At 68.8% G+C, this 56,806-nt stretch carries 51 protein-coding genes (2 of these 51 cut by a window edge); 28 read left to right on the forward strand and 23 right to left on the reverse strand.

Annotated elements, in window-relative coordinates; translation table 11 throughout:
- On the reverse strand, positions 1 to 567 hold the 5' end (the start) of the coding sequence (locus tag HLA95_RS07060; protein ID WP_191059248.1) for an efflux RND transporter periplasmic adaptor subunit. It extends 585 nt beyond the left edge of the window; only the first 567 of its 1,152 coding nucleotides appear in the window; the start codon lies at positions 565 to 567; the stop codon falls past the left edge of the window.
- A gap of 829 nt (positions 568 to 1,396) precedes the next feature.
- On the opposite strand from HLA95_RS07060, the gene HLA95_RS07065 reads away from it, so the two are divergent.
- The 8 genes from HLA95_RS07065 (at position 1,397) to HLA95_RS07100 (ending at position 9,792) form a co-directional block, all read left to right on the forward strand.
- The gene (locus HLA95_RS07065; protein ID WP_191059247.1) at positions 1,397 to 1,951 is read left to right on the forward strand and encodes a hypothetical protein; all 555 of its coding nucleotides are present in this window, start codon (positions 1,397 to 1,399) and stop codon (positions 1,949 to 1,951) included.
- A 236-nt stretch (positions 1,952 to 2,187) separates the two neighbouring features.
- Complete coding sequence (locus HLA95_RS28905) at positions 2,188 to 4,818, forward strand: ABC transporter transmembrane domain-containing protein (RefSeq protein WP_222182865.1); 2,631 nt, start codon at positions 2,188 to 2,190, stop codon at positions 4,816 to 4,818.
- A 28-nt stretch (positions 4,819 to 4,846) separates the two neighbouring features.
- Positions 4,847 to 5,326, forward strand: a complete 480-nt coding sequence (locus HLA95_RS07075; RefSeq protein ID WP_222182867.1) for a cyclic nucleotide-binding domain-containing protein — start codon at positions 4,847 to 4,849, stop codon at positions 5,324 to 5,326.
- The gene (locus tag HLA95_RS07080) at positions 5,323 to 6,540 is read left to right on the forward strand and encodes an adenylate/guanylate cyclase domain-containing protein (protein ID WP_191060252.1); all 1,218 of its coding nucleotides are present in this window, start codon (positions 5,323 to 5,325) and stop codon (positions 6,538 to 6,540) included. Before HLA95_RS07075 ends, HLA95_RS07080 begins: the two co-directional genes overlap by 4 nt.
- Positions 6,522 to 7,244 (forward strand): FkbM family methyltransferase, encoded by a 723-nt coding sequence (locus HLA95_RS07085; protein WP_191060251.1) that lies wholly within the window; start codon positions 6,522 to 6,524, stop codon positions 7,242 to 7,244. The genes HLA95_RS07080 and HLA95_RS07085 overlap by 19 nt, the downstream gene beginning before the upstream one ends.
- Positions 7,245 to 7,321: 77 nt before the next feature.
- The gene (locus HLA95_RS07090) at positions 7,322 to 8,002 is read left to right on the forward strand and encodes a phosphatidylserine decarboxylase (RefSeq protein ID WP_191060250.1); all 681 of its coding nucleotides are present in this window, start codon (positions 7,322 to 7,324) and stop codon (positions 8,000 to 8,002) included.
- The gene (pssA, locus tag HLA95_RS07095) at positions 8,002 to 8,856 is read left to right on the forward strand and encodes a CDP-diacylglycerol--serine O-phosphatidyltransferase (protein ID WP_191060249.1); all 855 of its coding nucleotides are present in this window, start codon (positions 8,002 to 8,004) and stop codon (positions 8,854 to 8,856) included. Before HLA95_RS07090 ends, pssA begins: the two co-directional genes overlap by 1 nt.
- 108 nt (positions 8,857 to 8,964) lie before the next feature.
- On the forward strand, positions 8,965 to 9,792 hold the full coding sequence (locus HLA95_RS07100; protein WP_191060248.1) for a universal stress protein: 828 nt from the start codon (positions 8,965 to 8,967) through the stop codon (positions 9,790 to 9,792).
- Here HLA95_RS07100 and HLA95_RS07105 read toward each other — a convergent pair.
- The 12 genes from HLA95_RS07105 to HLA95_RS07160 all read right to left on the reverse strand — a co-directional run bounded on the left by HLA95_RS07105 (position 9,782) and on the right by HLA95_RS07160 (position 21,751).
- Positions 9,782 to 10,288 (reverse strand): disulfide bond formation protein B, encoded by a 507-nt coding sequence (locus HLA95_RS07105; protein WP_191060247.1) that lies wholly within the window; start codon positions 10,286 to 10,288, stop codon positions 9,782 to 9,784. The genes HLA95_RS07100 and HLA95_RS07105 overlap by 11 nt on opposite strands.
- 98 nt (positions 10,289 to 10,386) lie before the next feature.
- On the reverse strand, positions 10,387 to 10,965 hold the full coding sequence (locus HLA95_RS07110; protein ID WP_191060246.1) for a YqaA family protein: 579 nt from the start codon (positions 10,963 to 10,965) through the stop codon (positions 10,387 to 10,389).
- A gap of 70 nt (positions 10,966 to 11,035) precedes the next feature.
- A complete protein-coding gene (locus tag HLA95_RS07115) occupies positions 11,036 to 14,137 on the reverse strand; it encodes an efflux RND transporter permease subunit (RefSeq protein ID WP_222182869.1) in 3,102 nt (1,033 codons plus the stop codon).
- Positions 14,138 to 14,149: 12 nt separating this feature from the next.
- Positions 14,150 to 15,367 (reverse strand): efflux RND transporter periplasmic adaptor subunit, encoded by a 1,218-nt coding sequence (locus tag HLA95_RS07120; RefSeq protein WP_222182872.1) that lies wholly within the window; start codon positions 15,365 to 15,367, stop codon positions 14,150 to 14,152.
- Positions 15,364 to 15,999, reverse strand: a complete 636-nt coding sequence (locus tag HLA95_RS07125) for a TetR/AcrR family transcriptional regulator (RefSeq protein WP_191062070.1) — start codon at positions 15,997 to 15,999, stop codon at positions 15,364 to 15,366. The genes HLA95_RS07120 and HLA95_RS07125 overlap by 4 nt, the downstream gene beginning before the upstream one ends.
- Positions 16,000 to 16,050: 51 nt before the next feature.
- Entirely contained in the window at positions 16,051 to 17,049 is a 999-nt protein-coding gene (locus HLA95_RS07130) for a CobW family GTP-binding protein (protein ID WP_191062071.1), read from the reverse strand.
- Positions 17,046 to 17,345, reverse strand: a complete 300-nt coding sequence (locus HLA95_RS07135; protein WP_222182874.1) for a hypothetical protein — start codon at positions 17,343 to 17,345, stop codon at positions 17,046 to 17,048. The genes HLA95_RS07130 and HLA95_RS07135 overlap by 4 nt, the downstream gene beginning before the upstream one ends.
- Before the next feature lie 4 nt (positions 17,346 to 17,349).
- The gene (locus HLA95_RS07140; RefSeq protein ID WP_191058410.1) at positions 17,350 to 18,261 is read right to left on the reverse strand and encodes a polysaccharide deacetylase family protein; all 912 of its coding nucleotides are present in this window, start codon (positions 18,259 to 18,261) and stop codon (positions 17,350 to 17,352) included.
- Between the two features lie 105 nt (positions 18,262 to 18,366).
- Positions 18,367 to 18,555 carry a BrnA antitoxin family protein gene (locus HLA95_RS07145; protein WP_191058411.1) on the reverse strand — a complete coding sequence of 63 codons (189 nt, stop codon included), beginning with the start codon at positions 18,553 to 18,555 and terminating at the stop codon, positions 18,367 to 18,369.
- Positions 18,556 to 18,858: 303 nt separating this feature from the next.
- On the reverse strand, positions 18,859 to 19,860 hold the full coding sequence (locus HLA95_RS07150) for an ABC transporter substrate-binding protein (RefSeq protein ID WP_191058412.1): 1,002 nt from the start codon (positions 19,858 to 19,860) through the stop codon (positions 18,859 to 18,861).
- Positions 19,861 to 19,916: 56 nt separating this feature from the next.
- A complete protein-coding gene (locus HLA95_RS07155; RefSeq protein ID WP_223861402.1) occupies positions 19,917 to 20,849 on the reverse strand; it encodes an ABC transporter permease in 933 nt (310 codons plus the stop codon).
- On the reverse strand, positions 20,846 to 21,751 hold the full coding sequence (locus HLA95_RS07160) for an ABC transporter permease (protein WP_191058413.1): 906 nt from the start codon (positions 21,749 to 21,751) through the stop codon (positions 20,846 to 20,848). Before HLA95_RS07160 ends, HLA95_RS07155 begins: the two co-directional genes overlap by 4 nt.
- Positions 21,752 to 21,948: 197 nt before the next feature.
- On the opposite strand from HLA95_RS07160, the gene HLA95_RS07165 reads away from it, so the two are divergent.
- Genes HLA95_RS07165 through HLA95_RS07180 form a run of 4 tightly spaced genes read left to right on the forward strand, consistent with a single transcriptional unit; the run spans position 21,949 to position 26,588 of the window.
- Positions 21,949 to 22,896, forward strand: a complete 948-nt coding sequence (locus HLA95_RS07165; protein ID WP_191058414.1) for an ABC transporter ATP-binding protein — start codon at positions 21,949 to 21,951, stop codon at positions 22,894 to 22,896.
- Positions 22,897 to 22,913: 17 nt separating this feature from the next.
- On the forward strand, positions 22,914 to 23,654 hold the full coding sequence (locus HLA95_RS07170; RefSeq protein ID WP_191058415.1) for an ABC transporter permease: 741 nt from the start codon (positions 22,914 to 22,916) through the stop codon (positions 23,652 to 23,654).
- Positions 23,655 to 23,658: 4 nt separating this feature from the next.
- Positions 23,659 to 25,530: a Gldg family protein gene (locus tag HLA95_RS07175; protein ID WP_191058416.1), complete on the forward strand. Its 1,872-nt coding sequence runs from the start codon at positions 23,659 to 23,661 to the stop codon at positions 25,528 to 25,530.
- Between the two features lie 14 nt (positions 25,531 to 25,544).
- On the forward strand, positions 25,545 to 26,588 hold the full coding sequence (locus HLA95_RS07180; protein WP_191058417.1) for a DUF4340 domain-containing protein: 1,044 nt from the start codon (positions 25,545 to 25,547) through the stop codon (positions 26,586 to 26,588).
- 121 nt (positions 26,589 to 26,709) lie between these two features.
- Here HLA95_RS07180 and cysI read toward each other — a convergent pair whose 3' ends face one another.
- Genes cysI through HLA95_RS07195 form a run of 3 tightly spaced genes read right to left on the reverse strand, consistent with a single transcriptional unit; the run spans position 26,710 to position 30,876 of the window.
- Entirely contained in the window at positions 26,710 to 28,446 is a 1,737-nt protein-coding gene (gene cysI, locus HLA95_RS07185) for an assimilatory sulfite reductase (NADPH) hemoprotein subunit (protein WP_255513129.1), read from the reverse strand.
- Positions 28,442 to 30,235, reverse strand: coding sequence for a diflavin oxidoreductase (locus HLA95_RS07190; RefSeq protein WP_191058419.1), 1,794 nt, complete (start codon positions 30,233 to 30,235; stop codon positions 28,442 to 28,444). The genes cysI and HLA95_RS07190 overlap by 5 nt, the downstream gene beginning before the upstream one ends.
- 8 nt (positions 30,236 to 30,243) lie before the next feature.
- Positions 30,244 to 30,876 carry a precorrin-2 dehydrogenase/sirohydrochlorin ferrochelatase family protein gene (locus HLA95_RS07195; RefSeq protein ID WP_222182876.1) on the reverse strand — a complete coding sequence of 211 codons (633 nt, stop codon included), beginning with the start codon at positions 30,874 to 30,876 and terminating at the stop codon, positions 30,244 to 30,246.
- 181 nt (positions 30,877 to 31,057) lie between these two features.
- Between HLA95_RS07195 and glpK the strand changes: the two genes are divergently transcribed.
- Positions 31,058 to 32,560 (forward strand): glycerol kinase GlpK, encoded by a 1,503-nt coding sequence (gene glpK / locus HLA95_RS07200; RefSeq protein ID WP_191058246.1) that lies wholly within the window; start codon positions 31,058 to 31,060, stop codon positions 32,558 to 32,560.
- Positions 32,557 to 33,078, forward strand: a complete 522-nt coding sequence (locus tag HLA95_RS07205; RefSeq protein ID WP_222182878.1) for a hypothetical protein — start codon at positions 32,557 to 32,559, stop codon at positions 33,076 to 33,078. Before glpK ends, HLA95_RS07205 begins: the two co-directional genes overlap by 4 nt.
- Here HLA95_RS07205 and HLA95_RS07210 read toward each other — a convergent pair.
- Together HLA95_RS07210 and HLA95_RS07215 are read right to left on the reverse strand one after the other, a co-directional pair.
- Positions 33,047 to 36,148 carry a patatin-like phospholipase domain-containing protein gene (locus HLA95_RS07210; protein WP_222182880.1) on the reverse strand — a complete coding sequence of 1,034 codons (3,102 nt, stop codon included), beginning with the start codon at positions 36,146 to 36,148 and terminating at the stop codon, positions 33,047 to 33,049. The two genes, HLA95_RS07205 and HLA95_RS07210, sit on opposite strands and share 32 nt — an antisense overlap.
- Before the next feature lie 254 nt (positions 36,149 to 36,402).
- Positions 36,403 to 36,933, reverse strand: coding sequence for a hypothetical protein (locus HLA95_RS07215; RefSeq protein ID WP_191058248.1), 531 nt, complete (start codon positions 36,931 to 36,933; stop codon positions 36,403 to 36,405).
- Positions 36,934 to 37,160: 227 nt separating this feature from the next.
- Here HLA95_RS07215 and HLA95_RS07220 point away from each other — a divergent pair, with 227 nt between their 5' ends.
- From HLA95_RS07220 to HLA95_RS07240, 5 genes are all read left to right on the forward strand, one after another.
- Positions 37,161 to 38,177 carry a sugar ABC transporter substrate-binding protein gene (locus HLA95_RS07220; RefSeq protein ID WP_191058249.1) on the forward strand — a complete coding sequence of 339 codons (1,017 nt, stop codon included), beginning with the start codon at positions 37,161 to 37,163 and terminating at the stop codon, positions 38,175 to 38,177.
- 76 nt (positions 38,178 to 38,253) lie between these two features.
- Positions 38,254 to 39,297 (forward strand): ABC transporter permease, encoded by a 1,044-nt coding sequence (locus tag HLA95_RS07225; RefSeq protein ID WP_191058250.1) that lies wholly within the window; start codon positions 38,254 to 38,256, stop codon positions 39,295 to 39,297.
- Entirely contained in the window at positions 39,297 to 40,853 is a 1,557-nt protein-coding gene (locus HLA95_RS07230) for a sugar ABC transporter ATP-binding protein (RefSeq protein WP_191058251.1), read from the forward strand. Before HLA95_RS07225 ends, HLA95_RS07230 begins: the two co-directional genes overlap by 1 nt.
- Positions 40,850 to 41,833, forward strand: a complete 984-nt coding sequence (locus tag HLA95_RS07235) for an ABC transporter permease (RefSeq protein WP_191058252.1) — start codon at positions 40,850 to 40,852, stop codon at positions 41,831 to 41,833. The genes HLA95_RS07230 and HLA95_RS07235 overlap by 4 nt, the downstream gene beginning before the upstream one ends.
- 36 nt (positions 41,834 to 41,869) lie before the next feature.
- Complete coding sequence (locus HLA95_RS07240) at positions 41,870 to 42,460, forward strand: hypothetical protein (RefSeq protein WP_191058253.1); 591 nt, start codon at positions 41,870 to 41,872, stop codon at positions 42,458 to 42,460.
- A 14-nt stretch (positions 42,461 to 42,474) separates the two neighbouring features.
- Here HLA95_RS07240 and HLA95_RS07245 read toward each other — a convergent pair whose 3' ends face one another.
- Entirely contained in the window at positions 42,475 to 44,883 is a 2,409-nt protein-coding gene (locus tag HLA95_RS07245) for a GcvT family protein (protein WP_191058254.1), read from the reverse strand.
- 93 nt (positions 44,884 to 44,976) lie between these two features.
- On the opposite strand from HLA95_RS07245, the gene HLA95_RS07250 reads away from it, so the two are divergent.
- The gene (locus HLA95_RS07250; protein ID WP_222182883.1) at positions 44,977 to 45,360 is read left to right on the forward strand and encodes a hypothetical protein; all 384 of its coding nucleotides are present in this window, start codon (positions 44,977 to 44,979) and stop codon (positions 45,358 to 45,360) included.
- A gap of 5 nt (positions 45,361 to 45,365) precedes the next feature.
- Positions 45,366 to 45,833 (forward strand): GNAT family N-acetyltransferase, encoded by a 468-nt coding sequence (locus tag HLA95_RS07255; RefSeq protein WP_222182885.1) that lies wholly within the window; start codon positions 45,366 to 45,368, stop codon positions 45,831 to 45,833.
- A gap of 5 nt (positions 45,834 to 45,838) precedes the next feature.
- Here HLA95_RS07255 and HLA95_RS07260 read toward each other — a convergent pair whose 3' ends face one another.
- Positions 45,839 to 46,018: a hypothetical protein gene (locus HLA95_RS07260; RefSeq protein WP_191060561.1), complete on the reverse strand. Its 180-nt coding sequence runs from the start codon at positions 46,016 to 46,018 to the stop codon at positions 45,839 to 45,841.
- Positions 46,019 to 46,232: 214 nt separating this feature from the next.
- Here HLA95_RS07260 and HLA95_RS07265 point away from each other — a divergent pair, with 214 nt between their 5' ends.
- Positions 46,233 to 48,365: a mechanosensitive ion channel family protein gene (locus HLA95_RS07265; protein WP_191060562.1), complete on the forward strand. Its 2,133-nt coding sequence runs from the start codon at positions 46,233 to 46,235 to the stop codon at positions 48,363 to 48,365.
- A 34-nt stretch (positions 48,366 to 48,399) separates the two neighbouring features.
- Here the strand turns inward: HLA95_RS07265 and HLA95_RS07270 are convergent, their stop codons facing one another.
- From HLA95_RS07270 to HLA95_RS07280, 3 genes are all read right to left on the reverse strand, one after another.
- Positions 48,400 to 48,993, reverse strand: coding sequence for a DUF2076 domain-containing protein (locus HLA95_RS07270; protein WP_191060563.1), 594 nt, complete (start codon positions 48,991 to 48,993; stop codon positions 48,400 to 48,402).
- A gap of 328 nt (positions 48,994 to 49,321) precedes the next feature.
- Positions 49,322 to 50,884: a TerC family protein gene (locus HLA95_RS07275; protein ID WP_223861593.1), complete on the reverse strand. Its 1,563-nt coding sequence runs from the start codon at positions 50,882 to 50,884 to the stop codon at positions 49,322 to 49,324.
- A 167-nt stretch (positions 50,885 to 51,051) separates the two neighbouring features.
- Positions 51,052 to 52,644 (reverse strand): trimethylamine methyltransferase family protein, encoded by a 1,593-nt coding sequence (locus HLA95_RS07280; RefSeq protein WP_255591587.1) that lies wholly within the window; start codon positions 52,642 to 52,644, stop codon positions 51,052 to 51,054.
- A gap of 347 nt (positions 52,645 to 52,991) precedes the next feature.
- On the opposite strand from HLA95_RS07280, the gene HLA95_RS07285 reads away from it, so the two are divergent.
- The 6 genes from HLA95_RS07285 to HLA95_RS07310 all read left to right on the forward strand — a co-directional run.
- Entirely contained in the window at positions 52,992 to 53,972 is a 981-nt protein-coding gene (locus tag HLA95_RS07285; protein WP_191059131.1) for a lysylphosphatidylglycerol synthase transmembrane domain-containing protein, read from the forward strand.
- A gap of 79 nt (positions 53,973 to 54,051) precedes the next feature.
- Complete coding sequence (locus HLA95_RS07290) at positions 54,052 to 54,243, forward strand: twin transmembrane helix small protein (RefSeq protein ID WP_191059132.1); 192 nt, start codon at positions 54,052 to 54,054, stop codon at positions 54,241 to 54,243.
- A gap of 17 nt (positions 54,244 to 54,260) precedes the next feature.
- Entirely contained in the window at positions 54,261 to 54,818 is a 558-nt protein-coding gene (locus tag HLA95_RS07295) for a cob(I)yrinic acid a,c-diamide adenosyltransferase (RefSeq protein ID WP_191059133.1), read from the forward strand.
- A gap of 174 nt (positions 54,819 to 54,992) precedes the next feature.
- Positions 54,993 to 55,742, forward strand: coding sequence for an electron transfer flavoprotein subunit beta/FixA family protein (locus tag HLA95_RS07300; RefSeq protein ID WP_191059134.1), 750 nt, complete (start codon positions 54,993 to 54,995; stop codon positions 55,740 to 55,742).
- A complete protein-coding gene (locus HLA95_RS07305) occupies positions 55,742 to 56,683 on the forward strand; it encodes an electron transfer flavoprotein subunit alpha/FixB family protein (RefSeq protein WP_191059135.1) in 942 nt (313 codons plus the stop codon). The genes HLA95_RS07300 and HLA95_RS07305 overlap by 1 nt, the downstream gene beginning before the upstream one ends.
- Positions 56,684 to 56,712: 29 nt before the next feature.
- Positions 56,713 to 56,806: the 5' portion of a 3-hydroxybutyryl-CoA dehydrogenase gene (locus tag HLA95_RS07310; protein ID WP_191059136.1), read on the forward strand. It continues 812 nt past the right edge of the window; 94 of the gene's 906 nt are visible here — the first part of the coding sequence; its start codon is at positions 56,713 to 56,715; its stop codon lies off the right edge, out of view.

A 56,806-nucleotide genomic window follows, 5' to 3' on the forward strand; every position in this document is an offset into this window, starting at 1 on the left:
CTGGCTGATCCGGCCGGCGATCGGCGCGGTGATGGTGGTGTAGCCCAGGTTGAGTTCGGCCTGCGCCAGGGCCGCCTGCGCCTGCAGGACCGCCCCGTCCGCGTCACCCTTCTTCGCGGTGGCCTCGTCCAGCCGGGCCTGCGCCGCGCTCTGGTTACGCACCAGGGTGGTCTGGCGCTGCACCTCGAGGTCGGCCAGCTTGGCCGCCGCCTCCGCGCGCTGCAGGCTGCCCTGCGCGGACTTGACCGCCGCCTCATAGCTGTCCCGCTCGATCTCGAACAGGACGTCGCCCTCGGCCACCACGGCACCCTCGGTGAAGGCGCGGCGATCCAGGAACCCCTCAATCCGCGGGATGATCTCGACCTTCGAGGTCGCCTGGATGCGGCCGGTGAAGCTCGCCTGCTCGGTCAACGGCGCCTTGGCCACGGATGCCACCACCACTCCGGGCGGTGGAGAGTCCGCTGCCGCCGCGCGCCGCTGCTCGCCATCGTCACATGCGGCCAAGACCGCGGCCGATCCCAACAGGAGGATCACGGCGAGCTTGGTGCCCCCAAAGCCGTTGCGCATGACCAGATTTCCCCAAGTCGTCCTGGAGAATGGTAGCCAGAGCCACCATGGAAGTCGACTGCTTCGCGGCCAACGATGTAAGAATGCTGTCCGAATGATGAGCCACACAGCATCTCCGGAAATTATCACGACCATTCCGGAATTCGTGACTGTTGCCGCACCGCGCGATCACGAAGTCGTGGGCAGATGCGCAGGATGAACGTCGGGCCAACTCTGATGAAGACCCGAAGCAGCGTGACGCATGTTGCAAGGTGCCGGGACCGAGGCCTGCAATAGCATGTCGCCATTGCTTGCATGACAATTACTTTTCCAAAAGCATTAATTCTAACGGCAATTTCAATTGTGGCGCATCTTATTATACATAAATCTTTGTAATATAGATACTTGTGGTAGTTGGTTTGTCTTGCCAACCTGATGAAGGTAAAGCTATATTGTGCGTGTATGGGGCATGTGCTAACTAAGAGTTGTTGTTGCACGAATGGAGGTAATGGGCAGGGAAGCGCTGCCGCATCTATTTTTGCGATGGTGCTTTCGGTCAGCTTGCGTGCAGGCTCGACTTGAGCAGGGCTGCATGAGATGATTGCAGCCTCATGCTCGAAGCATATTGAAGTTCCGCAATGTTCCGCATGCGACGGCGCTATGTGGCCGGCAAGCATCTGCATGCCAAGCTAGAAGATCGCCTGCAGCCGATGCAGGCCGTCGTACCTATCAGGCCAGACCTGGATGCACCTCGTCTTCACGACGATCCGAATGGGCAAAAGATCGCTGCCCGTCACATCAGCACGGGGTCACTAGGCTCACGTGTAAAATGTCGATCAAGGAGAGTAAGATGTCCAGCAAACTCATGTTGGGGCTGTTCATGTCGGCTGCCGTTACTCTCGGCGCAACGGCAGCCTCTGCGGACCAGAACGTGGTTTCTACATACCACGACAAGAAGGTTGCAGTCATCAAGGACAATAAGGGCAAGAACGACGACTTCTGCAAGGTGCCGATCAAGGTCAAGGGTGAGAACGTTACCCTTGCATCGGACGATGCCAAGGTTCAGGTGAAAGAAATTACCCGCTACTATAAGAAATACATTCTAGCCAAGTGTGACTTCAAGGACAAAGTTGACTTCTATTATTACAAAGACATTCACAAGAAGGGTTTCAAGTGCGAATTTGATAATAAGGATTACGAACTGGAAACCAGAAATAGCGTAGTCCATGTCGACTTCGATCGCAAGTGGGGCAAGAAGGGCCACTACAAGAGCCGGCCAAAGCACGTCGTCGCCAAGGTGCATCTGGAGTGCCTGTTCGAGAAGCCGAAGGACGACTATCAGCCGCCGAAGAAGCACTATCCGCCGAAGACGCCGCCGCAGAAGAATGACGATCATAAGTATTGATTGCGGTTGCTGAGCGCATCTGGCTGAGCCGGTCCCGGCCACGATTCGCCGGGATCTGGTCGCCCCCGCAGCCATAAGCATCGGCTCCGACCAGACCGCCGCAGTCCATCGGCTGCGGCGGTCGTTGCGTCGTCCGGCCGGCTCCGGCGGCCCTGCCAGGCCGTCCGCTGCTGCCGCTGGCATCCTTCCAGCGAGACCGCTACGGTTCCACCGCGAACGAAGCGGACAAGAGCGCGATGGAACCGACGATCTTCGGCTATATCCGGCGGCACAGCTGGAAAGAGCAGATGATCGTGCTGGGGATGACCATCGCCTCGTTCCCGTTCCTCTACTGGTCCCTCGATCTTCCCAAGACCATCGTCAACGACGCGCTCGGCCAAGCTGACCAGCAGCACAATTTCTATGGCTTCGAGCTCGACAAGTTCGGCTACCTGTTCGCGCTGTGCGGCCTGTTCCTGGTGCTGGTGCTGATCAACGGCATCTTCAAATACGTCATCAACGTCTATGCCGGCCTGGTCGCGGAGCGGATGCTGCGCCGCCTGCGCTACGACCTCTACTCGCAGATCCTGCGCTTCCCGCTCCCGCACATGAAGCGGGTCAGCTCGGGCGAGATCGTGCAGATGATCAACGCCGAGACCGAGGCACTCGGCGGCTATATCGGCACGGCACTGCAGATCCCCGCCTACCAGGGCGGCACGCTGCTGGTCATCCTGACCTTCATCTTCGTCCAGGACCCCGTGCTGGGGCTGGCGGCGATCGCGCTCTACCCGATCCAGGCCTACCTCATCCCCAAGCTGCAGCGCCGGGTGAACCAGCTCGGCAAGCAGCGGATCCGGCAGGTCCGCCGCCTCGCCGACCGGATCTCCGAGACGGTCAGCGGGGTGCGCGACTTGCGTGCCAATGATGCGACCCAGTATGAACGGGCGCGGATGAGCAGCGAGCTGAGCGTCGTCTATTATATCCGCTATCGGATCTATATTCTCAAATTCCTGATCAAGTTCATCAACAATTTCTTCGCGCAGATCGCGCCGTTCTTCTTCTTTTCCATTGGCGGCTATCTGGTTCTGACCGGCAACATCTCGCTCGGCGCCATCGTCGCCGTGCTGTCGGCGCACAAGGACCTGTCCAGCCCCTGGCGGGAGCTGCTCGACTATTACCAGTTGATGCAAGACGTCCGGATCAAGTACGACCAAGTCGTCTCGCAGTTCCAGCCGCGTGGCCAGATCGACGAGCGCCGGCAGCTCGACGAGCCCACTGCCGAGCTGAGCTTCGAGGGCAGCATCGAGGCGCGCGGGGTGGTGGTGCGCGACGACGATGGCGACGCGCTCCTGGACAATGTCACGCTGGCCGTGCCCATGCCCTCGACCGTGGCCATTCTCGGCCCCGGCGGCGGCGGCCGCGAGGAGCTGACCCTGGTGCTGGCCGGCCTCATTCCGCCCGATTCCGGCCGGGTCACCATCGGCGGCCATGACCTGACCCAGCTCCCCGATGCAGTGCTCGGGCGCAAGATGGCGTTCGTCGGCTTCCCGCCCTTCGTCGGCTCCGACACCATCGAGGACAACCTGCTGATGGGGCTGCGCCACCGCCCGGTGCGGCCCTACCAGCCGTCGCCGGAAGAGGAGAAGCTCTACCGCCGTCAGTTGCGCGACACGGAGCAGGCCGGCAACAGCCCGTTCGACTTCCGGGCCGACTGGGTGGACTGGACCCTGGCCGGGGTGACGGAGGAGCAGGAGCGGCTGCCCACGATCGTCGGCATCCTCGAGCTCATCCAGCTCGATGCCGACGTCTACATGCTGGGTCTGCGCGGCACGATCCGCCACGACCGGTTCGACGACCTGCGCGAACGGCTGCTCGAGGTGCGCGCCGCCATGCACGAGCGGCTGGAGACCGACGAGTCGCTGGCGCGCCTGGTCGAGCGGTTCGATCCCGAGCGCTACAACTCCAACGCGACCCTGGCCGAGAACCTCCTGTTCGGCGCACCCCGCGACGACCAGTTCCAGATCGACCGCCTGGCCGAGCACCCCTATGTCCGCCGGGTGCTGGACCAAGTCGGCATCACCGACGAGCTGCGCCGGGTCGGGCTGGCCTTGGCGCGCACCATGGTCGAGCTGTTCGCCGACCTGCCGCCCGACCACGAATACTACCAGCAGTTCAGCTTCATCCGCGCGGAGGATTTGCCGGACTACCAGTCGCTGGTCGCCCGCGCCGATCCCGAGGCGCTGGACCGGCTGGACCAGGAGGACCGCCAGCGCCTGCTGGCCCTGCCGTTCCGCCTGATCAACAGCCGCCACCGGCTGGGCCTGATCACCCGGGAGCTGGAGGAGAAGCTGCTGGAGGCGCGCAAGGTGTTCCGGGAGAACCTGCCGCCGGAATATGCCGCGAGCGTCGCCTTCTTCGAGCCGGACGCGTTCAACGACGCCGCCTCGGTGCAGGACAACGTGCTGTTCGGCAAGATCGCCTACGGCGTCGCCCAGGCCCCCGTGCGCGTGGCGACGCTGATCCGCCAGCTCCTGGAGGAGGCCGGGCTGCGCGAGCGGATCATCGAGGTGGGCCTGTCCTTCCGCTGCGGCCCGGGCGGCGCGCGCCTCAGCATGGCGCAGCGGCAGAAGCTGGCGATGGCGCGTGCCCTGATCCGTCGCCCGGCCGTCCTGATCCTCCACGAGGCGCTCACCGCGGTCGATGCGGCCGAGCAGCCGGCCATGGCCGACCGGGTGCTGGAGGCCATGGCCGGCCGCACCGTGATCTGGTCGCTGGCCCGCGCGGACCTTGCGGACAAGTTCCAGCAGGCCATCATGATGGACAAGGGCAAGATCGTCGAAGCGGGCGCGCAGGCCGCCGAAGCCGCGCCCCAGGAGGCCGACGCATGACGAGGCGAGCCAGCGGTAGGAGGAGACGTTGAGCCTGCAAGACGACGTGGAAGTGCTGCGCGCCATCCCCCTGTTCAGCAAGATCGAGCCGGCCAAGCTGAAGCTGCTGGCGTTTACCAGCGAGCATCTGGAGTTCGAGCAGGACGAGGTCCTGTTCCGCCAGGGCGAGCCGGGCGACGCGGCCTACATCATCCTGCGCGGCAGCGCCGATATCGTGGTGGACACCCCGACCGGCCCGGTGACCGTGGCCCATCTGGCGCGCAACGACGTGGTCGGCGAGATCGCCATCCTGTGCGATGTCCCCCGCACCGCGACGGTGATCGCCGGCAGCGGGCTGGCGACGCTGCGGGTGGGCAAGGACGCCTTCTTCAACCTGGTGACGCAGTTCCCGCAGGTGGGGCTGGGCATCATGTCCGAGCTGGCCCACCGCCTGCACCAGACGACCGTGCACCTGACCGAGGCGTCCGCCCGCCTGCGCCAGCTCGAGCAGGGAAGCGGACCGGCTTGAGCGACGCCTCGACCCTGCTCTGGCCGCTGCGGCGCAGCCCCGCCCTGGACTGGTTCGTCCGGTCGAGCTTCGACTATCCCTATCTGGACGACCTGTTCGCTGAGCTCTGCCGCCGGCTCGCGGAAGCCGGCCTGCCGCTCGCGCGCGCCACGCTGCACGCGCGCGGCCTCCATCCGCAGTTCATCGGCGCTGCCATGGTCTGGCGCGACGACGGCCAGTCGATCGAGATGCGGATGATCACCCGGGCCGACATCGAGAGCGCCCAGTTCCACAACAGCCCGGTCAAGGCCCTCTACGAGGGGGCGGGCGGGGTGCGGCAGCGGCTGGACCTGCCGCCCATTGACCAGGAGTTCGGCATCTATGCCGATCTGCGCGCGGAGGGATTTTCCGACTATGTCGCCATGCCGCTGGTCGGCAGCGACGGCCGGCGCCATGCGGTGAGCTTCGCGACCCGCCGCCCGGGCGGCTTTGCCACCGAGGACCTCATCACCTTCGACGACCTGCTCCCGCTCCTGGCCATGGCCGCGGAGGCCAGGATCGGCCGGCGGATCACCAAGACGATCCTGGAAACCTATGTCGGCAAGGAGGCCGGCCTGCAGATCCTGGCCGGCAACATCCGCCGCGGGGCGCACGAGGTGATGGACGCGGCCGTCTGGGTCGCCGACCTCGCCCATTTCTCCGAGCTGGCCGACCATGCGCCGCGCGACGAGGTGCTGGGGGTGCTGGACACGTTCTTCGACGCCATGGGCCAGCCGATCCAGCGCCATGGCGGTGAGATCCTGAAATTCATGGGCGACGCGGTGATGAGCGTGTTCCGGCTGGACCGGCCGGACGCGGTGCCGCGGGCACTGGCGGCGGCGCGGGAAGCCTACCGGAACCTGGAGGAGATCGGCGCCATGCGGCGCGCCGGGGGCTCCGAGCCGCTGGGCTACGGGCTGGGTCTGCATCTGGGGCAGGTGATCTACGGCAATATCGGTACGGAGAACCGGCTGGACTTCACCGTGATCGGCCCGGCGGTCAACGAGGCGGCGCGCATGGAGCGGCTGTCGCGCACGCTGGGGCGCCATGTGGTGATCTCCGACGTGTTCGCCGCCGCGGCCGAGGGCGAGGAGCTGATCCCGCTGGGCCAGCACCAGTTGCGCGGCCGCGAGCTGCCGATCGAGTTGTTCGGGCTGCCCGAGGAAGAAGGAAACCCGTGGTCCTACGTCGTCTGATCCGCGGCCTGGGCTATGACCTGGTCCGGCGCGGAAAGTCGCGCGACGTCCACGACCAGCTCGTGGCGGCCCTGCATCGGAACGAGGTCGACGCGGTCCTGGACGTCGGCGCCAATTCCGGCCAGTACGGCCGCCGCCTGCGCCGGCATGGCTGGCAGGGGCCGATCATCAGCTTCGAGCCGCAGGCCGACGTGCATGCCCGGCTGCTCCGCCAGGCCCGGCGCGACCGGTCCTGGATCGTGGCGCCACCGATGGCGCTGGGTGCGGAGGACGGCATGGCCACCCTCGAACGCTCGGCGGAAAGCGACATGAGCTCGCTCCTGCCGCAGAACCCGACCCTGCAGAAGCTCTCGCCGAGCTCGGCCATCATCGACCGGGTCGAGGTACCCCTCAGGCGCCTGGACGCGCTGCCCCAGCTCCAGGACGGCCGCTTTGCCCGGATGCTGCTCAAGATCGACGTGCAGGGCAGTGAGCTCGACGTGCTGGAAGGGGCCAGGGGTCTGCTCGACCGGATCGTCGGCATCCAGCTGGAGACCGCGCTGGTCCCGCTCTATGTGGGGGAGCATGGCTTCCGCTCCGCGCTGGAACGGCTGGAGGATCTCGGCTTCGACTTGCACCTGCTCATCCCCGGCTACTATGAGCGCAAGCTCGGCCGCCAGCTCCAGGTCGACATGGTAGCCTTCCGGGAGCGGGTGCCGGATTGAGCCCGCGACGGAGCGGCGTGGCAGCGGGCAAGACGGCAAGGGGCCTGAGCATTGGCCGACCAATCGGATGAACAGCTTTGAAATATCCCTCGATCCACCCGAAAGGCTGGCCCTTCATCGCCGGGTTCTTCGTGATCTCGGTGATGCTCGGCTTTCTCTGGATGCCGCTGTTCTGGCTCGGCATGGTCCTGACGCTGTGGTGCGCCTATTTCTTCCGTGACCCGGAGCGGACGACGCCGGTCGACGAATGGCTGGTCACCAGCCCGGCCGACGGCGTCGTCGTCCATGTCGGGATGCGCAAGCCGCCGCCCGAGCTGGGCGCCGATCTGGAACCGCGCTGCTGCATCGGCATCTTCATGAACGTGTTCGACGTCCATGTGAACCGCACGCCGATTGCAGGCACGGTCACCCGCCGGGTGTATCATGCCGGCAAGTTCCTCAATGCGAGCTTCGACAAGGCGTCGGACGAGAACGAGCGGATGTCCTGGGCGATCCGGCCGCAGGGCTATGCGGAGGAGGTGTTCCTGGTGCAGATCGCCGGCCTGGTGGCCCGCCGGATCGTGCCGTTCGTCCCGGTCGGCGCCGAGGTGGCGCCGGGCGAGCGGGTCGGCCTGATCCGGTTCGGCAGCCGCTGCGACGTCTACCTGCCGCCGGACCTGGTCCCGCGGGTGCTGGTGGGCCAGCGTTGCATCGCCGGCGAGACGGTGCTGGCCGACGGCGCCGCGTCTTATCCCGCCCGGAGCGGAAGGATGAGCTGATGTTCAAGAACCGCCGAATCCGGCGTGTCCGCCGCCCCCTGGGTGCGCGCCCGATCTACACCTTCGTGCCGAACCTGATCACCATCCTGTCCCTGTGTGCCGGGTTCACCGCGATCCGCTACGCGGCCGACCAGCGCTGGGAGCTGGCGGTCACGCTGATCGCCGCGGCGGTGGTGCTGGACGGGCTGGACGGCCGGGCCGCGCGGATGCTCAACGTCACCTCCAAGCTCGGCGCGGAGCTGGACAGCCTGGCCGATTCGCTGAGCTTCGGCATCGCCCCGGCGATGATCCTCTACTGGTGGTCGCTGCACAACGTGCAGGGCTTCGGGCTGGCCATCGCCCTCCTGCTGGCCGTCTGCTGCGCCCTGCGCCTTGCCCGCTTCAACACCCAGCTCGACGATCCCGAGCGGCCGCGCTGGACGCTGTTCTTCTTCCAGGGCATCCCGGCGCCGGGCGGGGCGGCACTGGTGCTGAGCCCGATGATGGCGAGCTTCGTGGTCGACGCGGCGCTGTTCCGCCACTGGTCGTTCGTGGGCGTGGTCACGGTGTTCACCGCGCTCATGATGGTCAGCCGGGTGCCGACCTTCTCGATCAAGAAGTTCCGGGTGCCGCCCGGCTGGCAGTTGCCGGCACTGGTGGCCGGCGCTGCCGTGGCCGCCCTGTTCTTCGCGATGCCCTGGGCGACCATCGCCGGTGCCTGCCTGATCTACGTGCTGACCATCCCGTTCAGCATCGTCGCGGCGCGCCGCTTCCAGAAGCGTGACGGCCATGTCGTGCCGGCCGAGGAGCCGGCAGCCGTGGAGGCGCCGGCGGACGACCAGGTGGTCGACATGCAGCGCCGCCAGCAGCACTGACCGGCCGGCCCCGGAGGTCGCAGCCGGTTATCCCGATCTTGCGCCGGGCGAGCTTCCTGGCGCACCCTTTGACCGCAAGGGGGACCCTCCGGATCGGGAGAACGGAACATGGCGTATCGTACCATCCTGGTGGGCCTCGACGATTCGGACGGGATGGCCGAGCGCGCCGCCTTCGCGCTGGCCCTGGCCGGGCATTGGCAGGCGCGGCTGATCGGCCTTTTGGTCAACCCGTTCCCGTTCATGCCGACCTCGCTGGGCGAGGGGGCTGCCTATGCCGGCCCGGAGATCATGGAGGCCCAGGAACAGGCCAACGCCGCGCGCACGGCGCGCATCCGGACAGCGTTCGAGGCCCTGCCGGTGCCTGAAGGTGTGTCGCGCCACTTCATCGCGGAGAACGGCACTCCTGGCGACAGCGTGTCCGCCCATGCGCGCACCGCCGATCTCACGATCGTCGGGCAGAGCCATGGCGAGGGGCTCGAGGCGGTCGCCATGGAGCATGCCGAGCAGATCGTGGTGGGCGCCGGCGGGCCGGTGCTGGTCCTGCCGCGCGGCCTGGCCGTGAGCCAGGACTTCGCGCGGCGCTGGCTGGTCGCCTGGGATGGCGGCAAGGAGGCGGCGCGTGCCCTGGCGTTTGCCCTGCCGTTCCTCCAGGAGGCGGAGAGCGTGGTGCTGGTCGCGGCCGGCGAGGAATACCATGCCTCGGCCGAGGCCGCGGCGGCACGGCTGGCCGGGCACGGCGTGAAGGTGGCGCTGGAGAAGCTCTCGGAGCCGGAGGGCTCGGTGGGCGAGCTCCTGCTCACGGTCGCCGAGACCAAGGGATGCACGGCGCTGGTGATGGGCGCCTATGGCCATTCCCGCTTTCGCGAGCTGATTATGGGCGGTGCCACCATCACCATCGTCCGCGACGCGCGGATCCCGGTGCTGTTCAGCGCCTGAACGCGGGGCCGGCGATCATCGCCGCGGTCAGGGCGGTCAGGAGCAGCGTCCAGCCGAGGGTGAGCTGGGCCAGCGAGACGACGTTCGGCACGATCCAGGCCGGGCGGTCACAGGATGGCGGCGCGTTCAGGAGTATATCGCGGAGCTGATCGACGTCGGCGGCCCTGCCGGCGCCGGTGCAGGCGATCGAGAGCTGGAACCAGCCCAGCTCCACGCCCACGTGATAGAAGGTCAGCCCGCTCAGGCCCACCAGGACCGCCAAGCAGCCGACCAGGCCGGCCCGGCCATGGTCGAACAGGAAGCCGATCAGCCCCACCAGGAACAGCGCCATGAAGCCGTAGCGCTCCAACGTGCACAAAGCGCATGGGTAGTACCCGAAGCCGTATTCGAGCAGGTAGGCGAAGGCCAGGCTCCAGGCGGCCAGCAGGGCCAGCCAGAGGCAGCCGGTCCGCGCCCGGTGCAGCCTGGGCCTGGTCGAGAGGGCATGATCCGTCATTGCAGGTAGTGACCCGACCACTGGCTGGACCGGCACGGGGGGCTGAATCGTGCCGGAACCGGGATGAACATGCGTGGCAGACTGAACCAGCCGGCGCGTCAGATCCAGCGCAAGGCGACAAAACCGAGTACGATCGCCGCAGCGAAGGTCGAGGTGACCAGCGTCAGGCGCCGCTCGATGAAGTCGCGGATCGACGGCCCGAACCGGCGCAGCAGCACCGCCAGCAGGAAGAAGCGAGCACCCCGGGTGACCACCGAGGCGCCGATGAACACGGCCAGGGCGAAATGGGCCGCACCGGAGGCGATGGTGACCAGCTTGTAGGGGATCGGGGTGAGGCCCTTGATCAGGATGATCCACAAGCCCCATTCCTGGTACGAATGCTGGAAGGCCTGGGCCTTGTCCTGCAGCCCGTAGAGGTCGAACAGCAGGTTGCCCAGCGTCTCGAACAGGAAATAGCCGATCGCATAGCCGAACAGGCCGCCCACCACGCTCGCGACCGTGGCGATCGTCGCGATCCGCCAAGCCCGGTCGGGGTTGGCCAGCACCATCGGCACGATCATCACGTCGGGCGGAATCGGAAAGAACGAACTCTCCGCGAAGCTGACTGCCGCCAGTGCCCGCTCGGCGCCGGGACGGTCGGCTTCACGCATCAGTCGATCATAGGTCCGCCGCAGCAATGGCGTCCTCCACGCAAGGTCCTGGCGGCTGGCTCTACAGGCAAGCCGCCGGAAGGACCATGCGACGGCGCTACTCCGCCGGCAGATGTGAACGATGCTGCGCCGTTTCAGTCGGCTCGTTGAGCACCAGCACCCGGCGGAGAACCCGGCCGATGAACGTCTCGACCGTGCCCATCACCGAGTAGAAGCTCGGCACGAACACGAGCGAGAGCAGGGTGGAGACGATCAGGCCGCCGATCACGCCGATCGCCATGGGCGAGCGGAACTCGCCGCCGTCGCCGACCCCGTAGGCCGAGGGCAGCATGCCGGCCACCATCGCGATCGTGGTCATGATGATCGGCCGCGCCCGCTTGCGCCCGGCCTCGATGATCGCCCGGTTCTTGGGCGTGCCGCGCGCCTGCTCCTCCACCGCGAAGTCGACCAGCATGATCGCGTTCTTGGTGACGATGCCCATCAGCATCAGGATGCCGATCACCACCGGCATGCTGATCGGGTTGCCGGTCGCCACCAGCGCCAGGATCACGCCGCCGATCGAGAGCGGCAGGGAAAGGAGGATGGTGATCGGGTGGAAGATGCTGCCGAACAGGAGGATCAGCACGCCCAGCATCATCAGGAGGCCGGCGCCCATCGCCGCGGCGAACCCGCCGAACACCTCGGCCATGATCTCGGCATCGCCGGTCGCCTGCTGGCGCACGCCCGGCGGCAGCTCCTGCAGATAGGGCAGTGCCGCCACCAGCTCGGTCGCCTGGCCCAGCGCCACGCCGCGCACGAGGTCGGCACCCACCACCACCCGCCGTTCCCGGTCATAGCGGTCGATGGAGGAGGGGCCCTGGCCCGGCACCACGTCCGCCACTGCCAGCAGCGGGACCGGGACGCCGGCAGCGCCGGTGACCGTGGTCACCTGCAGGATCTCCAGGTCGCTGCGCGCGGCTGTGTCGAGCTGTACCCGGATCGGCACCTGCCGGTCGTCGGTCGCAAGCTTGGCCATGTTGGCCTCGGTGTCGCCGATCGTGGCGACGCGCACTGCCTCCGCGATGGCGTCGGTGGACACGCCGAAGCGCGCCGCCTCGTCCAGCCTGGGCACCACCCGGATCTCCGGCCGCTCCACCCCGGCATTGGCCGCGACGTTGGTGAACTCCGGGACCCGGCGCATGGCGGCCTCGAGCCCGCCCACGCCCTGGCGCAGTGCGGCCGGATCGTCGCTCAGCACGCTGATCGAGAGCTGCCGCTCGCCCCGCTCGTTCACGTACCAGGCGCGCAGGTCGGGGATGTCGGCAAGGCGGCGGCCGATCTCCAGCTCGATGTCCTTCTGGCTCCGCTCCCGCTCGCCCTTGGGCGTGAGCTCGACGAACAGCGCCGCCTTGCGGACCTCCAGCGCCCCGGTGGGCGAGCTGCCGCCGATCACCAGCGCCCGGCGCACTTCCGGGATCGCCTGCACCGCCCGGACCGCCTCGTCCGTCCGGACGCGGGTCTGCGCCAGCGTGGCGCCGGGTGGCAGTTCCAGGCTCACCACGGTGCGCCCGCTGTCCTCGTCCGGGATGAAGCCGGTGGGCAGGAGCCCGGCACTCCAGATCGAGAGGGCGAACAGCGCGATGCCGGTCAGCATGGTCAGCCAGCGATGCCGGATCGTGGCCCCCAGGAGGCGGGTGTAGCCGCGCATCAGGAGCCCGTCCTTCGGCTCCACGTGGCCATGGCCCTTCATGAAGTAGGCCGCCAGCATCGGCGTGATCAGCCGTGCGACCAGGAGCGAGAACAGCACTGCCACCGCGACCGTCAGGCCGAACTGCTTGAAGTACTGGCCGGCGACCCCGCCCATGAAGCTGACCGGCGCGAACACCGCGACGATCGTGAAGGTGATCGCGATCACGGCGAGGCCGATCTCGTCCGCCGCCTCCATCGCCGCCTGGTAGGGCGGCTTGCCCATGGCGATGTGCCGCGCGATGTTCTCGATCTCGACGATCGCGTCGTCGACCAGGATGCCGGTGACCAGGGTGATGGCGAGCAGCGAGACGAGGTTGAGCGAGAAGCCCATCGCCTCCATCGCGAAGAAGGTCGGGATCACCGAGAGCGGCAGGGTGATCGCGGCGATCAGGGTGGCCCGCCAGTCGCGCAGGAACACGAACACCACGACCACGGCGAGGGCTGCGCCCTCGATCAGAGTCGACATGGCGCTCTCGTAATTGCCGATCGTGTAGCGGACCGAATCGTCGATCAGCTCGTAGGAGACGCGCGGGTCCTGGGCTTCCATCTCCTGGATCGCCGCCGCGACCACGTTGCGCACGTCCAGCTCCGAGGCACCCTTGGAGCGATAGACGGAGAGCGCCACCACCGGCGTGTCGCCGTTCAGCCGGGCGAAGCTGCGCGGCTCCTCATAACTGTCCGTGATGGTGCCGAGTTCGTCCAGCCGTGCGGTGCGCTCGCCCGGCAGGGCGATGGTGCTGGCGGCCAGCTCCTCGATCGAGCGGGCCTGGGCGAGCGTGCGGATCGACTGCTCCTGCCCGGCCAGCTCCGCCCGCCCGCTGCCCATGTCGACCACCGTGGCCTTGAGCTGGCGGTTGACCTCGGCGGGCGTGATGCCCAGCGCGTTCAGCCGGTCGGGATCGAGTGCCACCACGAACTGGCGGTCGACACCGCCCAGCCGCTCGACCTTGCCCACGCCGGGCAGGCCCTGCAGCCGCTTGCGGGTGACGTCGTCCGTGTACCAGGAGAGCTGCTCCAGCGTCATGGCCGGGGCGGCGGCGGCATAGGTCACAATCGACTGGCCGGCCACGTCGATCCGCTGGGTGATCGGCTCGTCGATGCCGAGCGGCAGGTCCTGGCGGATCTTGGCGACCGCGTCCTTGGTGTCGTTCAGCGCCCGGTCGGTGTCGACCTCCAGGCGGAACTCGATCGCCGTCACCGAACTGCCGTCGGTCACGGTCGAGACGACGTGCTTCACGCCGGTGAGGTTGGCGACCGCATCCTCGACCCGCTTGGTGACCTGCTGCTCCAGCTCGCTCGGCGCCGCCCCCGCCTGGGTGACCGTCACCGAGATCACCGGCACGTCGATGTTGGGAAAGCGGGTGATCGACAGGTTCTGGAAGGTGTAGAGGCCCAGCAGGGTCAGCACCGCGAACAGCACCAGGGCCGGCATCGGGTGGCGGATCGACCAGGCGGAAACGTTCAGGCGCATGGGGGCCGTCCGCTAGCTCTTGGCACTGGCCTGCGGGGAGTCGGCCACGGGCGCCAGGCTGTCGCCCTCCACCGGCCGCACCCGGTCGCCGTCGCGCAGGAAGGTGCCGGACACCGCCACCACCTGCTCGCCGGGCTCCAGGCCCGCGGAGACGATCACCGCCTCGCTGGTGCGCAGGCCGATGGTGACCCGGCGGGTCTCGACCGTGTCGTCCCGCACCACCTGGATCTCCTGGTGGCCGTCGACGAACTGGACCGCCGTGACCGGCACGGTCACGCCGTGCCGGCGGTCGATCTCGATGCGCGCGCGGGCGAAGGTGCCGAGCGTCAGGCCGCTGCCATCCTCCAGCCGGATCTTGACCTTGCCCAGCCGGGTCTGCGGGTCGATCCTCGGCGCGACCAGGCGGATCTCGCCCGCGATCGGTTCCGTCCGCCCGGCCGGGGTGACCAGGACCGCCTGGCCGGGCGCCAGGCTCGCCAGCATCACCTCGGCGACCTGGGCGTGCAGCTCGACCTCGTCGTCCTCCACGATCCGGAACAAGGGCTCGCCGTTCATGGCCGCAAGCGCACCCAGCCGCGCGGTGCGCTCGCTGATCCGGCCTGCTGCCGGCGCCTTGATCTCGGTCATGCCGATCTGGACCATGATCTCGCGGCGCCTGGCCCCCGCCTCGGCGACCTCCGCCTCGGCCAGGCGCACGCTCTGCTCGGCGATAGCGACCCGGGCAGCGGCGGCCCTGGCGGCGGCCTGGCGCTCGTCCAGGGTCGCGGCCGAGGTGTTGCCCCGCTGGATCAGCGCCTGGGCGCGCTGGAAGTCGGCCAGGGCCTGCTCCTGCGCCGCCTCGGCCTCGTCGATCTGGCTCTTTGCCACCAGCACGCTCACCTTCGCCCGCTCCAGGGCGGCATCGATCGAGGCGAGCTGCGCGTCCCAGAGCTCGCGCGACAGCCGGGCCAGCACCTGGCCGCGCTCGACCAGGTCGCCTTCCTCGACCAGCAGCTCGACGATCCGCGAGCCGTCGATCTCCGGGCCGACCAGCACCTCGTCGCGGGCGGCGAGCGAGCCGGTGACCACGAGCTGCGCCACCAGCTCCTGCTCGGCGGCGCGCACCACGCTCACCATCGGCGCTGCCACGGGCGCAGGGGCCGCCGGCTCCTGGGCGGACGGCACCCCCGGGCCTGCCAGCAGCAGGGCTGCGAGCGCGGCGCTGGCGAGGTAGGTGGCGCTGCGGCTCATGCTGGCTGCTCCGGCCTTCTGGATGGCGCAGGCAGGACAAGCTGGCCGGCGAGACCGGCACGGAACACGGCGAGCAGCCCGGCCATCGCCTGCTCGCCGTCGAAGCTCTCGTCCAGGGCCCGGTTCTTGAAGATCCCGTCGCTGATCAGGATCAGGAGGTCGACCAGGGCCTCGATGTCGACATCCGGCGCCGCCTTGCCCTGCGCCTGCACCGTCTTGCACAGGAACAGGAGGTTGGCGCGCACCTCACGCTCGATCCCGTCGCACAAGGCGCATATCGCCGGGTCCCTGGCACTCTCCGCCCAGATCTGCAGGGTGAGCATGGCGCGCTCGCGCGGCTCCTCGACGAAGTAGCGACGGCCGACTGCGGTCATCGCCGCCAGCACGTCGTCGGCCGCGGCGGCGGCCGAGAACGCCGCGGCGAGCTCGGCACGGTCGACCTCGATCATCGCCGCGATCAGCGCTTCCTTGCTCTCGAAATAGAGATAGAGCGCGCCCGGACTCATGTCCGCTTCCTTGCAGATCCGCTGCATGGAGGTGCGGTGGAACCCGTCGCGGGTGAAGCAGCGGCTGGCGGCCTGCAGGATATGGCTGCGCCGCTCGCCCTGCTGCTCGTCGGTCAGTCGTGGCATGGCCAGACAATAGTGAACGAACGTTCGTTCTTCAACGGGGATGCCGTGGATTCAGCCGGCCAGGACCCGGTCGCCCAATCGCTGGAAGGTCGAGAACGAGCGTCGGATCGCCGGCGGGTCGAGCTCGATGCCGATGAAGACCAGGCGGGTGCCCTCCTCGCCCTCTGGCCACGCCGGCAGATGTTCCGGCGGATGGACGACGTGCTGCACGCCCTGGATCACCACGGGCAGGTCGCGGCCCTGGATGTGCACGAGGCCCTTCACCCGCAGGATCCGGCTGCCATGGCGATGCAGTAGCAGGCTGAGCCACACCCCGAACGCGGCCCACTCGATCGGCTGGCCCGCCTCGAGCAGGAAGCTGCCGATGGCGCCGTGGCGTGCCGGGGCCGGCTCGTAGGCCAGCCAGCGGCGGACCTCGCGCGCGTCGTTGGGGGACGTCAGGAGGGCGGGGGCATCCGCCAGCTCGCCATGGCGCGCGTGCAGGATGTCCGCACTCGGGTTGATCCCGCGCAGCTCCATTTCCAGGCCCGCGAGCGTTGCCGGCTCGACCAGGTCGGCCTTGGTGACCACCAGCCGGTCGGCCACCGCCACCTGCCGCCGGCTCTCGTCATGGGCGGCCAGCGTGGCGGCGCCGGCCAGCGCGTCGACCGTGGTGACCACCCGGCCGATCCGCAGATGCCAGCGCAGCATCGGCTCGGTGGTGAGGATGGCCAGGACCGGGGTCGGGTCGGCCAAGCCGGTGGTCTCGATCACCACCCGGCGGAACGGGGGCAGGAGCCCCCGCTCGCGCTTGTCCCACAGCTCGCGCAGGGCCGTGGCGAGGTCGTCGCGGATCGAGCAGCAGATGCAGCCCGAGGACAGGAGAAAGGTGTCGGGATCGACCGTCTCGACCAGGAGGTGGTCGAGCCCGACCGCGCCGAACTCGTTGATCAGCACGGCGGTATCCGCGAGTGCCGGATCGGCCAGGAGCCGGCGCAGCAGCGTGGTCTTGCCGCTGCCGAGAAAGCCGGTCAGCAGGTCGACCGGCACCTTCTGGGCGGTACCGCTCAAGCAGCACCGTCCAGCCGGTCCAAGAGCTCCGGGTCCAATGGGTCGAGCGGCCCGACCAGCCGGTCGGCGCGGTGCCAGAGATCGGCCAGCGTGTCGGCGAGTTCCACTCGGCCGGTGGCGGTGGTCAGGCGCAGCTTCGCACCCTCCCAGTCCGCCGCCCTGGCCCGGCGTGGTGCCAGCACCGCCGAGACCAGGGCCGCGCGGCGCAGCCGCGCCTGGCGCGGTACGGTGCCGTCCCCAGCCCCGGCGGCATCGCTCCAGTGCTCCGCCTGCAGGACGCCGCACAGGCCGCACATGGCGCTAGATCCCGGCTGCCGGATCGGCCGGCTTCACCTCGTGGCGCGGAGAGCGCTTGGCGAAATCGTCCGCGATCTTCTCGAAGGTGGTCCAGGTCACGCCCGGGTGCTTCGAGATGTGCTGGAAGATCCGCTCCAGCATCAGCAGCACCTGCGGCTTGCCGGAAACGTCAGGGTGAATCGTGATGGTGAAGACCGCGTAGTCCATCTCGCGATAGACCCAGTCGAACTGGTCCCGCCAGATTTCTTCCAGATGGCGCGGATTGACGAAGCCGTGGCTGTTCGGCGAGGCCTTGATGAACATCATCGGCGGCAGGTCGTCTAGATACCACGACGCCGGGATCTCGATCAGGTCGGTGACCTGGCCGCGCACCAGCGGCTTCATCCAGTCCGACGCCTTGCGCCCGTAATCGATCTTGGTCCAGCTGTCGCCGACCCGCACATAATACGGCGTGAAGTCGTCGTGCATCAGGCTGTGGTCGTACTTGATGCCCTTCTTGAGCAGGAGCTCGTTGGTCTTGGGCCCGAACTCCCACCAGGGCGCCACGTAGCCGACCGGCTTCCTGCCCGCGACCTTCTCGATCACCTCGATGCACTTCTCGAACACCTCCTCCTCCTGGGCAGGTGTGAGCGCGATCGGGTTCTCGTGGCTGTAGCCATGCATGCCGATCTCGTGGCCGGCCCTGGCGACCGCCTCGATCTGGCGGGGGAAGGTCTCGATCGAATGGCCGGGCACGAACCAGGTCGTGTCGATCCCGAACCGGCGGAACAGCTCCACCAGGCGCGGCACGCCCACCTCGCCGGCGAACAGGCCGCGGCTGATGTCGCACGGGCTGTCCTCGCCCCCGTAGGAGCCGAGCCAGCCGGCAACCGCGTCCACATCCACGCCGAACGCGCAGAAGATCTCCTTGGCCAAGACGGACCTCCTTCCAGCCGCAGGCCGGCAGCGCCCGAGGCAGCCGGCACGTCACGGAACGGATTTGGTCGCTTTTTGCCGTAAAGGCGAGGGCGGACGCCCTGCTCAGGCGGCGGACTGCTCGGCTGCCTTGGCCCGTTCCGCGTGCATGTGCTCGCGCAGGACCCGCAGCATCCGGGTCTGGTAACCGGGCCCGCCGGCCTTGAACCATTCGAGCACGTCGACGTCGACGCGCAGGGAGATCGCCTGCTTGGGAGGCTGCCGGCGCGGCATGGAGGGCTTGCTGCTGTTCATCTCAACGCACGGCTAAAATGACGGCAGTCGGGCATGGCAGCATCGAAGCTCGTAGCATCAGAAGGTCCGGAAACCATGAGTGGCAGTGCCAGCCGTGCTGGCAATGATCTTACATCGCTGATCACACCTATGGCACCGTAGCTTCTTTGGCGCACGCAGACATTTGTGACGAATGGTATCTGTACGTAACGACAACGCCGTCGCCATGCTCCCGTCATCTATGGGTGCGACATGCGAACGGGGCCGCTGCGCATCGCCACGCAGCGGCCCCGCAGCCGCGATCCCCGGTTCTGGGCGGTTCGGCTACTTCTTCGAGGCCTCGAAGACGTCATGGGTCCAGGCCCCGCTCGGCGCCTTGCTGATCACCGGGTCGGAGCCGCCCGAGAGCAGCACCTTCACCGTGCGCTCATAGGCGGCCGGATCGAGATAGCCCACGCCCTCCGCCGGGCTGCCGATCAGCTGGGCGACCTCGCCCATCATCCGCTTCTGGTGCTCCTCGGTCTGCGCGCCGGTCGCGTCGTTCTCCAGCACGATCTCCGCCGCCTCGTCGGGATTCTCGACCGCGTAGGACCAGCCCTGCATCGAGGCCTTCACGAACCGGGCGAGCTTGTCGACCATCGCCGGGTCCTCGAGGTTCTTCTCCACCGTGTAGAGCCCGTCCTCGAGCGTCGCCACGCCCTGGTCCTCGTACTTGAACACGGTCAGCTCCTCCGGCTTGATGCCGGCGTCGAGCACCTGACCATATTCATTGTAGGTCATGGTCGAGATGCAGTCGGCCTGCCGCTGCAGGAGCGGGTCGACGTTGAAGCCCTGCTTGACCACCGTCACCCCGTCCGGCCCGCCATCCGTCGGGATGCCCAGCGTCGCCATCCAGGACAGGAACGGATACTCGTTGCCGTAGAACCAGACGCCCAGCGTACGGCCCTTGAAGTCGGTCTTGGGATCGACGATGCCGCTGTCCTTGCGGCAGGTCAGCATCATGCCGGACTTCTGGAACACCTGGGCGATGTTGACGAGCGGCACGCCCTTCTCGCGTGACGCCAGGGCGGCCGGCATCCATTCCACGATCACGTCGGCGCCCCCGCCGGCGATCACCTGGGGCGGGGCGATGTCCGGGCCGCCCGGCTTGATCTCCACGTCCAGCCCGGCTTCCTCGTAGAAGCCCTTGTCCTGGGCGACATAGTAGCCGGCGAACTGCGCCTGGGTGACCCATTTGAGCTGCAGGGTCAGCCGGTCGGCGGCATTGGCCGCCGTCGTGAGGGTGAGGCCGGTCGCGGCCGTCAGTGCCAGTGCCAGTATCCTCATCGAGCCAACTCTCCCCCAACCGGTCCGGCAAATCATGCGCCCGGACGGACTGCGCATCAGCGACGTCGACGATAGGAGGGATGCCAGAAGGTGACCATCCGCTCGATCAGCGCCAGCAGGCCGTAACTCAAGGACCCTGCCAGTGCCGCCACGGCGATGGTCGCCCAGACCAGGTCGAGGTTCATCCGGCCGACCTCGGTGGAAATCCGAAAGCCCATGCCCACGATCGGCGTGCCGAAGAACTCGGCGACCAGGGCGCCGATCAGCGCCAGGGTCGCGTTGATCTTGAGGGCATTGAAGATGAACGGCATGGCGGCCGGCAGGCGCAGCGCCAGGAGGGTCTGCCAGTAGCTGGCGGCATAGGAGTGCATCAGGTCGCGCTCGATGGCGCTGGTCTGGGCCAGGCCCGCGATGGTGTTCACCAGCATCGGGAAGAAGGTCATGATCACCACGACCGCGGCCTTGGACTGCCAGTCGAACCCGAACCACATCACCATGATCGGCGCCACGCCGATGATCGGCAGGGCCGAGACCAGGTTGCCGATCGGGAGCAGGCCGCGCTGGAGGAAGGGCGAGCGGTCGATCAGCAGGGCCACGACGAAGCCCGCCCCGCAGCCCATCACCCAGCCCGGCACCACCGCGCGCACGAAGGTCTGCACGAAGTCGGCGCGCAACAGGCCCAGCGAGTTCGCGATGGTCCGGCCGATCGCCGATGGTGCCGGCAGGAGGACCCGCGGCACGTCGAAGCCGACCACCGCCACTTCCCACAGGAACAGCAGCCAGGCGCCGAACAGGACCGGGACGATCCGGGCGGTGACCGGTTCGGCCGAGAGCCGGTCCAGGGCGAACCAGGCAACCGCCGCGAGTGCGAGCACCAGCAGCCAGAAGCCGGCGCCGACCGGGCCGCCATGGACCAGGTACAGCGCCCACCAGCAGCCCAGCAGGAGCAGGCCAGTGAGACCCAGGCCTTCCCCCAGTGCCCGGCTCACGGCTGCGCCCCCATCACCCGGAGCGTCAGCCGCTCTGCGAGGTTGATCAGCGCGATCAGGAAGCCCGCCAGCACCGAGCCCACCACCAGGGCCGCCCAGATCTGCACGGTCTGGCCGTAATAGGAGCCGCTGAGCAGCCTGGCACCGATCCCGGCCTGCGCGCCGGTCGGCATCTCGCCGACGATGGCGCCCACCAGGCTGATGGCGATCGCTACCTTGAGCGACGCGAACAGGTACGGCACGGCGGCCGGCCAGCGCAGCTTCCAGAAGACCTGGGACGGGGTCGCGTTCCAGGTGTGCATCAGCTCGGTGGCGAGCACGTCCGGCGAGCGCAGCCCCTTCACCATCCCGATCGTGATCGGGAAGAAGCACAAGTACATCGAGATCAGGGCCTTGGGCAGGAGCCCGGTGAGCCCCACCGAGCCCAGCACCACCACGACCATGGGGGCGATCGCCAGGATCGGGATGGTCTGGCTGGTGATCACCCAGGGCATCAGCGAGGTCTCGAGTGCTCGGACATGGACGATCCCCACGGCCAGCAGGATGCCCAACAGCGTGCCCAGCGCGAAGCCCAGCAGGGTGGCCGAGAGGGTGATCCAGCCATGGTAGACCAGCGAGCGCTTGGAGGTGACCGCGGTCTGGAACACCGTCTTGTTCAGCTCCGCCACGACCTGATGGGGTGCCGGCAGGACCGGGCGGTCCATCGACCAGCTGTCGGCTGCGAGCTGCTGCCAGGTCCAGCTCTGGTCGCCGTAGCGGTCGATCACCTGCGGCGCGTTCAGCCAGACCGCACCCAGATACCAGACGAGCAGGATCGCGAGCGTGACCACGGCCACCGGCAGCGCCCGCCCGCTCCTCGGGGTGGCGCTGCCGCCGTGCTGGCCGATGCTGGCTGCTGCCATCGATGGTCCTCGAACGGGCGGTGACGGTTCACCCTCCGGAAGGGTTATAAACCGGCCGTGTTCCTGGCAAGTCGCGGCCACAGCGGTGCGGGGTGCGGCCGCATGAACGGCGGTTGATGCTTGCGCCGCGCGCGCCGGACGTTCAACAGCATCGGGGCGAGCGGCACATCGGGGTTGCCGGCAGGGGTCAGGAGAACATGGAGCAGGCGGTCCGCCTCGATCAGCTGTCACGGCGGTTCGGCCGGTTCACCGCGGTGGATCGGATGAGCTTCGGGGTCCGGCAGGGCGAGGTCGTGGGCTTTCTGGGGCCCAACGGTGCCGGCAAGTCGACCACCATGCGGATGCTGGCGGGCTTCCTGACGCCCACCTCCGGCCATGCCTGGATCATGGGCCACGACGTCGAGGCCCAGCCGCTCGAGGCGCGCCGGGCGATCGGCTACCTGCCCGAGGGCGCGCCCCTTTATGGCGACATGACGCCCTTGGCCCTGCTCCGCTTCGTCGCCGCGATGCGCGGGATGAGCAGCGCCCAGACGCGCGAGAACATCGCGACCGCGATCGAGCGCACCGACCTGGCCGAGGTCGCCTACAAGCCGATCGAGACGCTTTCCAAGGGCTTCAAGCGGCGGGTGGGCCTGGCCGCGGCGATCCTGCACGACCCGCCCGTGCTGATCCTGGACGAGCCGACCGACGGGCTGGACCCCAACCAGAAGCACGAGGTCCGCGCGCTGATCGCCGACATGGCCGCCGACAAGGCGATCATCGTCTCGACCCATATCCTGGAGGAGGTCACGGCCGTCTGCACCCGGGCGATCGTGATCGCGCGCGGCAAGCTGATCGCGGACGCCACGCCCGCCCAGTTCCAGGCCTATTCGGAGTGGCACGACGCGGTGGCCCTGCGCCTTCTGCCCCAGCAGATCGAGACCGCAATCGAGGCGCTCTCGGACATCCCCAGCATCTACGAGGTCAAGCGGATGAACCATGCCGCGGACGGCCACGATCTCCTGGTGGTGCCGATCCAGGGCGAGCGGATCGCGTCCACCGTGGCCGACCGGCTGCTCGAGGCGGGCGTCGAGATCCAGGACTTCCGGGTCGAGACCGGGCGGCTGGACGACGTGTTCCGCAAGCTCACCACCACGCAGCACTGACGGATCCAGAGACGACGATGCGCGCACGTCAGACCGCGACCGTGTTCGCCCGCGAGCTGGCGAGCTATTTCGCCACGCCGGTCGCCTATGTCCTGATCATCATCTTCCTGGCCGCGTCCAGCGCCTTCACCTTCTATGTCGGCGGCTTCTTCCAGCGCGGCCAAGCCGACCTGGCCTCGTTCTTCATGTTCCACCCCTGGCTCTATCTGTTCCTGGTGCCGGCGGTGGCGATGCGCCTTTGGGCCGAGGAGCGGCGCGCCGGCACGATCGAGCTGATCACGACCCTGCCGGTCGGCAGCTTCCCCCTGGTGCTGGGCAAGTTCCTGGCGGCCTGGGCGTTTTGCGGGATCGCCCTGCTGCTGACCTTCCCGATCTGGGTGACGGTCAACTGGCTGGGCAGCCCGGACAACGGCGTGATCGCCATGGGCTATCTCGGCAGCTGGCTGGTGGCGGGCTGCTTTTTGGCGTTGGGCTCGTGCATGTCGGCGGTGACCCGCAACCAGGTGGTGGCCTTCGTGCTGGGTGCCGCCTTGTGCTTCCTGTTCCTGATGAGCGGCGTCGACCTGGTGCTGGCCGCGTTCCGCAGCTGGGCGCCGGGCTTCCTGGTCGACCTGGTCGCCTCGTTCAGCCTGATCACCCACTTCACGGCACTGAGCAAGGGCACGCTGCCGCTCACCACCGCCATCTTCATCCTGACCCTGATCGGCACCGCGCTGTTCGTGAACAAGCTCCTGGTCGATCTGAAGAAGGCTGGCTGACGATATGCATCTCGACCGACGGATCCTGTCGATCCTGGGCATCCCGCTGGCCCTGGTGGCCTTTCTGGCCTTCAACGTCTTCTCCGGCATCGCCCTGCGCGGGCCCGCGCTCGACCTCACCGAGAACCGACAGTTCACCCTGTCGGACGGCACCCGCACCATGCTGGCCGACATCCAGGAGCCGGTGCGGCTGCGCTTCTACCTGTCCTCGTCGCTGCGCGAGACCAACCCGTATTTGTGGAGCTACGCGCAGCAGGCGCGCGACATGCTCGAATCCTTCCGGGAGGCGTCGGGCGGCCGGGTCGAGGTCCAGGTGATCGACCCGCAGCCGTTTTCCGAGGAGGAGGACCGGGCGGTGGGCGCCGGGCTGCAGCCGATCCTGGGGCCCGACCAGAGCACCGCGTTCCTGGGGATCGCCGGTGCCAACACCACCGACGACACCGACGTGATCGCCATGCTCAGCCCCGAGCGTGAGCGCTTCCTGGAATACGACCTGACCCGGCTGGTCTATGACCTGTCCCGGCCGACCAAGCCGGTGCTCGGCATCATCACCGGCCTGCCGCTCGAAGGCAGCATGCAGGACAGCCAGGTCCCCTGGCAGATCCTGAGCCAGCTCCGCCAGTTCTACGACGTGCGCATGCTGAGCGGCGAGGAATACCAGATCGACCCGGCCATCCAGGTCCTGATGCTGGTCCAGCCGGACGACCTGCCGGAGCAGAATCTCTACGCCATCGATCAGTTCGTGATGCGCGGCGGCCATCTGCTGGCCTTCACCGATCCCTTTTCCGAGGCGGCCCAGGCGATTGCCCAGGTGCCGGGCGACTTCGCGGCGAAGATCGACGGGCTCCTGGCGTCCTGGGGTGTAGAGCTCGTGCCGGACCGGATCGCCGGGGACCCGGACGCGGCCCGTCAGGTGGCGATCCCGCAGGAGGGCGGGCGCCAGCAGGTGCTGCCCTATCTGCCCTGGCTGTCGCTCGACGGAAGCCATGTCGACCCGGGCGAGCCGGCCGTCGCCAATCTCGACGTCATCAACCTGATGTCGCCCGGCGTGCTGCGGCCGGTGGAAGGGGCCACCACCAGCTTCACCCCGCTCATCCAGACCGGGCCGGAAGCCGGCCTGCTGGATGCGGCACCGATCCGCACCTACCCGGACCCGATCGCCGTGCTGCGCGCGTTCCAGCCGGGCAGCGAGCCCCTGACGCTGGCGGCACGGCTCACCGGGCCGGCGAAGAGCGCCTATCCGACCCCGCCCGCCAGCGACGATCCGGCGGCCCCCCCGGCTTCCGCCCATCTCGCCGAGGCGCAGGCGCCGCTGAATGTGGTGGTGGTGGCCGATGCCGACCTCCTGGAGGACCAGGCCTGGCTGGCCGCCCAGCCGGGTGGCCAGGGGCAGCCGCTGCCGATTGCCTCCAACGCCGACATGGTCCTGAACCTGCTCGACACGCTGGCCGGCTCCGACGCGCTGCTGTCCCTGCGCGGCCGCGACATCACGCTTCGGCCGTTCACCCGGATCCAGGAGCTGCAGCGCACGGCCGAGGCCGAGTACCGGGTCAAGGAGGAGGAGCTGACCGCCAGCCTGGAGGAGGTCCAGGCCAAGCTGCAGGATCTGGGCGGGATCGGCGAGGACCAGCAGGGCATGGTGCTGACCGAGGCGCAGCGCCAGGAGGTCCAGGGCTTCCGTGCCCGGATGCTCGACCTGCGCGCCGAGCTGCGCGCCGTGCAGCTCGCCCTGAACCAGGAGATCGACCGGCTGGAAGGCCGGCTCACCCTGATCAACATCCTGGCCGTGCCGCTGGCCGTCGCGGTGATCGCGGTCCTGGTGGCGCTCTGGCGGCGGATGCGCACGCGCAAGCGCTTCCGCCCGGCCCAGGGCTGAGGAGGAACGAGCCCATGCAGCCGCGCAATTTCGTGATCCTGGCGGCGATCGCCGGCATCTCGGTCGGGCTCGCCACGGCAGCGCTGGTCGTCAGCGACGCGCCGCTCACCTCGACCAGCCTGAACCGGCCGCTCGTGCCGGACCTGGCGACCAGGATCAACGACGTGGTCCGGATCGAGATCAGCGGTCCGGACGGGCAGACCACGCTGGAGCGCCACGAGGGCCGGGGCTGGGCGGTGGCCGAGAAGCGGGGCTTCGCGGCCGACCAGCGCGCCGTGGTCACCCTCCTGCGCAAGCTGGGCGAGCTGCGCATCGTCGAAGCCAAGACCGCGCTGCCCGAGCGGCTGGCCCGCCTCGAGCTGGAGGATCCGGCCGGCGAGAACGCACGCTCGCACCGGGTCGTCCTGCAGGAAGCCGGGGGCCAGCCGGTCGCGGACCTGGTGGTGGGCAAGCGGGCCTTCGGCGTGTTCGGGCCCGGCCGGGCCGGCACCTATGTCCGCCTGGCCGACGAGAGCCAGGCATGGCTGTCGGACGGCGACCTCACCGCCCTGGCCGATCCGGACGAGTGGGTCGAAAGCGACATCGTCGATCTGGCGGCCGACCGGGTGAAGCTGGTCTCGCTGGAGCCGCAGGACGGCGTGCTGGTCACCACCAGCCGGACGAGCCCCGACGACGCGAGCTTCGACCTGGCGGGCGTGCCGGCCGGGCGGGTGGCCGACCAAGCCAAGCTCACCGAGCTGTCGCAACTGTTCACCCAGCTCACCCTAATGGACGTCCGGCCGGTCGCGGAGGTCGCCTTCTACGAGGCGCCGCAACGGGTCCGGGTCGAGACGTTCGACGGGCTGACCCTGGTGTTCACTTGGCTCAGCCAGCCGGATGCGAGCTGGCTGCGCGTCGACACGGTGACCGTTGCCGACACCGCGTCCCAGGAGGTGAAGGACGAGGCCGCCAGGATCACCGCCCATACCAGCGGCTGGGCGTTCGAAGTGGGCGGCTACGTCACCGAGCAACTCGGCCAGAAGCTGGACGACCTGCTGGAACAGCCGGACGAGAGCTGAAGCCTGCGGCAGCAGATCCTCCGCCTTCGCGGAGGATGACGAGAACGGATGGGGGCAACCGCAACGCTGCCCGCACCGTTCATGTCATCCCCCGTGCATGCGGGGGATCAACCGCTACGCGTCAGGCCGCGAGCGCCGCGTCGACTTCGGCCGGCAGGTCGTCGTGGAAGTGGCGGCCTGCGGTGGTGGGCGCGATGACGCCCTGGCGGATCACGAAGTCGCCGAAGCGCTCGCCCTCGTTCCGCTCCGCCGCATAGCGCTTCAGCAGCGGCGAGACCTCCGCCACGATCCGGTCGTGCTGGACGTCGCGGCGATAGAGCTTGTTCAGCCGCGTGCCGTCGAAGGCGCCGCCCAGGTAAAGGTTGTAGGTGCCGGGCCCGCGGCCGACCAGCCCGATCTCGGCCAGATAGGGGCGGGCACAGCCGTTCGGGCAGCCGGTCATGCGGATGGTGATCGAATCCTCCGCCAGGCCCGCCTCGCGCACCGTCTCGTCCAGGGCCGTCACAAGGTCCGGCAGATAGCGCTCCGCCTCCGCCAGCGACAGGCCGCAGGTCGGCAGCGCCACGCAGGCCATGGCGGAACGGCGCAGCGCCGTCTCCTGCCCGACCAGCCCATACTCGGCCAGCATCTGCTCGATCAGCAGCCGCTTTTCCGGCGCGATCTTCGCGATCACCAGGTTCTGGTTGGCGGTGAGCCGGAACTCGCCGTCATGGACCCTGGCGATCTCGCGGAGCGCGGTGAGCAGCTTCTTCTCGTCGGTGTCCTTGATCCGCCCGTTCTCGATGAACAGGGTGAAGTGCCAGGAGCCCGTATGGTCCTGCACCCAGCCATAGCGGTCGCCATTGTCGTCGAACCGGAACGGCCTGGGCGCGCCCAAGGCGAAGCCGCAGCGCTTCTCGACCTCGGCCCTGAAGGCGTCCAGCCCGTGCCGCTCGATCGTGTATTTCAGCCGCGCGTTCTTGCGGTCCGACCGGTTGCCCCAGTCACGCTGCACCGTGACCACGTGCTCGGCCACCTTCAGCACCTGGTCGGTCGTGCAGAAGCCCATCACGTCGGCAGCGCGCGGGAAGGTGGCGAGCTCGCCATGGGTCATGCCCATGCCGCCGCCGACCGTCACGTTCCAGCCGGCGATGTTGCCCTGCCCGTCCAGGATCGCGATGAAGCCCAGGTCCTGGGCGAAGACGTCGACATCGTTGTCCGGCGGCACCGCGACCACGATCTTGAACTTCCGCGGCAGGTAGGTCCTGCCCAGGATCGGCTCGTCCTCGGCCTCGCCGCCCGCGACCTTCTCGCCGTCCAGCCAGATCTCGTGCCAGGCGCGCGTCTTCGGCAGCAGGTGCTCGCTGAGCTCGCGCGCCAGCTCGTAGGCGGTCGCGTGCGTCGTCGAGACATGCGGGTTGGAGCTGGCCAGCACGTTGCGGTTGACGTCGCCGCAGGCCGCGATCGTATCGACCAGCGCCCGGTCCAGCGCCTGCATGGTGTGCTTCAGGTTGGTCTTGATCACGCCGTGGAACTGGAAGGTCTGGCGCGTGGTCAGCCGGAGCGAATGGTTGGCGTAGCTGGTCGCAATCTGGTCCATCGCCAGCCACTGCTCAGGCGTGCACACGCCGCCCGGCAGCCGCACCCGGATCATGAAGCTGTAGGCCGGCTCCAGGAACTTCTTGCGCCGCTCGGGCCGCAGGTCACGATCGTCCTGCTGGTAGAAGCCGTGGAACTTGGTGAGCTGGGTGTCGTCCTCGGCGAGCTGGCCGGTGATCGTGTCGGTCAGCCCCTCCGCGATCGTCCCGCGCAGGCCCCGGCTCTTGGCCTTGATGGTCTCGTTCTTCGAGAGCGTGCTCATCTGGTGCTGCTTCTCAATAGACGTCGCGCTGGATTTGGCCGGCCCTGGTGGCGTCCTGCAGCCAGGCCTTGGCCTTGTCGTCGGTGAGCCCCCCCACCTCGATGGCGATGCGGTTCAGGTTCTGCTCAACGTCCTTGGCCATCTGCGTGGCGTCGCCGCACACATAGAGATGGGCGCCGTCCTGCAGCCAGGCCCACAGGTCCTCCCGCTGCTGCCACATCCGGTCCTGGACGTAGATCTTCTCCGGCTGGTCGCGCGAGAAGGCCAGATCGATCCGGTTCAGCACCCCGTCCGCCTTCAGGTCCTGCAACTCGGTCTGGTAGTAGAAGTCGTGGGTGAAGTTGCGTTCGCCGAAGAACAGCCAGTTCTGCCCGGTTGCCCCGGTCTCGCGGCGGTGCTGGAGGAACGCCCGGAACGGGGCCACGCCGGTGCCGGGCCCGACCATCACCACCTTGGCCGAGGGGTCGGCCGGCAGGCGGAAATGGCGGTTGGGCTTCAGGAACACGCCGAGCTTCTGGTTCCGGCCGAGCCGGTCGGCCAGGAAAGACGAGGCCACGCCGTTGCGCTGGCGGCCATGGCTCTGCCAGCGCACCACCGAGACCAGCAGATGGGCGGCGTCCGGATGGGCCGACGGCGCGCTGGCGATGGAATAGGAGCGCGCCGGCAGGGGCCGCAGCAGCCCGAGCAGCTCGTCCCTGCCGACCGTGGCGCCATAGGTCTCGAACAGGTCGATGAGCTGCCGGTCGGCGACGAAGCCGCGCCAGCCATCGCCGGCCAGCATCTCGCCGAGCTCGGTGTGGGGGTGCAGCCGGTTCCAGGCTTCCAGCGTCGCCCTGGACAGGGTGGTGACGTCCTTGGTGCGGGTCAGCTCGCGCGCCAGCGCATCGTCGCCGCCGAGACCCACGAGCTCCAGGATCTGCTCGACCAGGCGCGGGTCGTTCTCCGGCAGGATGGCGAGGCTGTCGCCCGGCTCGTACACGATGGCGGAATCGGCGAGGTCCAGCTCCACATGGATCGTCTCGCGGGACGAGCGCGACGAGGTGACCGTGACCCGCTCGCTCATCGGCGCGAAGAACGGGTGCTTTACACTCCATTCCTGCTCCTCGGCACGCGCGAACCGGTCGAGATGGATGATCTCGGCACTCGGCTCCTCAGTGTCGGCCGGCGTGAACAGCTTGATTGCCTGCGATGACCAGTCGCCCGCAGGCCCCTCGTAGTCGACGTCGCAATCGACCCGGTCCAGCACGCGCGTGGCACCCAGCTCGGCCAGCCGCTCGTCCAGCCGGCGGCCGAACGCGCAGAACTCGGTATAGGCGGTGTCGCCCAGCGCCAGCACGGCGAAGCGGGTCCCCTCCAGCCTGGGCGCACCGTCGGCGAAGAACCCTTGAGCGAACGGCACGGCCCGGGCCGGCGGATCGCCCTCACCCCAGGTGGACGCGATCACCACCAGGTTCTCGATCCCGGCAAGCGCGGCAGGCTCGGTCTCGCCCATGTCCAGGATCTTCGGCTGGAAGCCCTGCTTGGCCGCAGCCTTGGCGAACTTCTGGGCGAACGCCTCGGTATTGCCGCCCTCGGTCGCGTAGAGGATCGAGAGCGGGGTCTTGCGCCTGGGTGCCGCGGCCGGTGCCGCCTGGGCCGGTGCGATCTCCGCGGCGGTGGCCGCGGCATAGCCCGCCAGGAATCCGGCCAGCCAGGTGCGCTGCTCGGGGCTGGTCTCGGCAAGGCCGACATTGAGCGCCTTGATCGCCGCGTCCGAGAACGGGGCGGTCGGAGGCAGGAGGGGCAGGGCGCGGGAGGAGCTGGCCATGGTCGTTCTCAATGCCTGGAACTGGGCGTGGAGCCGGTCGTGGCGCTGGCGGGAGCGAGCTGGCCGGGTGTGGGAGCGCCGTGCGGCGTGCGCTCGACGGGCGCCAGCCAGCCATTGCCGTCGATCACCGCGTCGGTGAGGCTGGCGAGCTCATCGAGCGTGCGTGGCCGGCGCCGCCAGGCGGTCCGCTTGCGGGCGATGGCTTCCAGCCGCTCGGCCCACTCAACGCCGAGCTGCGATTCCAGCCAGCGCCGCAGCCGCATGGCGAGGCCGGGGCTCTTGCCGGCGGTCGAGATCGAGACGAGCAGGTCGCCGCGCCGGACCAGGGCCGGGGTGTGGAAGTCGCAAAAAGGCGGGTGGTCCTCGATGTTGACCAGCACCCCCTCGGCGCGTGCGGCCGCGGCGAGCGGCTCGGCCGTCGCGGGATCCAGCCCGCTGATCCAGACGATCCGGAACTGCGCCAGCTCCTCGAGGAGCGGCAGGCGCGCGATCCGGACCACGTCCTCCACCCGGTCCTCGGTGAACACGGTCAGGTGCTCGGCCCCGCCCTGGCACAGCCACTCGGCCCGCCGCCGCATGCTCTCGCCGGCACCCACCAGGGCGATCGGGACGAGGCGGGGATCGATCACGATCGGAATCATCGGCAGGGCCTTCGGGACGGTCGACCGAGGCTGCAATAAGCGGGCTGTACCGTGAAATCGAGATGATTATCATTCTACACAGTGTAAGAAAAACTAATAAACACAAAATAGCTGTTTATTGTCCGGGTGGCGCAGCCGCGCTAGCCTCGCCCAGACGACCGGAACAAGGGGGCGCACGGGGATGGCAGGCGAGCTGCTGCTGGCGATCGATCAGGGGACCACCTCGACGCGCGCGATCCTGTTCGACCGGTTCGGCAGCGTCCAGACGAGCGCCCAGCAGGAACTGACCCAGCACTTCCCGTTCGACGGCCGGGTCGAGCACGACGGCAACGAGATCTGGCGTCACACGCTGGAAGTGTGCCGCGACGTGCTGGCCAGGGTGGACGGGCGGCCGGTGGCGGCCATCGGCATCACCAACCAGCGCGAGACCACCCTGCTCTGGGAGCGCGCCACCGGCCGGCCGGTGCACCGCGCCATCGTCTGGCAGGACCGGCGCACAGCAGGGCTCTGCCGCGAACTGGAGGCGGACGGGCTGGGCAAGCTGGTCAGCGAGCGCACCGGCCTGGTGATCGACCCCTATTTTTCCGGCACCAAGCTCGCCTGGCTCCTGGATCATGTACCGGGTGCCCGCGCCATGGCCGAGCGGGGCGAGCTGGCGTTCGGCACGGTCGACAGCTGGCTGCTCTGGAACCTGACGGGCGGCCGGCTCCACGCCACCGACGCCACCAATGCCGCCCGCACCATGCTGTTCGACATCCGCCGCCAGGCCTGGGACGACGAGCTGCTCGATCGGCTACGCATCCCCCATGCCCTGCTGCCCGAGGTCCGGGACAGTGCCGGGGATTTCGGCGAAACGAACCCGAGCCTGTTCGGCCGGGCGATCCCGATCCGCGGGGTGGCGGGCGACCAGCACGCCGCGACCTTCGGCCAGGCGTGCTTCTCACCCGGCATGATGAAGAGCACCTACGGCACCGGCTGCTTTGCCGTGCTCAACACCGGCCCGGAGATGGTGGCGTCGCGCAACCGGATGCTCACCACGCTCTGCTGGCGCCTGAACGGCCAGCCGACCTATGCCCTGGAAGGGGCGATCTTCGTGGCCGGTGCGGCCATCCAGTGGGTCCGCGACGGGCTGGGCGTGATCCGGACCGCGGCCGAGACCGACGCACTGGCCCGCTCGCTCGACAACAATGCCGGCGTCTATCTGGTACCCGCGTTCACCGGCCTGGGTGCTCCCTACTGGGACCCGGATGCCCGCGGCGCCATCTTCGGCCTGACCCGCGACACCAGCCACCGCCACATCGTCCGCGCGGCCCTGGAAGCCGTCGGCTACCAGACCGCGGACCTGCTGGCCGCCATGAAGGACGACGTGACCGCCGCCGGCGGCCTGGGCCTGCCGGCAGCACTCCGGGTCGATGGCGGCATGGTCGCCAATGACTGGGTCTGCCAGTGGCTGGCCGACATCTGCGATGTGCCGGTCGAGCGGCCCGAAGTGATCGAGACCACGGCACTCGGCGCCGCCTATCTCGCCGGCCTGGGTGCCGGTCTCTATGGCGGCCTCGACGACATCGGCAAGGCCTGGAGCTGCGAGCAGCGCTTCGCGCCCGGCATGGCTTCGGGCGAGCGGGCGCGGCTCGTGGGCGGCTGGAAGGACGCGGTCAGCCGGGTGCGGAGCAACCGCGCTTGACCGCAAAGCGCGGCGAGCCTGCGCCCTTGCGGCGGCTCCACCTGGAACTGGTTCCCATGCGCAATGACCTGGGGGATGGCCATGATGCCGGGCTGGAGATCTCGATCGATGGGCGGAGGCTGGTCGACTGGCTGCGCCCGATCGAGACCCGCTTCGACCCGAAGGTCGCAGGAGCCTACGCACCGGCCTCGCTCGAATATCTGTGCCTGGTGGCCGTGCGCCGCGACGGCCGGCAGGTCTTCGCACCGCCCGGCGTGTTCGGATCTGGCGGCACGGTCCTGGTCTGCGGCTGCGGCCATGCCGGCTGCTGGTCGCTGGACATGAAGGTCGAGCACGACGGCAGCGTCGTCCGCTGGACCGGCTTCAACAGTACCCTGAGCAGCCGGCGGTCGGGCTGGAACTATGCGGCCACCGAACCGATGCGGTTCGACAGCGCCGCCTACTTCAAGACCCTGGCGAGAGTGGCCCCGCTGGCGGGTTCGATCCTCAAGAAGCGGCCCCGGCTCGTCGACTACTGAGCTTCCCCGGCCCGCTGCTCGCAAGACGAGCCTCCCAGCCACCGCACGTACCCGGCTGCTCGCCAGCCGGGCCGACGCAGTCCGCCGGTTGCGCTCCTGAGCTGGCTGCCGGCCCTGGCAGCAGGCGCGCCCGTGCCTGGAGGAACACCGCCTCGAGCGTGACCGGCTGACCCTGCCTGGCAGGTCGGAACTGGCTCATCAGGTGCTCGCCCAGGCGCCGGTAGCTCTCGAACTGCGATTCGCTGAACCACTGGTCCGAGGTCGGCTCGTGCGGGAACAGGGAGTTCGCCGCCGCATAGGCGCGCACGTCGATCGGCAGGTCCTCCAGATAGGTGGGCTTGAGGTAGAGCAGCCAGCCGCACCGCTCCGGGTCGCCGGCCGCTTCCGGGTAGCTGATCCGCCCGAGCGCGAACGAAATGGTGCCGGCATCGGCCTTGCCCCTGGGGGCGATCCGGATTGGCAGGAACTCGATGTCCACGCCAAGGTCGATCTTGATCTTGCGCACCGCGTTGCCGAGGTCGCCGAACCGGCAGTCCGGGTCGGCGGCGGCATCCGAGAGGATGATGAAGCGGCAGCGCCGGCGGATCATCTCGTAGAGGCCGAGATTCTCGAAATGGCCGCCGTCCGACAGGTAGACGAAACGCCGCCTGGCGCCGGCACGGCCCAGCAGCTCGTTCAGGAACGGCAGGATCGCGAAGCCCGGCGAGGCCTGCCGGCAGATTCCGGCATCCTGGGGATGGGCCTGCACATAGCCGGGATTGGGCACCCACACGCCCAGCCGGACATTGAACAGGGTCATGAGGAAGGCCGTGGCCGGCGAGGAATGGTAGCCCATGGCCGGGCTGACCGCGGCGCCGGAGATGGTCATGGCCCCGCCCAGCGTGATGCCGGTCTTCTCGCCGGGATGGGCCGCAGGTAGCTGCCCCGGCTGCCTCCCGGCATAGCAGGCGCTCTCGACATAGGCGCCGCCGGCTTGGCTGTCGCCGCTCGGCAGGCTGGCGCTGCCGCAGGCGAACGGGGTCAGGATGAACGAGGCGGCCTTGCGCTCCTGCCAGCCCAGCCGCGTGTTGTTGTCGGTCAGGTTCAGGGTGGCGTTGATCACCGGGAACAGGACGCGGCGCCCGTCCACCCGCGTATCCAGGTCGTGGAGTTGGACGTTGTCGTCCTCGTCGAAGCCGGTGGCGGGGTTGGGCCGCCGCTCGGCGCGGGCCGAGCCCAAAAACGCGCGGATCAGGCGGTTGCGGTACATGCCGTGCAGGGAGAACTGGTTGACGTTGATCCGCCGGCCGGCCAGCCACAGCACCGGGGCCAGGACCGCCAGGATCACCAGGTGGCCCAGCAGCATCGGCTCGGACAAGGGCCCCAGCCAGCCCAGGCCCAGGCTCTGGCGCCAGGAGAAGGGTGGCATCGTCTCCAGCCATCGGGCTACGCGCACGGCGACCTTCAGCTCGAGATAGGCGAGGGTGAGGAACAGGGCGGCCAGGAACACGAAGGTCGCGACCGCCACCAGGATGTCGATCGTCAGCCAGCGCCGCATCCGGCCGCCCGTGGTAGGCTTGAGCGAGGACAGCGTGCTCTTGCCGCCGAACACGCTGACGAGGCCGGTGGCGAGCATGGTGGCGCTGAAGCTGAACGGCCAGTCCGGCCCGGCCAGGATCCAGTGGGGCAGGGGCAGGCAGATCAGGGCGAACACCGCCCACATCACCGCCGGCACCACCTTCATGGCGCTGATCCGTGCCAGCCATTCCCGGTCGGCGTCGAGCAGGTCAACCTCGCTGGACAGGAGGCCGGAGGCCCGGCGGAAGCCGACGAACAGGGCGGAGCAGAGCAGGTAGCCGAGCGTGATCCAGAAGGGCGCCAGCGCCGCCACCAGACGCTGGCCCAAAGCCGCCTGGTCGACCGTGGCTTGGCCGTAGCAGTCCTGGATGGACTGTCCGGCCGGGCAGCCCTGCCGCAGCCCGGCGGCGTCGCCGAACATCTGCCAGCCGAGCGGCACGCAGGCCGCGACGAAGCCGGCGGCGATCGCGGAGATCGCCACCCATACCAGCAGGTTGCGCCGGAACAGGTCGCGCACCGCTTGGCTGCTGCGGATCATCGCGGCGAGATAGGCGCCGATCAGCACCAGCCAGAGCAGGGCAAACGGCAGGCTCATCGCCGCCAATGCCCGCTGCAGCGGGTGCGGGTACGACCAGAGGTCGCCGAACAGGAACCCGCTGCCGCGCAGCTCGAAGGGCGGCGCGATCCCGGTCAGCCGCGGGGGGACGGCGACCTGGATGTCGTGGGCCAGCCAGACCGGCAGGAGCATGGCCGAGGCCAGGGCCGGCCAGATCACGCGCAGTTGGAGGTGGTTCCGGGCACTCGCTTGGTCGTGGCCCAGCTGGCAGCGCCGGTGCGAGGGCAGCAGCAGGCAGATCTGGTAGGTCGCCAGGAACAGCAGCGCCAGTGCCGCCACCAGCGCGCCGGTGGTGGTGACCTCGTTGGCGCTGAGCACCAGCGAGAGGTAGAGATTGGTGGGGGTCGCCGCCATCACCAGGAAGGGCAGGAACACCGTCCAGTTCAGCAGCAGGTTGCGCGCGATGATGACGATCGCCGCCCAGCTGTCGATCGAGGACAGGCCGATCCGCGGGTTCAGGAAGTTGGAATGCTCACGCAGGGCGGCGACCTGGCGGGCTTCCGGGTTGGCGCCGGCAAGCCCGGCCTCGACCTGGCGGACCGGGTCCTGCCCGGCCCGGCCGTTGCCGTCCTCGGCACAGGCGTGCAGCCAGCGCTGCAGCCAGCTCCCGATATAGCCGCCGCCCGACACGGTCGAGAGATACTGGAAGCGGGGCAGGAGGTTCATCGCGGCCAGCGCCTGCAGCACGCCCAGCCCGAACGCGGCGCTGCGGATCCCGCCGCCGGACAGGCACAAGGCCGCCTGGTCCTGCGCCAGCGCCGCCCGGCCATACTCGTCGATCGAGGCGAACGGGTGGCCTGCCGGCCGTTCACCCGGCCAGAGCGCGTCGAACTCCTGCTGGAGGACGGCCCGCGTATCCAGGCAGGGGGACCGGGTGGCGCTGCGGTCGGTGGTCATGGGGGCCGCTCCTGCCCGTCATGGCCGGGACAGGTCGGGCAGCAGCAGCCGGGCGATCGGCAGGCGCATCGGAACCTCCACTGCAATAGCTGGCTGGCTATCGGCTGCCGAGGTCTCGTCAGGCTCTTGGAAGAACGACCATGCTATAGGCCCGTCGACTTCATCCCTCAATCGACATGGCGCTGGTGGCTGGTGATCTGCATCACCTCATGTGGCCGGATTCTTGGGCGCATCCGGCCGGACTCTGGGGCCGGTCACGCCTCCGGGCGCAGCTCGTGGACATGGACGTCGTGCCCGGCATGCTTTTGCAGCACCTCCAGCGCGACCCGCTCCCGGTCCGGGTCGGGCGTGCGGACCCAGAGCAGGACGCGGCCCCGCTCCAGCTGCTCGTCGAGATGCTCCGCATAGCGGGCGTCCATCAGGCCCGCCAGCGTGGTGCTGAGCAGCGTGCCGCCGGCGACCGCACCCACCACCAAGGCGGCGAGCGGCCCGGTGGTCGCCACCACCGCGCCGGCGCCCAGCAGCGTGGGCAGCACCCAGTAGGCGTTGGCGAGCGTGCGCTCGTGCTCGGCCAGCTCCTTGGCCGGGATCACCTGCTCGCGGGGGTCGCTGGGATCGTCCTGGGCGTCCTGCGCCTGCTGCGGGCTGTGGCCGAGCTTCGCCTCGATCGCCTCCTCGCTGCCCAGGATGCTCAGGTCCTCGTCGGCGAAGCCCCGCTCCTTCAGTTCGGCGACAGCACCTTCCAGCGACACCGCATCGTCGAACACCGCCACCGCTTCGCGCATCCATCCTGCTCCACTCGCCGGGCGACGCCCAGGGCATGGGGCGCCGCTCCTCCCCGCTCACCTATGGCGGATCGGGATGACAGGCCAGCCTCCCCTTGGGTGGAACGCGAGCCGGATTGACGCGGATCGGGCGCCTTCATACTGTCTGATGGCATGACAGGTGCCGGCAGCCGGGCGCAAGGCCGGGTAATCACAGAGCACCGCTGGATCAGGGAAGGTCGAACGTCATGAAACTGGCGCGTCGCGAATTCACCATTGGCAGCCTGCTCGCGGCAGGCACTGCCGGCCTGCCGATCATGGTCAAGGCCCAGGAGGGCAAGACCGTGGCCCTGCTGTTCGACAGCCTGGTGTCGCCCTTCTGGGTCTCGGGCCTCGAGATCATGAAGGAGAAGGGCAAGGCCAACGGCTGGGAGCTCCTGGAGAACATCTCGAACTTCGACGACAACAAGCAGTTCGAGCAGGTCAAGGCGATGATCGCCCGCAAGGTGGACGGGATCCTGATCATCCAGACCGATTCCAAGGCGGTGATCCCGGCCATTCGGGCGGCCAACGAGGCCAACATCCCGATGGTCCACTTCAACCGCCCGCCGGCCGAATCGGATGCCTACTCGGTCGCCATCCAGGCCGACAACCGCCAGATCACGCGCGACACCGTGCAGTTCATGGTGGACGAGGCCAAGCGCCGGGGCGGCCAGTACAAGGCCTGCATCCTGATCGGCGACCTGGGCGACGTGAACGCCATCCAGCGCCGCGACGGCTTCTTCGACATCGTCGACCAGAACCAGGACATCATCGAGGTGGTGGCCCGCGTCGCCACCGAGTGGAACGCCGACAAGGCCTTCGCCGGGCTGATGAACGCGCTCCAGGCCAACCCGGACATCAACTTCCTGTTCACCTCGTCGGACTTCATGCACCCGCAGATCCAGCAGGTGCTCGAGACCTTCGACATGTGGAAGAAGCGCGACGAGGAAGGCCACGTCATCTTCGGCGGCTTCGACGGCGACGACGGCGCCTACCAGCGCATCGTGGACGGCTATCTCGATGCCTGCGGCGTGCAGAACCTGTTCCTGGAGGTCGACATGGCCTTCCAGGCCTTCCAGGACATGTGGGCCGGCAAGAAGCCCGAGAAGCTCCTGATGGACCCTGGCTTCGTGATCACCCAGGAGAACAAGGACCAGGTCCGCGACGAGATGTGGGGCTACATCGTCTGGGAGAAGAACGGCGGCAAGCCGATCTCCGGTTGAGTTCCACCAGTTCGTCCTGGCGGGCGGCACCTGCCGCCCGCTTCATTCCGATCACGCGCCCTTTGCTGGAATCGTTATGACCCCGGCGCAGACGACGAGGCTCGATCGACCCGGTCTGGCGCCGGGGCTGCCGCTCTGGCGGCGCCTGTTGCTGTCCGAATATCTCGTCCTGTTCCTGACCGTCGTCTATGTCGCCGGGATGGCGCTGATCGTGCCGGAGATCCTGGCGGCCGACACCTGGCGGGACATCCTGGCGGCGATGATCCCGCTGCTGATCGTGGCGATCGGGCAGATGTTCGTGCTGGTGGTGGCCGGCATCGACCTGTCGGCCACCTCCGTCCTGGCATTCTCCAGCGTGCTGGGTGCCGCCGTGATCACCATGGATGGCGGGCCGCTGGTGGGCATGCCGGCCTTCCTGGTGGTGGCGGTCGGCATCCTCGCCTTCATGGCGGTGGGCGGGGCGGTCGGCGCCTTCAACGGGGCCTGCACCACGCGCTTCAACATGCCGCCCTTCATCGTGACGCTGACCACGATGATGTTCTTCTCCGGGGCCGCCATCTGGGTCACCACCCTGCTCACCGACGACGGCAGCTCGATCGGCTCGCTCCCGCGGGAGTTCGTGTTCATCGGCCAGGGGCGGGTGTTCGAGCTGCCTTTCTCCTTGCTGATCGCCCTGGCGGTGGGCCTGCTGGCCCATGTGGCGCTCAGCCATTCCCTGTTCGGCCGCTGGCTGTTCGCGATCGGCATCAACCCGAATGCCGCCGCGGTCTCGGGCGTGCCGGTGCGCCGGACGATGTTCTGGGCCTACGTGATCTCTGGTGCCTGTGCTGGCTTGGCCGCGGTGATCTACACCGCCCGGCTCGAGACCGGCACGCCGGTGCTGGGCCAGCGCATCCTGCTGGACGTGGTCGGTGCGGCGGTGATCGGCGGCGTGTCGCTCTTCGGCGGCAAGGCCAAGGTGCTCTGGGTGGTGTTCGGCGCCCTGTTCCTGACCGTGGTCGACAAGGGGCTGCAGCTCCTAGGCCTGTCGCTGGCCGGCGTGTTCGCGATCAAGGGCGGGGTGATCCTGCTGGCTGCGATCGTGGACGCGCAGCGCCAGCGCCTGAAGGGACGCGGCTGATGTTCCAAAAGCAGGTGCAGGCGCCGGTCCAGGCACCCCTGCTGGCTGTCCGCGGCCTGTGCAAGAGCTTCTTCGGCGTGCAGGTGCTCCACGATGTCGGCTTCGAGCTCGCCCCTGGCCGGGCACTCGGTCTGATCGGCGAGAACGGCTCGGGCAAGTCGACCACGATGAACATCCTGGGCGGCATCCACCAGCCGGACCGGGGCGAGATGGTGCTGGACGGCCAGCCCTACCGGCCCAAGGGGCCCAAGGACGCGGAAGCCGCCGGGATCGCCTTCATCCACCAGGAGCTGAACCTCTTCAAGAACCTGTCGATCGAGGAGAATTTGTTCATCGGCGGGTTCCCGAAGCTGGTCCGGGGCCTGCCCTTCATCGACCGGCGCAAGGTGCGCACCCGGGCGAAGGAACTGTTGGCCGCCATCGACCTGGACCTCGATCCCGCGACCCTGGTGAGCCGCCTGTCCCAGGGCGAGCGCCAGCTCGTCGAGATCGCCAAGGCGCTGGGCTCCGATGCCCGCATCGTCATCTTCGACGAGCCCACCACCTCGCTCACCGCGCGCGAGACCGAGCGGCTGTTCGGCCAGATCCAGCGCCTCAAGGGCCGGGGCATCGCGATCGTCTATATCAGCCACATCCTGTCGGACGTGATGCGGCTGACCGACGACATCGTGGTGCTGCGTGATGGCCACGTGGTGGCGACCGCACCCACCCGCCAGATGACGGTGGACAAGCTGATCACCTCGATGGTCGGCCGGACGATCGACCAGATCTACCCGCCGCGCGCCAGCCGGCCGCGCGAGGGCCAGCCGGTGCTGGAGGTCGAGAAGCTGACTCAGCCCGGCATGATCAAGGACGTGAGCTTCCAGGTCCGCCAGGGCGAGGTGGTCGGCATCTCCGGCCTGATGGGCTCCGGGCGCTCCGAGATGGCCCGGATCCTGTTCGGCCTGGACCCTTATGCCTCCGGCCGGATCCTGGTGGACGGCCAGCCCCTGGAGCGGCCGACGCCCGAGGTCGCCATGGCGCGCGGCATCGCGTTCCTCACCGAGGACCGCCGGGCCGAGGGGCTGATGATGGACGGCCCGATCGCCGACAATCTCGCCTTGCCGTCCTTGCCCAACTTTGCCGGCGGATTCGGCCGCCTGATCGAGCGGACCCGGCTGGGTGACGCCGTGGAGCGCACCGGGCGCGACGTGCAGGTGAACGCCCGGGACTTCGTGCAGACGCTGGTGAAGAACCTGTCCGGCGGCAACCAGCAGAAGGTGGTGATCGGCAAGTGGCTGTTGCGCAGCCCGCGCCTGTTCATCCTGGACGAACCGACCCGCGGCATCGACGTCGGCGCCAAGTACGAGGTCTACAAGATCATCAACGAGTTGGCGGGGCAGGGGACCGGCGTCCTGGTGATCAGCTCGGAGATCGAGGAGCTGATCGGCATCTGCGACCGGATCCTGGTGATGAGCCATGGCGAGATCCGCGCCGGCTATGACCGGGCGAAGTTCGACCGCGAGCGGATCATGCGCAGTGCGATGTGGGACAGCGTGACGAAGGGTGGCCGATGAGCCCTGCCGACAGCCGCAAGATCCGCCTGCTGCTCCTGCAGAATGCGCCGCTGATCCTGTTCCTCGTGCTGGTGCTGGTGTTCGGCTCCCTGTCCGAGCGCTTCCTCAGCCCGACCAACTTCATGAACATCGTCACCCAGGCAGCACATATCGCGATCATCGCGATCGGCATGACCTTCGTGCTGCTGGTGGCGGGCATCGACCTGTCGGTCGGCGCCAACATGTATGCGAGCTGCATCGTGGTGGCCCTCTACATGAAGGGCTGGAACCCCGTGTTCGGCTTCGCCGTGGCCGGGTTCCTGGGCCTCCTGTTCGGCGCGGTGAACGCCTTCGTCATCACGCGCCTGCGCGTGCCGGCCTTCATCGCGACGCTGGCCACCCTGTTCGTCGGCCGCGCCATCGCGCTCTATCTGTCCGGCGTGAAGATGATCCCGTTCGGCAAGGAGATCCTCCTGCTCGGACGCACGACCTGGCTGGGCCTGCCCGTGCCGATCTGGATCTTCCTCCTGGTGTTCGTGATCGCCTGGGTGACGCTTAGGCTCACCACCTATGGCCGCCAGGTCTATGCCGTGGGTGCGGACCCGGAGGCCGCAGCCAAGGCCGGCATCGACGTCCGGCGTATCCTGTTCTCGGTCTACTGTATCGCCGGGGTGTGCGCGGCCATCGGCGGGCTGGTCTCGGCCAGCCAGGTAGCCGCCGCGTCCTCGACCTTCGGCTTCCAGAAGGAATTCCCGGTGATCGCCGCCGCCGTGCTGGGCGGCACCTCGCTGTTCGGCGGGAGGGGTGGCGTGGTCGGCACCGTGTTCGGCGCGATCCTGATCCAGACCGTCGAGAACGGCCTCGTGATGATCAACGCCGACCCTTACGTCTATCCGCTGGTGGTCAGCGCCATCATCTTCATCGCGGTGCTGGTCGACAGCCTGCGCACGGGGATGCTGGAGCGCCTGGAGCGGCGCAAGATCCGGGTCGAGACGGCCTGACGAGGTCGCGGCCGGCGGAGATACGGAGGCTTCTGGATGGTCACGCGCAGCGCGGACCTGGTCGTCATCGGCGACAGCGAGGCGGAGCTTCGCGAGGTGCTGGCTGAATTCGGCCTGCCGGAGGGGCCGTTGCCGGACCCCGACCGGCTGCGTGCAGCGCTCGGTGAATTGCGGGACCATCCGGCCAACCGCGGCGAGGTCGGGGCGAGTGCGGTCATCGGCCGGTACCACTTCCCCCTGCGCCGGACCCTCTATGCGGCGCTGGTCGCCACGGTGAAGAGCGCTGGCGCCGTGGTCGCGGCACTGGCCAACCCCACGGCCGGCGGCATCGCCGCAGCCTTGGTGGTCCTCGACACGATCGAGAAGGCGGCAACCCTGATCTCGCGGCTGGACGAGCGGGAGGTCCTGGTGCTGGAAGCGCTCGCCAGCGCCACGGCCAGGAATCAGGCACGGGATCCCGGGGCCGACAGCGCCAGCCTGGAGGAGGTGGCGGCCGTGCTGGCGGAGCGGGACGAAGCCGTCCCGGACCTCGCGAACATCCTTCAGGCGATGTCCGATCCGGGCGGGCGGCGGGGCGTCCGCCGCATCGAGCGGGACGGGCTGACCCGCTACGCCGTCATCTACTGACGCACTGCCGGTACTCAGCCACGCAGGCGCAGGTTCTCGGGGTCGAACAGGGGCTCGCTGGCAACCACCGCGGCGCGCCGTTCGCCCAGCACCTCCACCTCCAGCCGCGTACCCGGCAAGGCATGGGATCGGGTGACATAGGCCAGGGCGATCGACCGGCCGATCCGGTGGCCGAAGCCGGCCGAGCCGACCAGGCCCACCTGCTGTTCCCCGTCCAGCACCCTCGCCACCGCGACCGCGTCGCCGTCCCCGTCCTCCAGGAGCAGGGGGACAAAGCAATCGCGGAAACCAGCCTCCTTGCGGGCGATCAGGCGCTCCCTGCCCATGAAGCCCGGCTTGGTCAGGTCGACGAACCGGTCCAGCCCGGCCTCGAACGGCGTATACTCGATCACCAGGTCGGCGCCCCAGGACCGGTAGCACTTCTCCAGCCGCATGGACTCCAGGGCATAGATGCCGAAATGGCGCAGGCCGAACGCCTGCCCGGCCGCCATCACCCGGCCATATACCTCACGCACATGCTCCATCGGCACGTGCAGCTCATAGCCGAGCTCCCCGGCATAGGAGAGCCGCATCGCCCGCACCGGCGCCGAACCGATCGTGCCTGTGCGGACCGCCATCCACGGGAACGCGGCATTGTCCAGCGGGAGGTCGGTGAGCGCCGCCATGATCTCGCGGGAGCGGGGGCCGGTCAGCACCAGCGTGTCGAACCGTGCCGTGACATCGATGATCGCCACGCCATCTGCCGGCAGGTGCCAGGCCAGCGTGTCGAAGTCGTGATGCTGGGCGGAGGAGGCGGAGCAGAGGTAGAAGCGATCCTCGGCCAGGCGCGCCACGGTGAACTCCGAGCGGATGCCTCCCTGCGGCGTCAGCGCATAGGCCAGGCTGACCCGCCCGGGCTTCGGCAGCCGGCTGCACAGAACCAAGTCCAGGAAGGCAGCGGCCTGCGGCCCGCTCACTTCGAGCTTGGTGAAGCCCGGCAGGTCCAGGAGGCCCGCGCGCTCATGCACCGCCCGCACCTCCTCGCCCACCAGCCCGTGCCAGCCCGGCCGGCGGAAGGATGGCGTCTCCGCGCTTGCCGGGCCGAAGAAGGTCGGCCGTTCCCAGCCGCCGCGCGCCCCGAACCTGGCCCCTTCGGTCTTGAGCAGGTCGTAAAGCGGCGAGGTCTTCATCGGCCGGTGGGCCGGCCATTCCCTCGTCGGGTAGCCGATCTCGTACTCGTTCTCGTATAGCTCCAGCGCCTTGGCGAGGGTGTAGGACCTGGTGGCGAAGCCGGTGAACCGGCGGCTGTCCAGGCTTAGCACGTCCCATTCCGGCTCGCCCTGGGTGATCCAGTCGGCGATGATCTTGCCGGCCCCGCCGCCCTGGCAGATGCCGAAGCTGAACGCGGCGCAGTGCCAGAAATTGGTGAGCCCATGGGCCGGGCCCAGCAGCGGCAGCCCGTCCGGCGTGTAGGGGATCGGCCCGTTGACTACGCGGCGCACGCCGACGCTGCCCAGGATCGGCACGCGCGCGCAGGCCAGCTCGATATATTTCTCCAGCCGCTCCAGGTCGTCGTTCCAGAGCTGGTTGGCAAAATCCTCGGGCAGACCGTCGAGCCAGGCCGCCTTCGCATTCTCCTTCTCGTAGGGCCCCAGCAGCAGGCCCTTGCGCTCCTGGCGCAGGTAATAGCTGTCGTCCGGGTCGCGCAGCAGCGGCAGGAGGCCAGGCCGCTCCTCCAGCTCGGGGATCGCCTCGGTCACCAGATACTGGTGCTCCATGGTGACCACCGGCAGGTCGAGCCCGACCATGGCGCCGAGCTCAGCCGCCCGGTAGCCCGCGGCATTCACCACATGCTCGGCCTCGATCACGCCGTCCGGGGTGGTGAGCTGCCAGTAGCCGTTGTTGCCCCTTGTGATCGCCGTGACCGGGCAGTTGCGCCGGATCTCGGCACCGGCCGCGCGTGCTTCGGTTGCGAGCGCCTGGGTCACCATCGAGGGGTCGATGTCCCCGTCCAGGGGGTCGAGCAGGGCGCCGGTGAGCCCGTGCAGCTCGAGGAACGGGTAGAGCTCCTTCGCCTCGGCGGGCGACAGCACCTGGAACTCCAGGCCTTGAGCGCGCGCCATGCCGGTGACGTGCCGGAACTCGTCGAGCCGGTCCCGTGACTGGGCCAGGCGCAGGGAGCCGGTGACATGGTAGGTCACGCCATGGGCGGGGTCGGCAGCGAGGCGGCGGTACATTTCCAGGCTGTAGGCCTGCATGCGCATCACCGGCCAGGAGCCGGAGAAGGTCGGGGTGTTGCCGGCGGCGTGCCAGGTCGAGCCGGAGGTGAGCTCTGACTTCTCCAGGAGCAGCAGGTCCTGCCAGCCCGCCCGGGCCAGGTGCCAGAGCGTGCTCACCCCGGCGATCCCGCCGCCGACCACCACGACCCGAGCCTGGCTGCGCATCTCGTCCCTCCCGCCTGTCGCGACCCATCCATGGCGCGATCGGCGCGTCGACACCATCTTCAGAGCGGCATGCCACCGACAAAGGGCGAACGGGTGAGGAAGATCCAGCCAGCGGCCGGCCTGGCCGCCTCGATCCTGCTGCTGGCGGCCTGCGCCCCCGACTTCGTCGACAACCCGCCGCCGGTCCGCCCGCTGGCGGAGGTCGGCGGACCGGTCGAGCGCGACCCGGGCCTGCCGTCGCCGGGCACGGTGATCCCGACCACGCCCAAGCCCGTGGACGTGGTGACCCCGCCGCCCGTGCCGGACCCGGGTGCGAGGCTGCAGCCTGACGAGAATCCGCCGCTGCCGCCCGCTGCGACTCGCGAGCCGCCGCCGACGGCGCCGGTGTGGCCGGCACCGCCGCCGAACTATGGCCGGACGCGCGAAGGCGCCGCCCCCTTGAACATCCCGAACCGGCCACCGGCGGCCTGGCGGTAGCGGCAATGGCAGGGTCGCAGAGCGGGTTCCTGGTCCGTCCGGCCGGTATTGCCGACGTGCCGGCCCTGTTCCGCATCCGCACCGCGGTGGTGGAGAACGCGATGACCACCGCGGAACTGGCCGCCCTGGGCATCACGCCGTCAAGCATCGCCGCGGACCTGGACCGCGGCGAGGCCGTCGCCTGGCTGGCGCTGTGCGGTGGCCAGGAGGCCGGGTTCTCGATGGTGCGGTCGGCGGAGGGCGACGTGTTCGCGCTGTTCGTCCTGCCGACATATGAAGGCCGGGGCATCGGCCGCGCCCTGCTGCGCGAGGCCGAGCGGTGGCTGGCGGATCGCGGGGTGGTGGAGGCCTGGCTGTGCACCGGTGCCGAGCCCGGCCTGCGTGCGCCGGGCTTCTACCGTGCCGCCGGCTGGCGGGAGGCCGGACGGATGCCGGACGGGCAGCTCCGCTTCGTCCGCTCGCTCCGCGGCTGAAGGCGTCAGCCGGAGAAGGCGGCGAGGATCACCGGCATGGCGCCGAGCACGGCGACGAAGGCCACCAAGCCCGCGACCTCCAGCAGTCGGCTGAGCAGGTCGGCGCCCAGCCTGGTACGGTTCTTCCAGCGGCCGATCCGAGACGAGAGCGGGCGGGCGGGCCAGCCCGGCACGGTAGCGATCATTGGAGCGTCTCCTTCACGCCCGGTGTGCACCGGCACCCGGTTTACGCAGGCAGATGACGCATGTTCACGTAACGTTCCAAGATCATCAAGCGTAAAACGAGAACATTACGCGAAATGTCGAGGGCTGTTGCCTGTCGCTAGATGGCGGCGCTTGCCCAGCCGGACCGGCCGTGCGAGCGCAGGCCCTGTGTGAATTGCCGTCTGGCGCACCGACATGCCCGTCTTCCTGCTGCTCCTGTCCCTCCTGCTCGCTGCCTTGCCGGCCATGGCCCAGGAGGCTCCGGCGGCCGACCCGCAGCACAAGGTCGAGGAGTTCACCACGCTCCTGGCCGACCCGGACGTGCAGGCCTGGCTGCGGGAACGGGCGGGGGAGCTGGCAGCCGCACCCGCGGCACCGGTCCCGGCCACGAATATGGGGGGCAGCGCGCTGAGCGGTGCCTTTCATGAGCTCGAGGCACGGCTGGACGTCCTGCTGGCCGGCCTGCCCCGCCTGCCGGCCGACCTCGCCACGGCCGGCGACCGTCTCGCCCGAGAGATCGCCGAGGTGGGGCCGCTGGGGGCCCTGCTCCTGGTGCTGGGCTTCGTGGCGCTGGGGCTGGGGACGGAGTGGGTGTTCTGGCACTCGACCCGGTCGGTGCGCCGCCACATCGCCACCGCACCCATCGACACGCTCAGGCAGCGGCTGCGGATCATCGGCATCCGCTTCCTGTTCGGCCTGTGCTGGATCGGCGCGTTCGCTGTCGGCAGCCTCGGCGCCTGCCTCCTGTTCCCCTGGCCGGCCTTCCTGCGCTCTTTGCTCCTGGGTGCCCTCGCAGTGATCCTGGCGGTCCGCTTCACCCTGGTGATCGCCCGGTTCCTCCTTTCGCCCGGCAACGAGAAGCTGCGGATCGTGCCGACCACCACGGAGGCCGCCTGGTTCTGGACCCGGCGGCTGGCGGTCTTCTTCGGCTACCTGGCATTCGCCTGGGTGGTGCTTGACCTGGTGGCCGCGGTGGGGATCACCGAGGTGTCGATGCGGCTCTTGGGCTACGTGCTCGGGCTGGCCGCCCTGGTCATCCTGGGCGAGGCGATCTGGCGGCAGCCGCCGCGCCAGCCGGGCGCACCGCGTCCGGCCACGGCCCTCCGGGTCGGGATGATCGCCTATATCGCCTTCGCCTGGCTGGTCGGCCGCGTGCTGAACGTCGTGCCGCTGTTCGACGTGATGATCGTGGTCCTGCTGCTGCCGCTGGCCATCCGGATCTCGCACCGCGCAGTGCTGCACCTGCTGCGGCCGGGCGATCTGGACGGCGATGGCCTGCTGGGCGACCAGCCGGCGCCCCAGCAGCCGCCCTCGGCCTGGACCGTGGTGATCGAGCGCGGGCTGCGCCTGGCGTTCTTCGCGATCGGCGCCTGGATCATCATCAGCGGCTTCGGCGTCGACATGAACATGATGCGCACGAGCGACGACCTGCTGGGCGTGTTCCTGCGCAACCTCCTGCGCGCGCTGGCGATCCTGCTGGTGGCCGACCTTTTGTGGCAGCTCGCCAGGACCGCGATCGATCATCACCTGGTGCATGCCGCAGCCGGCAGCGAGGCCGACCCCACCGAGGTCATCCGCCGCCGCCAGCGGGTCCGCACCCTCCTGCCGATCCTGCGCAACGTGCTGTTCGTGGTGCTGATCACCATGGCAGTGCTGATGGCGCTCTCGTCCCTGGGCGTGGAGGTGGGCCCGCTCATCGCCGGGGCGGGCGTGGTCGGCGTGGCGATTGGCTTCGGCGCGCAGACGCTGGTCAAGGACGTGATCAGCGGGATCTTCTACCTGCTCGACGACGCCTTCCGCATCGGCGAGTACATCGTCAGCGGCAGCTACAAGGGCACGGTGGAGAGCTTCTCGCTGCGCTCGGTCAAGCTGCGCCACCAGCGCGGCTCGCTCTATACCGTCCCGTTCGGCGAGCTGGGTGCGATCCAGAACATGAGCCGCGACTGGGTGATCGACAAGCTGACGATCAACGTCACCTATGACACCGACCTGGACAAGGCCAAGAAGATCATCAAGCAGATCGGCAAGGAGCTGCTGGCCGACGAGGAGCTGGGGCCGGGCTTCATCCAGCCGCTGAAGATGCAGGGTGTCAGCAGCTTCGGTGACTTCGCCATGCAGATCACGCTGAAGATGATGACCTATCCCGGCAAGCAGTTCACCATCCGCCGCAAGGCCTATGCGATGATCAAGCGGGCATTTGCCGAGAACGGCATCCAGATCGCGGTGCCGACCGTGCGGGTCGCCGGCACGGATGCGCATGAAGGTGCGGAGGCAGTCGCCGCCAAGGCCGCCAACGACGTGCTGGCGGCCAAGGCGGCGCAGGCATGACGCCAGGCGGGACCGAGGCGGCCCCGCCTGCCGCTCACCACTCCTCGTCGAACCCGCCGCCCATGTCGTCGACCTGCGGGACTTCCTCCTCGTAGCCCGCATCGGCCTGGTCCAGCTCCTCCTCGGCCGGCGCCTCGTCCACCGGAGCGGCCTCGGCCACGCCCGGGTCGAACATCGACATCAGCATGTTGCCGAGGATCATGCCGCCGGCCACGCCCATGGCCGTCTGCATGGCACCGGCCAGGAAGCCGCCGCCCTGGCCGCCCTGGAACATGCCCGGCCGGTAGCCCGGCGCGTGGACGGGGGCGGGAGGCGGCATGACGTTGCGCCCGCCACCACCGGCACCGCCGCCGCCGAAGATGTTGGAAAGGAAGCCGCCGCCACCGGCGGGCTTCTGTGCCGCGGCCTGCTGGTTCTGCAGCTTCCACTCCAGCTCGCGGATCTTGTTCTGGCTCTCCGCCTGCGCGTGCTCCAGGAAGAACGCCATCTGGGTGATGTAGTACTTCGTCTGCGGATTCTGCTGCAGCAACTGGTCGATCTGGCGCTCCGCCTCCGGGTCGCGCTCGGCCTCCAGCTTCTTCATCCGCTCGAAGAAATCGTTGATCGCCTTGCGATCTTCTTCAGTCACGCTTGCCTCCTGGGATCTGGCCACGACAGGGCGCCGGCAGGTCGGGGTCGACCTCCGGTCCATGCGCTGCTCGGCCATGTCGCTGCATCAACGGGGGATTTGGGGAGGGATTCTGGGCACATCGACAACAACCCCGAGATCGATGCCGGCCGCCATTGGCCGACAGGGAAATCGGGGGTCCGACATCACGGCCTGCCGATCGGCAGGCCGCCAGAGGGGCCCGGACCCCGTTCGCCTCCCAGTTAGGGGGCCAGCCGGCGCCGATCAAGCGGGCAGCCGGCGGCGTCACACTAAGTTACGAACTCCTGAGCCCGCACGCCCGAGCCGGCTACAGGATCGCCACCTCGGTCGGCACCGCCTGGACCTTGTCGATCCGGTGGCCTTCCAGCTCCACCACCTGGAACCGCCAGCCACGCCAGTCGAACGCCTCGCCGGCCTTGGGGATCCGGCCGAGCTGCGCCAGCACGAAGCCCGCCAGGGTCGCGTACTCGTCGTTCGCCATGCCGCTCGCGCCCAGCGTGCGCTCCACCGCGTCGATCGGCATCCGCCCGTCCAGCAGCCAGCTGCGCTCGCCCGCTTTCACCGCATCGGGCAAGGCGTCGGCCGCCAGTTCGGGCAGGTCGCCGGCGATCGCCGCCAGGATGTCGGTGGGCGTCACCAGGCCCTCGAACGAGCCGTGCTCGTCCAGGACGATCGCGAGATGGACGGTCGAGGTCTTGAAGCGCTCCAGGGCCTTCAGGACGGGCAGGTTCTCGGGGATGTAGAGGGGCTCGCGCAGGGCGGCGGTCAGGTCGATCCGCCCCGACTGGCGCTGCTGCTCCAGGAGATCCTTGGCATGGACGATGCCCAGTACGGCATCGACCTCGCCCCGGCAGACCGGGAAGCGCGAGCGGCCGCTCTGGTGGATCTCGTCCAGGATCACCTGCGGCGGATCGTCGGCATCCAGCCAGATCGCGTCGACCCGCGGCACCATGATCGAGCGGACCGTGCGTCTGCCCAGCGTCAGCACGCGCTCGATCATCGAGCTCTCCGCGGGCGAGAACACCATCTCGCCGGCCCCGCTCGACACCAGTGCTGCCACCTCCTCCGACGCTTCCGGCTCCGCCTTGCCGCCGCGCAGGATGCGCAGCACCGCCTTGGAGGTCCGGTCGCGCAGGTCGGCCGTGGTCACCCGCTTGCGCACGTTGCGCCGGCCGATCTGGTTGGCCGCCTCGATCAGGATGGAGAAGCCGATCGCGGCGTAGAGGTAGCCCTTGGGGATATGGAAGCCCAGGCCCTCGACGATCAGGCTGAAGCCGATCATCAGCAGGAAGCCCAGGCACAGGATCACCACGGTCGGGTGCCGGCTGACGAAGGCCATGAGCGGCTTGCTCGCCAGCATCATCACGGCGATGGCGACCACCACCGCGATCACCATGACCGAGAGCTCGCGCACCATCCCGACCGCGGTGATCACCGAGTCCAGCGAGAATACGGCATCCAGCACCACGATCTGGGCGATGACGTGCCAGAACACCGCGTGCGCCCCGCTGGTCTCCTTGGCGCCGTGCGAGCCTTCCAGCCGCTCGTGCAGCTCCATCGTGCCCTTGAACAGGAGGAAGGCGCCGCCGAGGATCAGGATCACGTCGCGCCAGGAGATCTCCGAGCCGAGCAGCGTGGTGATCGGCTGGGTGAGGGTGACGATCCAGGAGATCGACGCCAGCAGCACCAGCCGCATCACCAGCGCAAGCGACAGGCCGATCAGGCGCGCGCGGTCGCGCTGCTCGGGCGGCAGCTTGTCCGCCAGGATCGCGATGAACACGAGATTGTCGATGCCCAGCACGATCTCGAGCACGATCAGCGTCGCGAGACCCGCCCAGGCCGCCGGATCGGCCATCCACTCCAGGAACATGCCTAGCCCTCCCGCCGGCGGACCGGGCGGCGAAGCCCGGCGGAAGGACTACAGAACGAAGGCTCGTCGGCGGGCATGTACATGGTCTGGATGGTGAATGGGCCTGTCCAGCCTAGCCGTGCCGGCGCCCGGCCGGAAGCGGGCCTACCGGGGTGCCGCCGTGAGCATCACCAGCGGCCGCTGCCGGGGCGCATCTGCCGAGGCTCCAGCCGGATCGGCAGGGCGGCCCGGATCGCCCGGTCGGCGGCCGGCTCGATATGCGCCGGGTAGTGCTCGGCCAGGATGGCGCGCACCCGGGCGCGGGCACGGGTCACCATGTCGGTGGAGCCCTGCTCCTGCCATTCCTTGGGCGAGACCCGATCGGCCACGACCGGGTAGGCATATTCCTTCTGCATCAGCCCGAGCGTCTGGGCATGGCCCAGATAATGGCCGGGGCCTTCCAGGCAGACCTCGCGCATGGCGTCGAGCGACAGGCTCTCCTCGGTGACCTCGATGCCCTTCACCGTGCGCAGCACCGCACCCAGCATGTCGTCGTCGATCACGTAGCTTTCCAGGCAGGAGCCCAGCAGCGAGGCGTGCATGCCGACCGATTCGTAGACCAGGTTGAGGCCGGCCTGGCCGGCCAGCACGTCGGTATAGCCCTTCTCGTAGCCGGCCTGGGCATCCGGCAGCTTGCTATCGCTCATGCCGGCGGCACTGCCGGTCGGCAGGTCGTAGAACCGCCCCATCTGGGCGCAGGCCGCGGTGAGCAGGGCCTGCTCGCCGGAACCGCCCGACATCGCCCCGGTGCGCAGGTCCGACACGAACGGCCAAGGGCCGAAGATCGCCGGTGCGCCGGGCTTCAGCGCATTGACGTAGACGAGGCCGGCCAGGCACTCGGCCACCGCCTGGACCAGTGCCCCGGCCAGGGCCGCGGGTGCCGTGGCGCCGGCCTGGCCAGCGGAGAGCAGCAGCACCGGCATCCCGGCATGCACGGCGGCTTCCAGGGCGGTGCATGCGTCGTCGGCAAAGCGCATCGGCGGCACGACGAAGCAGCAGGACAGGGACACGAACGGCCGCTCGCGCCAGGCGGCCTCCGAGCCGGCGATCGCATGGAGCATCGGCAGGGCGGCCTCGAGATGCTCACCCTTCACGAACGAGGTGCCGACATGCTTGGCGGTGCCGGCCAGGCAGGCATAGGCGGTGTTGATGTCCATCTCGAACGGGTCGGGCAGGTCGCGCGGCACCACCGAGCGCTGGTAGAAGTGGACATTGTCCAGCCGGTCGACCAGGCGGGCGATGTCGTAGAGGTCGTGCAGGGTCGATTCGCGATACCGCCCGGTGACGGCGTCGACCATGGTCACCGCGGCACCGGCCGTGCCGAAATGGACGCGGCTGCCGGACGGGTCGAGGTCCAGGTGCCGGTTGCGCGCGCAGAGCGGAAAGCCCCGGGCGGCGCGGGCGACGACATCCTCGACCAGGGCGCGCGGAAAATGGATGCGCCCGCCGCGATACTCGGCGCCGATCGCGGTCAACGCCGCCACGGTCGAGGGCAGCGGCTGGCCGAAGCCGATCGTCTCCAGCGCGGTGAGGGCGGCCTCGTGCACGCGTCGCACCGCCGCCTCGTCGAGGGGACGGTAGCGCCCGCCCTGGAGGCCCGCCCGGACCACGCGCGCCGCGTCGGCGAGCGGCCGGGCGCGCAGCTCACGACGAGCATCCCGGCCGCCGCGCCGCCGGCCGTTCATTTCCGGGATGCTGTCCTGCGCGGAGATCATGACCATCGTCGAGCCCTCCAGCGGCAGGATCCGGCCTGCCCGATCGAATGGCAGGCTAGGCCAAGCCTGCCTGAGCGCGCGCGTCTGGTTCCGACATGGCGCGCTCGAAGATCGTCATCCCGCGACTGCCGCGACCGGCGGAACGGCTCGCTTGGAACCGAGGTTCTGCTACAACCGTTCGGAGGCCGCCAGGATCCGGTGAGTGCGACGTTGAAGGATCTTTCATCCTTCCGGGGTGGACACTCAGCGCAACAGTCGGGATCTAACCGCGCTCGAGGATGAATTACGTGGTTGGGTGGAAACGGCCGCCGCCGATAGGGTGTGCCCCCAGCCACAGGAGGAATGTGGAAACAATGGGTTGGAGCAAGATCTTTCAGGTTGGCCTGAGCGTTGTGGCCATCCTGGTTCTTGCGTGGTGGCTGGACTGGCAGGCGGTGGTCCAGGTCGCGGACCGCGCATCGCCCTCGCTGATCCTGCTGTGCCTGCTGCTCTACGCGGCGCAGCGCTTCCTGATGGCCGGCAAGTGGCTCCTGCTCCTGCGGGTCCACGGCGTGCGCATGGGCCTCCTGCCCGCGACCTGGCTGTACAGCGCCGCGACCCTGGCCGGCTCGTTCCTCCCGGCGACGGTCGGGGGGGACGCCATGCGCGTGGGCTGGCTGTGGCGCAGCGGGGTGGATGCCAACGACGCGACCGCCTCGATCATGGTGGAGCGCATCGTCGGCGCCTTCGTGACCATGGCGATGGCGGTGGTCGGCATGGTCTGGCTGGGCCGGCTGGCGCCTCTGTCCAAGGAGATGCACGGCATGATCCTGGCAGCGGGCGTGGTCATGGCCGCCATCGCCGCCGGCCTGGCCTGGTCCTGGTTCGGACCGGCCCGGCTGCGCCTGGCGTTGAGCGAGCATCGTCTGGTGGGGCGGATCTTGGCACGCTTTCGCGCTGCCTGGCAGCGGCAGGGGCGGCGGCCGGAGGTGGTCGCGGCCTTTGCCGGCCTCACCCTGGTGGAGAGCATCTACTCCCTGGGGCTCGGCTGGCTGACGGCCCACGCACTGGGGATCGAGGTACGCTTCGTCGACCTGGCTGCCGCCTATGCCGTGGCCCTGGCCATCACCCGGCTGCCGATCACCATCGACGGCATCGGCGTGTACGAGGGGATCATGGCGCTGCTGCTGGCGACGGTGGCTGGCCTGCCCGCTGCAGAGAGCGTGGCGCTCATCCTGGTGGGCCGCATCCTGTTCCTGGTGGTGCACGGCACCGGCGCCTTGTTGTTCGCGGTCCATCAGGGGCCGCTGGTGGCCTACGCGCCGGACCGGGCCGAGCCGGCCGGCGCCGGCTAGCCGCAGCCGGCAGCAGAACCGGTGGCCGCCTCGTGCGGCCATGGCTGGACAGGCCCGGTGAGGCGCCTATATCAGCGCCATGTACATCTTCGAAATCCTGCTGGTGCTCCTGGTCCTCGCCACCGCGGGGGTGCTGATGGTCGGACTGGTAGGGTTCTTCCGCGGCGGTGAGTTCAACCGCAAATACTCGAACGTGCTGATGCGCTGGCGGGTAGGGCTGCAGTTCGCGGCACTGGCGGTGCTGGCGATCCTGTTCCTCGCCTACAGCTAGCGGCTCGGGATCGGGCGATGGTCCAACTCACCAGGATCTACACGCGGGGCGGCGACCAGGGTCGGACGTCCCTGGGCGACGGCACCAGGGTCGCCAAGCACGCGCTCAGGGTCGAAGCCTACGGCAATGTCGACGAGGCCAATGCGACCATCGGGCTCGCCCGGCTGCACGCCGAGGGCGATTACGATGCGATGCTGGCGCGCATCCAGAACGACCTGTTCGACCTCGGCGCCGATCTCTGCCGCCCGGACGACGGCAGTGACGGTCGCCTGCGAGTGAGCGATGCCCAGGTCGACCGTCTGGAAGCGGAAATCGACCGGCTGAACGCGGCACTGCAGCCGCTGCAATCCTTCGTGCTGCCGGGCGGCAGTGCGCTGTCGGCCTGCCTGCATCTGGCCCGCACCGTCGTCCGCCGCGCCGAGCGCGGCGTGGTGGCGCTGGCCGAGCAGGAGGCGGTGAATCCGGCGGTGGTCCGCTACCTCAACCGGCTGTCCGACCATCTCTTCGTCCTGGCCCGCGCGGCCAACGACGACGGTGCCGGCGACGTGCTCTGGGTGCCGGGCGTCCATCGCTGAAGGAGTGGCCCCGCGGGAGGGCCGTCACCGGCGTCGGTCGGTCGCAGCGCACCGGCGGCGCTGATTGACACGCATCAAGGCGCGTCTTATCGCCCTTGTGCGTTGCAATACGAATCGGGTTACCGACGGCGGGAAGCGCTTGTTGAAGCCGCGTCGGATGAAACAGGTGGCGCAATGAAGGTCCTGGTACCCGTCAAGCGGGTCGTCGATTACAACGTCAAGATCAGGGTCAAGGCGGACCGGTCCGGCGTCGACATCGCGAACGTGAAGATGTCGATGAACCCGTTCGACGAGATCGCCTGCGAGCAGGCGATCCGCCTGAAGGAAGCGGGGGTCGCGACCGAGATCATCGCCGTGTCGGCCGGCGAGCCGAAGGCGCAGGAAACCCTGCGCACCGCGCTGGCCATGGGGGCCGACCGCGCCATCCTGATCGAGAGCACGGACGAGCTGCAGCCGCTCGCGGTCGCCAAGCTCCTGGCGGCGATCGTGAAGAAGGAGGATCCCCAGCTCGTCCTGATGGGCAAGCAGGCGATCGACGACGACAGCAACCAGACCGGCCAGATGCTGGCTGCCCTCCTGGGCTGGCCGCAGGCGACCTTCGTCAGCCGGCTGACGGTGGCGGACGGCCAGGCCGAGGCCGGGCGCGAGGTCGACGAGGGCATCCAGACGATCGCGGTGAAGCTGCCGGCGGTGCTGACCGTGGACCTCCGGCTGAACGAGCCGCGCTACGCCTCCCTGCCCAACATCATGAAGGCCAAGAAGAAGCCGCTCGACGTGGTCAAGCCCGCCGATCTCGGCGTCGATGTCGCCCCGCGCCTCCAATACGTGCAGGTCGAGGAGCCGTCCGCCCGCAAGGCCGGGGTGAAGGTCGGCTCGGTGCAGGAGCTGGTGCAGAAGCTGAAGACGGAAGCGGGAGTCCTCTGATGAGCGTGCTGGTCGTGGCCGAACTCGACGGCGGCGCCGTCGCCAAGGCTTCCCTAGCGGCGATCACCGCTGCCGGTCAGCTCGGCGGCGATGTCGACCTGCTCGTCATGGGCTCGGGCGTGGATGGCTCGGCTGCCGGCAAGGTGGCGGGCGTGCGCAAGGTGCTGGTAGCCGATGCGGCCCATCTGGCGCATCCCTCGGCCGAGGACGCGGCAGCGCTGCTCGTCCAGCTCGCCCCCGCCTATGACCATCTGGTCGCCGCCTCCACGAGCTTCGGCAAGAACGTGATGCCGCGCGCTGCGGCGTTGCTCGACATCGCCCAGGTGAGCGACGTGATCGAGGTGCTGGGGCCGGACCGGTTCAAGCGCTTCATCTATGCGGGCAATGCGCTGGCGACCGTGGTCAGCACCGACGCCAAGCGGGTCCTGACCATCCGGCCGACCGCGTTCGCACCGGCCGCCGCCGAGGGCGGCTCGGCCAGTGTCGAGCCGGTCGACCTGCCGGCACCCAGCGACCTTTCCAGCTTCGTCGGCCAGGAGGTCAGCCAGAGCGAGCGGCCGGAGCTCACCTCCGCGCGGGTCGTCGTCTCCGGCGGGCGCGGCATGGGCTCGGGCGAGAACTTCAAGCTCCTGGACGAGCTGGCGGACGTGCTGGGTGCCGCGGTCGGCGCCAGCCGCGCTGCGGTCGATGCCGGCTTCGTGCCGAACGACTTCCAGGTCGGGCAGACCGGCAAGATCGTGGCGCCCGACCTCTATGTCGCCGTCGGCATTTCCGGTGCCATCCAGCATCTGGCCGGCATGAAGGATTCCAAGGTCATCGTCGCGATCAACAAGGACGAGGAGGCGCCGATGTTCCAGGTGGCCGACTACGGCTTGGTGGGCGACCTGTTCAAGCTGATCCCCGAGCTCACCCAAGAACTGAAGCGAGCCAAATCATCCTGACCTCCCGACGCAACCGGAGCCTCCAGCCGATGACCGAGCCCGCGCAGCTCCCCCCGCTCCCGGAGATCGCCACGATCGGGGTGATCGGCGCCGGTCAGATGGGCAGCGGCATCGCTCAGGTAG

Source organism: Geminicoccus harenae, assembly GCF_019800005.1.
GTDB lineage: Bacteria > Pseudomonadota > Alphaproteobacteria > Geminicoccales > Geminicoccaceae > Geminicoccus > Geminicoccus harenae.

Excerpts from the sequence above, each read along its gene's own strand:
- HLA95_RS07065 (WP_191059247.1), top strand. The coding sequence starts at position 1,397 with ATGTCCAGCAAACTCATGTTGGGGCTGTTCATGTCGGCTGCCGTTACT.
- HLA95_RS28905 (WP_222182865.1), top strand. The coding sequence starts at position 2,188 with ATGGAACCGACGATCTTCGGCTATATCCGGCGGCACAGCTGGAAAGAG.
- pssA (WP_191060249.1), top strand. The coding sequence starts at position 8,002 with ATGTTCAAGAACCGCCGAATCCGGCGTGTCCGCCGCCCCCTGGGTGCG.
- HLA95_RS07100 (WP_191060248.1), top strand. The coding sequence starts at position 8,965 with ATGGCGTATCGTACCATCCTGGTGGGCCTCGACGATTCGGACGGGATG.
- HLA95_RS07105 (WP_191060247.1), bottom strand. The coding sequence starts at position 10,288 with ATGACGGATCATGCCCTCTCGACCAGGCCCAGGCTGCACCGGGCGCGG.
- HLA95_RS07115 (WP_222182869.1), bottom strand. The coding sequence starts at position 14,137 with ATGCGCCTGAACGTTTCCGCCTGGTCGATCCGCCACCCGATGCCGGCC.
- HLA95_RS07120 (WP_222182872.1), bottom strand. The coding sequence starts at position 15,367 with ATGAGCCGCAGCGCCACCTACCTCGCCAGCGCCGCGCTCGCAGCCCTG.
- HLA95_RS07125 (WP_191062070.1), bottom strand. The coding sequence starts at position 15,999 with ATGCCACGACTGACCGACGAGCAGCAGGGCGAGCGGCGCAGCCATATC.
- HLA95_RS07135 (WP_222182874.1), bottom strand. The coding sequence starts at position 17,345 with ATGTGCGGCCTGTGCGGCGTCCTGCAGGCGGAGCACTGGAGCGATGCC.
- HLA95_RS07145 (WP_191058411.1), bottom strand. The coding sequence starts at position 18,555 with ATGAACAGCAGCAAGCCCTCCATGCCGCGCCGGCAGCCTCCCAAGCAG.
- HLA95_RS07150 (WP_191058412.1), bottom strand. The coding sequence starts at position 19,860 with ATGAGGATACTGGCACTGGCACTGACGGCCGCGACCGGCCTCACCCTC.
- HLA95_RS07160 (WP_191058413.1), bottom strand. The coding sequence starts at position 21,751 with ATGGCAGCAGCCAGCATCGGCCAGCACGGCGGCAGCGCCACCCCGAGG.
- HLA95_RS07165 (WP_191058414.1), top strand. The coding sequence starts at position 21,949 with ATGGAGCAGGCGGTCCGCCTCGATCAGCTGTCACGGCGGTTCGGCCGG.
- HLA95_RS07170 (WP_191058415.1), top strand. The coding sequence starts at position 22,914 with ATGCGCGCACGTCAGACCGCGACCGTGTTCGCCCGCGAGCTGGCGAGC.
- HLA95_RS07175 (WP_191058416.1), top strand. The coding sequence starts at position 23,659 with ATGCATCTCGACCGACGGATCCTGTCGATCCTGGGCATCCCGCTGGCC.
- HLA95_RS07180 (WP_191058417.1), top strand. The coding sequence starts at position 25,545 with ATGCAGCCGCGCAATTTCGTGATCCTGGCGGCGATCGCCGGCATCTCG.
- HLA95_RS07190 (WP_191058419.1), bottom strand. The coding sequence starts at position 30,235 with ATGGCCAGCTCCTCCCGCGCCCTGCCCCTCCTGCCTCCGACCGCCCCG.
- HLA95_RS07195 (WP_222182876.1), bottom strand. The coding sequence starts at position 30,876 with ATGATTCCGATCGTGATCGATCCCCGCCTCGTCCCGATCGCCCTGGTG.
- glpK (WP_191058246.1), top strand. The coding sequence starts at position 31,058 with ATGGCAGGCGAGCTGCTGCTGGCGATCGATCAGGGGACCACCTCGACG.
- HLA95_RS07210 (WP_222182880.1), bottom strand. The coding sequence starts at position 36,148 with ATGACCACCGACCGCAGCGCCACCCGGTCCCCCTGCCTGGATACGCGG.
- HLA95_RS07215 (WP_191058248.1), bottom strand. The coding sequence starts at position 36,933 with ATGCGCGAAGCGGTGGCGGTGTTCGACGATGCGGTGTCGCTGGAAGGT.
- HLA95_RS07220 (WP_191058249.1), top strand. The coding sequence starts at position 37,161 with ATGAAACTGGCGCGTCGCGAATTCACCATTGGCAGCCTGCTCGCGGCA.
- HLA95_RS07225 (WP_191058250.1), top strand. The coding sequence starts at position 38,254 with ATGACCCCGGCGCAGACGACGAGGCTCGATCGACCCGGTCTGGCGCCG.
- HLA95_RS07230 (WP_191058251.1), top strand. The coding sequence starts at position 39,297 with ATGTTCCAAAAGCAGGTGCAGGCGCCGGTCCAGGCACCCCTGCTGGCT.
- HLA95_RS07235 (WP_191058252.1), top strand. The coding sequence starts at position 40,850 with ATGAGCCCTGCCGACAGCCGCAAGATCCGCCTGCTGCTCCTGCAGAAT.
- HLA95_RS07240 (WP_191058253.1), top strand. The coding sequence starts at position 41,870 with ATGGTCACGCGCAGCGCGGACCTGGTCGTCATCGGCGACAGCGAGGCG.
- HLA95_RS07245 (WP_191058254.1), bottom strand. The coding sequence starts at position 44,883 with ATGCGCAGCCAGGCTCGGGTCGTGGTGGTCGGCGGCGGGATCGCCGGG.
- HLA95_RS07255 (WP_222182885.1), top strand. The coding sequence starts at position 45,366 with ATGGCAGGGTCGCAGAGCGGGTTCCTGGTCCGTCCGGCCGGTATTGCC.
- HLA95_RS07260 (WP_191060561.1), bottom strand. The coding sequence starts at position 46,018 with ATGATCGCTACCGTGCCGGGCTGGCCCGCCCGCCCGCTCTCGTCTCGG.
- HLA95_RS07265 (WP_191060562.1), top strand. The coding sequence starts at position 46,233 with ATGCCCGTCTTCCTGCTGCTCCTGTCCCTCCTGCTCGCTGCCTTGCCG.
- HLA95_RS07275 (WP_223861593.1), bottom strand. The coding sequence starts at position 50,884 with ATGTTCCTGGAGTGGATGGCCGATCCGGCGGCCTGGGCGGGTCTCGCG.
- HLA95_RS07280 (WP_255591587.1), bottom strand. The coding sequence starts at position 52,644 with ATGGTCATGATCTCCGCGCAGGACAGCATCCCGGAAATGAACGGCCGG.
- HLA95_RS07285 (WP_191059131.1), top strand. The coding sequence starts at position 52,992 with ATGGGTTGGAGCAAGATCTTTCAGGTTGGCCTGAGCGTTGTGGCCATC.
- HLA95_RS07290 (WP_191059132.1), top strand. The coding sequence starts at position 54,052 with ATGTACATCTTCGAAATCCTGCTGGTGCTCCTGGTCCTCGCCACCGCG.
- HLA95_RS07295 (WP_191059133.1), top strand. The coding sequence starts at position 54,261 with ATGGTCCAACTCACCAGGATCTACACGCGGGGCGGCGACCAGGGTCGG.
- HLA95_RS07300 (WP_191059134.1), top strand. The coding sequence starts at position 54,993 with ATGAAGGTCCTGGTACCCGTCAAGCGGGTCGTCGATTACAACGTCAAG.
- HLA95_RS07305 (WP_191059135.1), top strand. The coding sequence starts at position 55,742 with ATGAGCGTGCTGGTCGTGGCCGAACTCGACGGCGGCGCCGTCGCCAAG.